Below are 56,285 nucleotides of genomic sequence, written 5' to 3'. Positions count from 1 at the left end.
TCATCGGGACGGATTTCATGTCCGGTGAATACCTGGTCGCCACGAAGCATCTGACCCCGCAGCTCAAGTTCACCCTGGGTCTGGGCTGGGGGCGCTACGGCAGTTACGGCTCGATCGGGGACACGTTTGGCAAGCGCCCGTCGGCCAACTTCGGAGTTGGCGGCACCCCGTCGCTGAAGCAATGGTTCCGTGGCCCGGTGGCCCCCTTCGGCGGGGTCGAGTGGCAGATTACCGACCGGTTGCGGTTCAAGGCGGAATACTCGTCGGACGGCTACACCCAGGAAGTGAAGAAGGGGCTGTTTGACCGCCGTATCCCTTGGAACGCGGGCATCGAATATGACGTGAACAACAGCGTTCGCGTCGGCCTCTATGAACTCTACGGCTCGAAGCTCGGGTTCAGCCTGCAGATCACGCTCGATCCCAAGGTGCGCCCGACCGGGAGCCTGATGGGGCCGGGGCCGGTGCCGGTCTTGGTGCGGCCCTCGATCACGTCCAATCCGGACGCCTGGTCGACGTCCTGGACGAGCCAGCCCGATGCGTTGGCGATCCTGCGCGACAACGTCGCAAAGCAGCTCGCCGTCGATGGGCTGACGCTTGAGGCGCTGTCCGTGACGGCCGACACGGCCGAGCTGCGGATCATCAACACCACATACGACTCGGGTGCGCAGGCGATCGGGCGCGCGGCACGTGTGCTGACGCAGACCATGCCGGCGTCGGTCGAAACGTTCCGGATCGTGCCCGTCGTCGACGGCATCCCGATCTCGGCCGTGGTCATCAGCCGGACCGAGATCGAGAACCGCGAGTTTGCCCCGAATGGCGACGCATCGCTGCGCGCCTATACGCGCTTGACGGATGCCGGGCCGCTTCCCGCGGGCGCCATCCGGGGCGACAAGCTCTATCCGCGCCTGACCTGGTCGCTGGCGCCCTACACGCGCATCAGCCTGTTCGACCCTGATAATCCCCTGCGGGCTGATGTCGGGCTACGGCTTTCGGGAACCTATACCATCGTGCCGGGGGTGTTCCTCTCGGGGTCGGTCACCCAGAAGGCATTCGGCAACCTGAACACGTCGACTCGCGTGTCGAACTCCGTTCTGCCCCACGTCCGAACCAACGCCTACCTTTACGACAAGTCGTCCGGCCCGCAGATCGAGACGCTGACCGGCGCCTGGTACTCGCGCCCCGGCCCGAACCTTTTCGGTCGGGTTACGGTCGGGTATCTGGAACAGATGTTCGGCGGTGTTTCGGGCGAAGTGCTCTGGCAGCGGCCGAACAGCCGCTTCGCGCTCGGGGCCGAACTCGATTACGTCCGCCAGCGCGACTATAACGGCGGGTTCGGCTTCCTTCACTACGGGGTCACGACTGGCTTCGTGTCGGCCTATTACAAGTTCAACAGCGGCTACATGGCCCGCGTTGACGCCGGGCGCTACCTTGCCGGCGATGTCGGGGCAACGCTGACCGTCAGCCGTGAATTGCCCAACGGATGGCGGGTCGGGGGTTTCGCCACCAAGACCAACGTTTCGGCGGCGCGTTTCGGCGAAGGGTCGTTCGACAAGGGCATCTTCATCAGCATTCCGCTGAACTGGGTTCTCGGAACACCGACGCAGGATTCGGCGGGCATCACCCTGCGACCGATCCAGCGGGACGGCGGCGCGATGGTCAGCGTCGATGGGCGGCTCTACGATGTCGTGCGGGCCTATCAGTCGGGCGATCTCTACGATCAATGGGGGAGGGTGTTCCGATGAGACACGCCAAGTTTCTGGCGGCTGGTCTGGTCGTGGCGGCCTCGTTCCTGTCCGGATGCGGCAACGATCCGGGCGTCGGGTCCAGCAGGCAGATCGCGGGGGTGGTGAAATCGATCTTTTCACCGCGCAACAAGGCGGCGCCAGCCCCCGAAATCACGCGCGCGCAACTGCGCGCGGTGGGTGTGCCCATCCTGCTTGTCAAGGTGCCGAAGCTCGGCACGCAAGGCTACCTTGGTGTCTACGGCACGAACCGCGACGTGGTCACCTGGTCCACCACCGATCACACGACCATCAGCCTGCGGAACGGACTGGTCACGGCAACGCGCGGCCTTCCCGGCGATCTGATGTCAGCCTCGCTGCCGACGGTGGCCGATATCCGGGCCGGGTCCGGGGCCGTGGCGCGGACGCATTATTACCTCGACGGTCTCGACCAGACGACGCCGGTGGTGTTCCGCTGCATCATGGCGGACGCGGGGCCTGCCAGCATCGACGTGGTGCAACTGAGCTACAACACGCGGCACTACACCGAATCCTGCACCGGCGGAAACGACACGTTCACCAACGAATACTGGTTCGACGGCAAGAACGTGCTGCGCCAATCGAGGCAATGGGTCGGAAAGCTGTCCGGCTATCTCGAGATCCAGAACCTCGCCGAATAGCGCGGTGCGCCGACTTTGCGGCGCGTCCGCGGAAGATATCCCGTCGGCCCGCCGGTCACCGACAGAGCGTCCACCCGCGGCGCCGTCGACGGCGATCTGGAGGAACCGACGGCGGGCGCCCCTCTTCTTGCCCTATCGCTTCGGCTCTGGTCGGCCTAAGCTGCCCTTCGACCCGATCCGAGGGAGCTTGATCGCTGCGCGCATTGACGTTCCTTTTCTCAACCGTGCGGGGCGTCGTCCGGATCGTGGCCGACAGCAAGCTTGGCCTCATCGCGGCCGGCGTGGCGTTCTTTTCCATGTTGGCGATCTTTCCCGCCGTCGCCGCCGTGATCGCGCTGTTCAGCTATTTCGCCGATCCGCAGATCATCCTTGGTCAGGTCCAGGAGTTGGCCGATTTCATCCCGGCCGAGGCCTTCGACATTCTCATCGCGCAGGTCCGCGCGCTGATCGCGGCCAATGTCTCGACATTGGGCTGGGCCTCGGTGATCTCGACGCTGGCCGCGCTCTGGTCGGCGCGTGCGGGCGTGGCCGCGCTGATGGAGGGGTTGAACGCCACACACCGGGCCGATGACCGGGGCGGTGTCGGGCACATCCTCGCCTCGATCCTGCTGACGCTGATCCTGGTCGGCGTTGCCCTCGTCGCCCTGGCGGCGACCATCATCGTGCCGATTCTGCTGGCGGTGGTTCCGCTGGGGCCGTTCTTCACGCTCGCGGTCGGCATCGCCAAATGGGTGATCTCGCTCGCCGTCGTCCTGTTCGGGGTCGGGCTTGCCTACCGCTACGGCCCGAACCGCAGCGGGCCCCGCTCGCCCTGGATTTCGCCCGGCCTCTTGCTGGCGGTTGCGCTCTGGGCCGCGGCATCGGTCGGCTTTTCCTACTACATCGCGAATTTTTCCAGCTACAACCGCGTCTACGGCTCTATCGGGGCCGTTGTCGCGCTGTTGATGTGGTTCTACATCAGCGCCTACGTGATCCTGCTCGGCGCCGCGCTCAACGCGGAGCTTGAGCGCCACGAAGGCCCCTGAAGCGACTCGCGTTCATGTTGAACCAGAATTCGCCCTAATAGTCGCGGTCGTAGTAGATGCCGAGGCTGGTCGTGCCGTCCGATGACGCGCTGCCCCTTGCCGTCACAGATTTCGTCACGGTCAGGTTCAGGTCCACGACGGTCTTGCCGTCGCTGCCCAACGTGACCTCGGAATAGATGCGCTTGGACAGGTATTTGCCCGCTTTCACTGCGGCACCCCCGGTCGCGTCGGTGGTCACGTCGAGGTTGTCCAGCCCGAAGCCCTGTCGCAGCTTGCCGACGATCCCCTCGCCGCCCTTCCCGGCCAGCGTCGCTACGGCCGAGGCAAGCTGCGCCGCCTGAAACGGCGAGATCTTCGCCAGGCCGTGGCCAAACAGCAGTTGCGACAGAACCTCCTCCTGCGGCAGCGGCGGCGAGGAAGAGAAGGTGATCTTCGGGTCCGTCGCCTCGCCCTCGATGGTGATGGTCGAGGTCACGCCGTCGTTCAGCGACGATGCCGCGATCTGCACATAGGGCACGAACCGCCCCTCCAGCCGCAGGCTGGCCTGGCTCAGATCGAACCGCTTGCCCAGAATGTCCAGCCGCCCGCGCAGCAGATCGAACCCGCCGCTGGGGATCACGTTGGCGGTGGTGCCGCCCAGCACCACCGTGCCGCCCAGTTCGGCATCCAGTCCACGACCGCGGATGAAAACCTGATTGGGCGCAGAGATGGTCAGGTCCAGGCCGTAGGGAATCGCCCGGCTCTGCCCCGCCGTGACGGTCGAGGCCACCAGCCCGGCGCGCGCCCGTGTGGCCTGCACCTCGGCCGAGGCGCCGATGTGGCCAAGGTCGGCGATCATCGCGTCACCGCCCAGCCCGGTGGAGGGCACGCGCAGCTCGGTCTGACCCATCCGCAACCTGCCCGCGATCGCGGCGCCACCGGTCAGCGGCCCGTCCAGCGTCAGGTTGCCGCTGAGCCGGGTGGTGAAAAGGTCGGGGTTCTTCAGCCCCACGTTGCTCAGCGCCACCGTCAGGTTGGCCGGGAATGGCGCCGTCAGCGCGACCGGCCCGTCCACCGTCACCGTGCCGCCGCCGACCGTGGCCTTGGCCGTCAGCTTCGCCCGCCCGCCCGCCAGCGTGACCGTCGCCGTCACCGGATCGGCCGACAGCCCCAGCGTCGGCGCCGCCAGCCGTGCCGGGCCGAGCGTGACCGTTCCCGACAGCGCCGACAGCGCGGGCGCGCCCTTCAGCCGCAGGTCGAACCGCGCGGGCCCGCGGATGGATCGCGGCTCGATCAGCCCGTTGACGATACCGGATTCGACGCTGCCCTTCGCCGCAAGGTCTACCGTCCTGAAATCCGCCGCCAGCGACCCGCCCAGCGCGGCCGACAGCCCGCCCGGCCCGGTCGCCTTCAGGTCGAGGCTGTAGCCCGCATCCGCCTCGGTCACCGACCCGCCGACCGTCAGCGCCCCCGGAAAGCCCGGCGCAATCAGCGCAAGGTTGGCCAGTTTCGCCGACAGGTCGATGCGCCGTGCTGCGCCCGACAGGTTGGCCGTCGCCTTCGCGTCAAGCTGCGGGTTGGTCAGCGTGAAACTGTCGATCCTGGTCTTTCCGCCGATGCGCGAGGCTTTCACGTCGAGCTTGGTCTGCCCGTGCAACAGCCGGTCGGTCTCTGGCTGCCCGATGGCAAGATCGCGCCCGGTGCCGGTCAGCGTCAGCGTGCCATTTCCGGCGGCCAGCGTGTAATGCAGATCGGCGTTCAACCCGCCCGCGTATCTCCCGCCCAGCGCCGACAGGTCGGTGAAATCGAGAGTGGCGTTCACATCGGCCGCGTCACTGGCCACATGGCCCGAAGCCGTCGCCGTCAGTGTCGCGGCCGTCACCGACAGCGTGCGCAGCGTGGTGCCGGTTTCGTCACGCGCGGCCGACAGGTGCACCGTGCTGGCGCCGCGCAGCAGCGAATCGAGTTCCGGCTGACCGGCGCGCAAGTCCTGCCCCGTCACCGTCGCATCCAGATCAAAGCTGCCCGCCAGCACCGCCGCGCTACCCTTGACCGTGACCGACCCCGCGCCGCCAAGGCTGCGTCCCGCCAGCGCCGACAGCCGCGACAGGTCGTCCGCCGTCATCTGGGCCGACCCGGTCACGGTCAGCGCCTTGTCCAGCCCGTCCACCTGTCCGCTGGCGGTCAGCCCGTAACCCGCGCCGGTCAGCGTGACCTCGGGCAGGGTCAGCGGGGAATTTGTCTGCCAGCCGAAGCGCACGCGGCCCTGCACCGCATCGCCCAACGCCTGCGCCAGTGCGGCATCGGCCAGAACCACACCCTGCCCGGCGAAATCCAGCGTTCCGTCCACCGCGCCACCGCCCGCCTGTCGCGCGATGTGCCCCGTGCCCGACAGCGTCAGGGTCTGCGCCGTCAGGTCGGGCCGGTTCAGCGCGACAATCGCGACGTTGCCCTGCCAGCCATCGCCCTTCGCCCGGTCAAAGGTCAGCCGAAGGTCGGCACTGTTCAGCCTGGTCTGCGCCCCCGGCAGCGGCAGCAGCACCGGCGCGCCGTCCGCCGCCCCGATCCGGCCGCTCAGGTCCAGCAGGTCGGGCAGCCCATCCGCGCCCACGCGGACTGTGCCGGTTATGTCGATCGCCTGCGCGACCAGACGCAGCGCGCTGAGCGTGACGGCGCCATCCGGCTGCCTCACCCCGGCCAGGTTCAGGCTGATGTTCGGGCCGAAGAACGTCGCATACTCCGGCGCGAACAGCGGCGCGATGTCGCCCGCAAGGGTGGCGGTGAACGTCCGCGTGGGAACAGCGCCCGCCGCCGCCGCCGCGGTCGCCAGCGTCACGTTGCCGGTCAGCCGGTCCTGCCCGTCGGTCGCCAGCCGGATATCGGCGCCGTAAGCGTCGATCGGGCCGGTGCCCTGAATGCTCAGACTCAGCGCCGGGGCGCCGGGCAGGCCGATCATCGTGGTCAGCAGCCCCTGCGCCGCCTCGTCGGTGGTCAGGGTCAGCGCCAGTTGCCGCGTCGCGTTGGCGTAACTCGCGTCCAGCGCAAAGGCGCCGCGCGTGCCGTCGATGCGGTGAATGTCCAGCGTTGCCTTGCCCTCGCCCCCCGCCAGTTGCAGCGCGCCGGACACCGTCACCACGGCCGCCGTGCCCAGCAACGGCGCGCCAAGTTCCACCCGCGTCGCGGCGATCTTGCCGATGCTGACCGAAACCGGCAAATCGGGCAGGCTGAACCCGCCCGCCTCGGCGGAAGGCGCAGCCGTGGGCGCCGCAAGCGGCGGCCGCGTCACGATGATCTCATCCGCCGTCAGCGTCGTCACCTCGACCCGGCCCGACAGCAGCGCGGCCCGGTTCCAGTCCAGCACCACGCCGCGCAGCGTCATCCAGACCCCCGCGCTATCCGCCACCGTCAGTTCGGTCATCGTCGCCTTTGACGACAGCGCCCCCGCAAAGCCGGTGACCGTCACCACCCGGCCCGGCCCGGACAGGCTCTGTTCCAGCGTCGAGGCCAGGAACCCCTTGTCCTGCGCTCCCGCCAGTGCGGGGATCAGCCACAAAAGAAGCGCCAGCCACCGCATCAGAACGCCTGCCCGATGCCAAGGTAAAGTTGCACGCCCTTGCCGGTGTTGCCGCTGACCGGCACCGCCACATCCAGCCGGATCGGCCCGATCCCGGTGTCATAGCGCAGCCCCAGCCCGGCGCCCGCCTGCCAGGCGCCCGCGCCGAAGCTGTCGGCGCCAACGTAGCCCGCGTCGTAGAAGGCGACGAGGCCGATCGACTTCGTCACATGCGTCCTGACCTCGCCCGACAGGCCCAGGAAAGCCCGCCCGCCGCTGCGCTGCGTCGGGCTCAGCGCATAGACGCCCAGCGACTGATAGGGTTGCCCCCGCACCGTGCCGCCGCCGCCCGAGTAGAACAGATAGTCGCGCGGGGTCGAGGCCAGCGAAGCGCCGAGGATCGCCCCCACCTGGAACCGCGCCGCCAGCACCACGCTTTGCCCCACCGACCGATAGCCGCGCGCGTCAAACGTCAGTTGCGCGCCGGTCCCGGTGCCGCCGAACCCGACGAACGGCATCAGCGCAAGATCGACATAGGCGCCGCGATGGGCATCCAGCTCCAGATCGCGGTTGTCCCAGGTCGCGCCCAGCGGCAGCGTCACGTCGCGGTAGGCGGTCACGCCCGTGGTATCGGTCACCCGCTCGCTGTCGAAGCCGACGCCATAGCGCAGCGTCAGATGGTCATTCACGATCCGCTTCAACCCGGTGCCCAGCGTCAGCGTGGTAGCGTCATAGTCCGTCAGGTTCTGCCGCTGGATCAGCCCCAGCACGTAGAACGAGGTATCCGCGTTGAAGGTCGCGGGCCGATCGAGCCGGGCCGACAGCTTGTAGCTGCGCCCGCCGGTCTGCGCGCCGATGCCGTCCACCTCGCCGTCGATACGGAACTGCTCGGCTCCGCCCAGCAGGTTGCGGTGCAGCCAGTAGGTGGTCAGGCTCGCCCCTTCGGAACTGGAGATTGCCGCGCCGAACCCCAGCCGCCGCGGCTTCTGGTCCACCACCGCCGCCGTCACGTCCAGCGTGTTGCCGGGGCCGAGGCTGTCGGCCTCGCTCAGCGCGACGGAACTGAAGGCGCCGGTCCGCCGGAGCCGGTTCGCCGCCGTCTCGACCTTCTTGGGCGAGTAGACGGTGCCGGTCGGAAAGCCCGCGATGGCCAGAATGCGCTCGCGCCGCACCTGTGACGTGCCGGTGATGACCAACTGCCCCAAAGTCACCTCCGGGCCCGGCGCAATCGTCACTTCGGCATCCAGCGTCGAGGTGCGATGATCGGCAACGATCTTCTGCCCGGCGGTCTTCGCCTTCGCGTGCCCCACGTCGCGCCAGCCCAGGATCGCGGCCCCCACCGCGCCCTCGATCACGCCGCTCGGGGCGGGCGCGCCGGTGCGGAACCCGTCCGGCAGCTTGGTGCCCGGCGCCAGCGGCGCGATCTGCGCGGTGCCGAATCGGAATGCGGGGCCCGGTTCCACCTCGACGCGGATCACGTTGATTCGCTGCGGTGCGTCAAGCGGGGCGATTCCCGCCGCCTCGCTCCCGTCGATCAGGATGTGGACCACCGGCCCGTAATAGCCCGCGCCATAAAGCGCGCCGACCAGCCGCCCGTAATCTGCCCGCGCCGCGGCGAACAAGTCCTGCGCGCTGTCATTGCCCGCCGCCTCGGTCGAGACCAGCAGCGAGGCGGATTTCAGCGTGGCCAGCAGATCCTTGCCCGCCGAAGGGGCGTCAAACACCACCTGCGTCGCGGCCTCCGCCATACTCGCCGCGCACAGCGTCACGGCCAGCGCGAGGGATGCGAGGCCGAACCGCCCTTGCCCTAGGCCCTCTGCGCGCACGTCGCTCTCCCTTGTCCGACGTGCCGACTTTTGCACGGGGCGAAGGGGGCTGCAACCGACGCGCCGCCACGGGATCATATCATTCCGCTGCCCTTTCCCGCGGCGACCCGACGTGGTTGACTGCGCTTCAACGGGAGGACGTCAGATGACACGCGTATCCATGCTCGCTTCGGTGGCTGCGGCGGCCCTTTTCACCGCACCCGCGCTGGCCGACGTGCCCCGGCCGGTGACCGATGCCGATTACACCGCCGTCAACCTTGAGGAGGCCAAGCTGGGCCAGTTGCTTTTCTATGACCGCGAGCTGTCGGGCAACCGCAACATCGCCTGCGACACCTGCCACAATCCGAAATTCGGCACCTCCGATGGCGTCTCGCTCGACATCGGCGAGGGCGGCATCGACCTCGGGCCGCAGCGCCACCCCGACCCGAACGACGTGCCCGAACAGCGGATCGGCCGCAACGCGCCCGCCCTTTTCAACCTTGGTGCCAAGTCCTTCACCGTGATGTTCCACGATGGCCGAATCGAGACCGACCCCAGCCGCCCCTCCGGCCTGCGCACCCCGATGGAAGATGAGATGGTGCGCGGCTTCGTCTCTGTGCTGTCGGCGCAGGCGATGTTCCCGGTGCTCGCGCAGGACGAGATGTCGGGCAACGCCGCCGAGAACGACATTTCCAAGCTCGTGCGCGAGGGCCAGATCACCGGCCCCGGCGGCGCGTGGGAAGCGATCGCCACCCGCATCAGCGCGATTCCCGCCTATCAGGCGATGTTCGTGCGTGTCTACCCCGACATCGCCGCGGGCCGTCCGATCGCCTTCACCGACATCTCGAACGCCATCGCGGCCTTCGTCGCCTTCGAATGGCGGTCCGACACCAGCCCGTTTGACGCTTATCTGCGCCGTCAGGCCGATCTGCCGCCCGAGGCGAAGACCGGGATGGACCTGTTCTACGGTCGCGCCGGTTGCAGCACCTGCCACAGCGGCCCGTTCCAGACCGACAACGGCTTTCACGCGATGGGCGAGCCGCAGCTTGGCCCCGGCAAGACGGAACGGTTCGAGACGAACGAACGCGACCTCGGCCGCTACCGTGTGTCCAACAACCCGGCCGACATCTATGCCTTCCGCACGCCGTCCCTGCGCAACGTCACCGAAACCGGGCCCTGGGGCCATGACGGCGCCCATACCGACCTGCGCGCGTTCATCCGCTACCACGCCGACCCGGTCGCCGGTGCCGCGACCTACTCGCCGCAGGCGATCTTCCCCGCCGGATACACGCCCGCCAAGCCCGATTGGGCGGTCTGGAACGACCCGGCCGAGCGCAAGGCGATCCTCGCCGCCGTCACGACGCCGCCGGTCACGCTGTCGGATGACGATGTGAACGCGATCTACGCCTTCCTCGAGGCGCTGAAAGACCCGGCTGCGCTGAAGGGCCGCCTTGGCGTGCCCGACAGCGTGCCCAGCGGGCTGCCCGTCGATCACTGACCGGCGGACGAAATCTGTTCAACGTCGGTGTGTTTTCGGTGCAAAATCGGTGCTTTTTCGGTGCCCCGATTTTCCAGCCTCTTCAACGGCTTGCGCCCCGTTCCCATCAGAACAGCGGCGCCACCGTTAACCTTTTGTCATCGGCCCGCAGGCTGGCCTTCTGATCCACCGGAACCGTCGTCCAGTCCGAGGCCGTGCCATCCGGCCAGATCACCCGCACCTCGGCGCTGTCCGCCGACCCCAATCCGAAGTGGATCGGCGTGAGGTGACCCGAGGCATGGCCGCCGCCCACGGTGATTTCCTGATCCTGCATCCGGCCCCCGCTTTTCACCTCGACCCATGCGCCCACCGCATAGGCATTGCCGCCCTGATCCATGCGCGGCTGCACCTCCAGCCAGTGGTTGGCGCCCGGCGTCGCGTTCTGCCAGACCTCCATCTGCGCCCGGCGGTTGATCACCACCAGATCCAGCAGCCCGTCATTGTTCAGGTCCACCAGCGCCGCCCCGCGGGATCGTTCCGTGGTGGCAACCCCCGCCACGTCGGCCTTTTCAACGAAGGTGCCATCCGCCTGCTGCATCAACAGGTCGTTGGGGTCTTTCGAGGCGTTTGTTGGCATCTGATCGACGTTGCCCTTGGCGATGAACAGGTCCATCCGCCCGGCGTTGTCCACATCGGCAAATTCCGCGTGCCAGCCGGTCGAGGGGCGGCCGTCGTCGCCCTTGAACGGGCGCTGGGCATAGGTGCCGATCGAATAGGGCGCCGCGGCCAGCGAGCCTTTGGTGTTGATCTGCAAAAGCTGGTCGCCCATCGAGGTGGTCATCACATCGGGGTAACCCGTGCCCGACAGGTCCGCGCTGGCGATCCCCATGCCCCAGAGCGAGACTTGCTGCCACCCCTCGGCTTCGGTGAATTGCCGCAGCGGGTTCAGGTGCCACATCTGCTCATACCCGCCCTTGACGTAGTATTGCCGGTCGTTGGCGACGCGCAGATCCCGCTCGCCGTTGCGCCGCCAGTCGGAGATCAGCATGGAAAGCGTGCAGAAACTGGGTGTTAACGGAATCGGCGCGGCGAACTTGCGGCCCTCGGGGCGCACCAGGAAATCGGTATCGCAGGCGAAGAACGGCCCGTTGGGGTTCTTGCGGTCGACGTAGTTGCCGATCGCGATGGTGGGCCAGGTCTGCCCGGTCTCCCAGGTTGCCGAAAACGCGGTCGTCCATTTGTCACCGGGGTCCAGGCCCCAGTCTTTCGTGACATCGGTAAAGCTGCACTGCGGGCCGCCCTTCAGGATGACGTTGCCGCCGACCCGCATCACGAACAGGTCCGCCCAGCCGTCGCCGTCGATGTCGATGGGGTAGGCGCCGGTGACGTCGGTCAAGACCGGAAAACCGTCGGCGACCTTGAAGGTGATCGGCGCGCCCGGCCCGGCGGTGGTGTTGATCAACAGCCGCGACGGCCCCGACCCGCCGGCGGCGAAGACCGAGGGGTAGCCGGAGTGCATGCAGTCGATCACGGCGACGCCGCCGCCCACGAAATGCTCCCACCCGCCGGAATAGACCTGGCTCACCGGCAAAGCCTGCGCGCGGTCGATGAAATGCGGATCAGCCAGCGCGGGCGTGGCCGCGAGGCACGCAAGAACAGCCAGCCCTCTCATTGCGCGGCGATCTCCCGCACCGGCACCAGCAGACCATCGGTCACCGCAGACAAGGCAAGCGCGGCCGCCCCATGCGCCCAGAGCAGGTCACCCCAGGCATGGATCTCGATCCTTGGCGCCGGGCGCCCGGTGTTCAGCATCAACGCCTCCATCTCGGCCAGGGTATCGGCGGCGTAAAGGTAGTCATATCGCATCCGCTCGCCCGACAGGATGATCAACTCGGGGTCAAAAAGGTTCACCACATTGGCGAGTCCGACCGCCAGATACCGCCCCGCCCGGCGAAAGATCGACCGCGCGGCGGTATTGCCCGCCTTGGCGTGGTCATACAGGCTTTCCAGCAACACCCCGATCGACTGGCTTTCCTTGTGGGTCCGGTTCAGCGCCGTGGTCGCCTCGCGCGCCAGCGCATAGTCGGCGATGTAGGCTTCCAGACAGCCGCGCTGGCCGCAGCGGCACAACGCGCCGTCCAGTTGCACCTTGGTGTGGCCCAGTTCCATCCCCAGCCCCTGCGCGCCGCGATAGATGCGGTGGTTCAGCACCAGTCCCATGCCCACGCCATGCTCGATGGTCACCACGGCGAAATCCGACAAACTGCGCCCGGCGCCGAACCAAAGTTCGGCCAGCGTCACCAGGTTCGCGTCGTTGTCGACATGCACCGGCAGTCCGAACCGGGCCGTGGCGGCGGCGGCCAGCGGGGTTGCGCGTTCGGTCAGCACCGGCGACCACAGCACCAGCCCGCCCGCCCGGTCGACAAAACCCGGCACGCCAAGGCCCACCGCGCTCAACTGGCCGCGCGGAATGTCGGCCTTGGCGCAGACCCGATCCAACAGCGCCTCGCTGGCGTCGAGCAGCGTTTTCAGGTCCATCGCGCCGGGTCGCCGCGGCACCGAGTCGCTGGCGATCATCCGGCCCGCGAAATCGACCACGACCGCGGTATGTTCACGGTCGGACAATCGCATCCCCGCGACGTGATGCGCCGCCGCCCGCACACCCAGCGCGACCGCCGGACGGCCGCGCCCGGTTTCGGGGTCGCGCGGGGCAGAGACCTCTTCGATCAGCCCGGCCTCGATCAGTTCGGAGGTTGTCGTGGTCACCGAGGCCGGACTGACGCCAAGGTCTTTTGCCACCTGAACACGCGCGATCAGCCCGGCGGCGCGCACCCGCTCGAACACCTGCTGGCGCAATGGCCGCAGTGTTTCCGACAGTGGCGGGATCAGCGGCCCGCAGCCTTTCGGCGCGGTCGTGCGATCCCGTTCGGTCACGGTGCCTACCCGTGGCATTACTTCGGCTCCCGAATAAAAGACACATCAACGGAATGTGATTTGGCCACATATTTTCTGCGCTGCGGCGCATTCTTTGGCGCTTCGCCATGTGCATGACATTCTTCCATCATTTTTATTTTGACAACTAAATTTATTGGCGTCATTTTCGTGCCGTGCCGACGAATCCGTCGGACCGGCCCTTCGCTGGCCGCATCCAATGGGAGGATCAATATGCGTAAGAACTTCATGACGGCCGTCGCACTTGCGGCCGGCCTTGCCCTGCCGATGGTGGCCAATGCGGCCGTCGTTGGCGTCAGCTGGTCGAACTTCCAGGAAGAGCGCTGGAAAACCGACGAAGCCGCGATCAAGGCGGCGCTGAAGGCGGCGGGCGACAGCTACATCTCGACCGACGCGCAGTCGTCGTCGGCCAAGCAGATCACAGACGTGGAAAGCCTGATCACGCTAGGCGCCAAGGTGCTGATCATCCTCGCTCAGGACACCAAGGCCATCGCCCCGGCGATGAAGGCCGCGCATGACGCGGGCATCCCGGTCATCGCCTACGACCGCCTGATCGAAGACCCGGCTGCGTTCTACCTGACCTTCGACAACATCGAAGTCGGCCGGATGCAGGCTGCCGCCGTGTTCAAGGCTGCGCCGAAGGGCAACTACGTCTTCATCAAAGGCTCGGCGACCGACCCGAACTCGGACTTCCTGCACTCGGGCCAGATGGAAGTGCTGAAGGCTGCGATCGACAAGGGCGACATCAAGGTTGTCGGCGAGCAATACACCGATGGCTGGCTGCCCGCCAACGCGCAGAAGAACATGGAGCAGATCCTGACGGCCAACAACAACAAGGTTGACGCCGTTGTGGCCTCGAACGACGGCACTGCCGGTGGCGCGCAGGCAGCGCTCGCGGCACAGGGAATGGTGGTTCCGCTCTCCGGCCAGGATGGCGACAAGGCCGCGCTGAACCGTATCGCGCTTGGCACGCAGACCGTTTCGGTCTGGAAAGACTCGCGTGAGCTTGGCAAGAACGCCGGTGAAATCGCCGCGATGCTGGCGAAAGACCCGAACGCCAAGGTCAAGGGCGAAGCTCCGTTCAAGACCCCGGGCGGCAATACCGTCAACTCGCTTCTGCTGAAGCCGATCGCGGTCACCAAGGCCAACCTCGACGTGGTGATCAAGGCTGGCTGGATCACGAAAGCCGAAGCCTGCCAAGGCGTGAAGCAAGACGCTCCGGCCGCTTGCAAGTAAGCACGGCTAACCACTGACCCTCCCACGTCGCCCCGGCGCAAGCCGGGGCCTCCGGGCCCAGATGGCCGGGGCGGCGTGGCCTAATCCTCGGGATCACCGCAATGACCGCATCGGCAAATGTTCCGGCCTCCGCCGGGAAGAAGAGCTTCATCGACACATTGGAACTCGACACCCGCCTGCTGGGCATGGTGGTCGCCTTTGTCGTTCTGACGATCGGGTTCCATATCTTTACCGGCGGCTTGTTCCTGACGCCGCGCAACATCTTCAACCTGACGATCCAGACCGTCTCGGTCGCGATCATGGCAACGGGCATGGTCTTCGTGATCGTGCTGCGCGACATCGACCTGTCGGTTGGCTCGCTCTTGTGCCTGTGCTCGGCGGTGATGGGCCTTGTTCAGGTGCAGTTCATGCCCGATCTCGGCATCGCGCTGGGCAGCCCGCTGATCGCGCCGGTCGCAATTGTGGCCGGGCTGCTCGTCGGCGCGCTTGTCGGCGCCTTCAACGGCTGGTTGATCGGTTACCTGTCGGTGCCTTCGTTCATCGTGACTCTGGGCGGCCTGCTGGTGTGGCGCAACGTGGCCTGGTACTTCACCAGCGGTCAGACGCTTGGCCCGCTCGACGAGAATTTCCAACTGTTCGGCGGCATCAACGGCACCCTCGGTGCGCCGCTGTCCTGGGCGTTCGGGCTGATCGCCTGCGCCGCCACCGTCTACGGCCTGCTCCAGGGCCGTCGCGGCCGGATCAAACATGAATTCCCGGTCAAGCCGATGTGGGCCGAAGCGACGATCGTCGCCATCGCCATCGTGGTGATCCTCGGTTTCGTCTGGACGCTGAACTCCTACGACGTGCCGGAGGCGGTGCTCAAGCGGCGCTTCGACGCCATTGGCCAGACAATGCCGGACGGGTATCATGACGTTTACGGTCTGCCGATCTCGGTCTTCCTGCTGATCGCGGTGGCCATCGCCATGACGATCGTTGCCGCCAAGACCCGCTTTGGCCGCTACATCTTCGCGGCCGGTGGCAACCCCGACGCGGCCTCGCTGTCGGGCATCAACACCCGGCTGCTGACGGTGAAGGTCTTCGCCCTGATGGGGATGCTGGCCGGGCTTTCCGCCGTGGTCGCCTCGGCGCGCCAGACCTACCACACCAATGACATCGGCACGCTGGACGAGTTGCGCACCATCGCGGCGGCGGTCATCGGCGGAACCGCATTGTCGGGCGGCGTCGGCACGATCTATGGCGCCATCCTCGGCGCGCTGATCATGCAGTCGCTGCAATCGGGCATGGCAATGGTCGGCGTCGACTCGCCGTTCCAGAACATGGTGGTGGGGGCCGTCCTTGTGCTGGCGGTCTTCGTCGACACCCTCTATCGCAAGCGTACGGGAGCCCTGAAATGAGCACGCCTCTTGTCGAACTGCGCGACATGTCCATCGCTTTTGGCGGCATCAAGGCGGTGGACCATGTTAGCCTCGACCTTTATCCGGGCGAAGTGGTGGGCGTTCTTGGTCACAACGGCGCCGGCAAATCCTGCCTGATGAAGATGCTTTCCGGCGCTTATCAGCGCGACTCCGGCGAGATATTCATCAACGGTGAAAAAGCGATCATCAACAACCCGCGCGACGCCCGCAAGTACAACATCGAGACGATCTACCAGACGCTTGCGCTGGCCGATAACCTCGATGCCGGGTCGAACCTGTTCCTGGGGCGCGAGTTGGTGACGCCGCTGGGCTTCGTCGACGATGCGCAGATGGAGGCGGAGACGCGCAAGATCATCGCGCGGCTCAACCCGAACTTCCGCAAGTTCAAAGCCCCGGTCTCGGCGCTTTCGGGCGGGCAGCGGCAGTCGGTCGCCATCGCGCGGGCGGTCTACTTCAACGCCAAGATCCTGATCATGGACGAGCCGACCGCGGCGCTCGGGCCGCATGAAACCCAGATGGTCGCCGAACTCATCAAGGAGTTGAAGCGCCAGGGCCTGGGCATCTTCCTGATCGACCACGACATCCATCAGGTGAAAATCCTCTGCGACCGCGCCTGCGTGATGAAGAACGGTCAGGTCGTCGGGATCGTGAAATGCGCCGACGTCTCCGAGGACGACCTGCTGGGCATGATCATCCTCGGCAAGATGCCCGAACAGGTGGCGTGATGTTCCTTGGCCTCGATCTGGGCACGTCGGGTCTGAAGGCCATCCTGATCGACGAGGCGCAGACGGTGCTGGCCGAGGCCTCGGCCCCGCTGGCGGTCAGCCGACCGGCCGATGGCTGGTCGGAGCAATCCCCCGCCGACTGGATCGCCGCGACCGAGTCGGTGCTGGATGCGCTGGCGGCCGAACGCTCGCTGGCCGGGGTGCGGGCGATCGGTCTGTCGGGCCAGATGCACGGCGCGACGCTGCTCGACGTCTCGGACGAGGTGCTGCGGCCCTGCATCCTGTGGAATGACACCCGCGCGCATGAAGAGGCCGCCGAGCTTGACGGCGACCCGATCTTTCGGCGCGTCACCGGCAACATCGTCTTTCCGGGCTTCACGGCGCCCAAGCTGATGTGGGTGCAGCGCCATGAACCGGTGCTGTTCGCCCGCGTCGCCAAGGTGCTGCTGCCGAAGGACTACCTGCGGCTCTGGCTGACCGGCGACCACGTTGCCGAAATGTCGGATGCCGCGGGCACCAGTTGGCTGGATACCGGGGCGCGCGACTGGTCGGATGCGCTGCTGGCCGCGACGGAACTGTCGCGTGATCAGATGCCGCGACTGGTCGAGGGGTCCGAGGTTTCGGGCGTGATCCGGCCGCAGCTTGCCACCCGCTGGGGCCTGCGCCGCGATGTGATCGTGGCGGGCGGCGGCGGCGACAATGCGGCCTCGGGCGTTGGCGTCGGCGTGGTCCGCGCGGGCGAGGCCTTCGTCAGCCTCGGCACCTCGGGCGTGCTGTTCGCGGCCAACGACGGCTATCAACCGGCACCGGAAACGGCGGTGCACACCTTCTGCCACGCGCTGCCGAACACCTGGCACCAGATGGGCGTGATCCTCGCCGCCACCGACGCGCTGAACTGGTTCGCAGGCCTTGTCGGATCAGATGCCGCGGCGCTGACCGGCGGGCTCGGGCCGCTGAAGGCGCCGGGCAAGACCCTGTTCCTGCCCTATCTGGGCGGCGAGCGGACGCCCTTGAACGATGCCGCCATCCGTGGCGCGTTCATCGGCCTGGAACACGCGACCGACCGCGCCGCCGCCACCCGCGCCGTGCTGGAGGGCGTGACCTTCGCCATCCGCGACTGCCGCGACGCGCTGGCCGCCACCGGCACCCGCATCACCAGCCTGCTGGCGGTCGGCGGCGGCTCACGGTCGGATTACTGGCTGCGCGCCATCGCCACCGCGCTTGGCACGCCGGTGCAGGTGCCTGTTTCGGGCGATTTCGGCGGCGCCTTCGGGGCCGCGCGGCTGGCGATCATGGCCGCCACCGGCGCCGGGGCCGAGATCGCCACCGCCCCCGCCATCGCCCGCACGGTCGAGCCCGACGCCGGGCTCGCCGCCGCTTTCGACGCGGCCCACGCCCGCTTCCGCGCGGCACAAGGCGCCGTGCAACGCCTGAGCACCTGAGGACAGATCATGACCGATTATTTCAAGAGCATCCCGGCCATCCGCTACGAAGGGCCGGAGAGCGCGAACGAATTCGCCTTTCACCACTACAACCCCGACGAAGTGGTGATGGGCAAGCGCATGGCCGACCACCTGCGCTTTGCCGTCGCCTACTGGCACAGCTTTGCCTATCAGGGCGGCGATCCGTTCGGGGGACAGACCTTCGAGCGGCCCTGGTTCGAGGCGGGCGATGCGATGGCGCTGGCCCGGCTGAAGGCCGATGCCGCCTTCGAGATGTTCGACATCCTCGGCGCGCCGTTCTTCTGCTTCCACGATGCCGACGTCCGGCCCGAGGGCCGGGATTTCGCCGAGAACACCCGCAACCTCGAAGCCATCGTCGACTACTTCGCCGGGAAGATGGAAACATCGAAGACCAAGCTGCTCTGGGGCACCGCGAACCTGTTCACCAACCGCCGCTACATGGCCGGGGCGGCGACCAATCCCGACCCCGACATTTTCGCCTTTTCGGCGGCCACGGTGAAGACCTGCATGGACGCCACCCACAAGCTGGGCGGCGCGAACTATGTGCTGTGGGGCGGGCGCGAGGGCTACGAGACGCTCTTGAACACCGACCTGAAGGCCGAGGCCGAGCATATGGCGCGGTTCCTGCACATGGTGGTCGATTACAAGCACAAGATCGGGTTCACCGGCACGATCCTGATCGAGCCGAAGCCGCAGGAACCCAGCAAGCATCAGTATGACTATGACGTTTCAACGGTTTACGGGTTCCTCAAGCGGTTCGGGCTGGAACACGAGATCCGGGTGAACATCGAACAAGGGCACTCCATCCTCGCTGGCCACACGTTCGAGCACGAGATCGCCACCGCCACCAGCCTTGGCATCTTCGGCTCGATCGACATGAACCGGAACGACTACCAGTCCGGCTGGGATACCGACCAGTTCCCCAACAACGTGCCGGAAATGGCGCTGGCCTATTACGAGATCCTGAAGGTCGGCGGCTTCAGCACCGGCGGCACCAACTTCGACGCCCGCATCCGGCGCCAGAGCCTGGATGCGGAAGACCTGATCCTGTCGCATGTCGGCGCGATGGACACCTGCGCCCGGGCGCTGAAATCGGCGGCGGCGCTGCTGGCCGACGGGTCGCTGGAGGCTGCGCGCAAGGCTCGCTATGTCGGCTGGGAAACGCCTGCCGCCAAGGCGATGCTGGAAAGCGGCACGCTGGACGGGATCGCGGCGCGGGTGCTGGCCGAGGGGCTGAACCCGCAGCCGAAATCGGGGCGGCAGGAGCGGCTGGAAAACCTCTGGAATCGCTTCGTCTGACGGCGGAGCCTCCGGCGGGGATATTTGGTGCCAAGATGAATGGGCCGGGTGCTGTAAGGGCGCCCGGCCCTGCGCTATGCAGGGTTACCCGGAGGAAAGATGCCAATGACCCGCCCCGTGCTGCGCAACGAAACCGCCCGCCGCCTGTTCCTGCAGCGCCACCTGCTGGACGATGTGCGGCCCGGCAAGCCGGACGCCGCCGGGTTGCTGGCAATGATCGAGCAGCTTGGCTTTGTGCAACTGGACAGCATCACCACCATCGAGCGGGCGCATCACATGATCCTGCGGGCGCGCTGGCCGGGCTATCGGCCGGAACAGCTGGCGCCGCTGCTGGAGGATCACTGCAGCCTGTTCGAGCATTGGACGCATGACGCCTCGATCATCCCGACGGCGTTCTTTCCGCATTGGAAACACCGCTTTGCCCGCGACCGCGAGCGGCTGGTGGAACGCTGGCGGACGTGGCGCGGCGACGGCTATCTGGCGAACGTGGACGAGGTGATGAAGCGCATCGCCGACCACGGGCCGGTGAGTTCCGCCGAGGTCGGCGAGGGCGAAGAGCGCGGCACGGGCGGCTGGTGGGAGTGGCATCCGTCGAAGACCGCGCTGGAATACCTGTGGCGCTGCGGGCATATCGCGGTGGCGCGGCGCGAGGGGTTCCGCAAGATCTACGACCTGACCGAGCGGGTGATTCCGCTGCATCACGCGGCACCCTGCCCGGCGCCGGAAGAGACGGTGGACTGGGCCTGCACCGCGGCGCTGGACCGGCTGGGCTTTGCCACCCCGGGCGAGGTCGCGGCGTTCTTCGCGGCGGTCACGCCGGAGGAGGCAAAAGCCTGGTGCGCCAAGGGGGTGCAGTCGGGAGCGCTGATCGAGATCGAGGTGGCGGGCGCCGACGGGGCGCCGCGGCGATGTCTGGCGCGGCCGCAGGTGCTGGACGAGGCGCCGCCCGAGCCGACCGGCCGGGTGCGCATCCTGAGCCCGTTCGACCCGGCGCTGCGGAATCGCAACCGGGCGGAGCGGCTCTTCGGCTTTCACTACCGGATCGAGGTCTTCGTGCCCGAGGCCAAGCGGACCTACGGCTACTACGTCTTTCCGGTGCTGGAGGGTGACCGGTTGATCGGCCGGATCGACGCCAGGGCGGACCGGCAATCCGGCACGCTGGCCGTGCGGGCGTTCTGGCCCGAGCGGGGGGTGGCGCCGGGCGCGGGGCGGGTGCAGCGGCTGGAGGCTGAACTGGACCGGCTGGCGCGGTTCTCCGGCTGCGACCGGGCAGCCTTCGCGGCGGACTGGCTGCGCGCGGCGGTCTAGTCGAAGAACGGCGTCATCGAGGCCACCACCACTGAGTTTTCGGCCAGCGCGCGTTCCATCAGCGCGACCTCCTCGGCGCCGATCTCTTCGCCATCGGCAAGGCGTTCCGCCAGCGTGCCATAGCCGGTGACGTCCAAAGGCGCCATCTCGGCGGTCTTCAGCAGCGCCACGGTTTCACGCACCGCCTCGGCCTCGTCCACGCCGGAGGCGTAGCACAGCAGGCCCGCGCCGGTGGACGTGTCAGGCAGGCCGTCATTTTCGCAACGGCCAACCTCGACAAGCAGGGTATAGACCTGCTGGGGGCGCCTGGGTTTCTCAGGGGTTTCGGTCATGTGCTCAGTCCCGCAGAAGTTCGTTGATCGAGGTCTTGGACCGGGTCTGGGCATCCACCTTCTTCACGATCACCGCGCAGTAGAGGTGGACGCCGTTCTTCGAGGGCATCGAGCCCGCGACGACGACCGACCCGGCGGGCACCTCGCCATAGGTGACGCTGCCGGTTTCACGGTCGACGATCTTGGTGGACTTGCCGATGAAGACGCCCATGCCGAGTACCGAGCCTTCGCGGATGATGCAGCCCTCGACCACCTCGCTCCGCGCCCCGATGAAGCAGTTGTCCTCGATGATCGTCGGGCCCGCCTGCATCGGTTCCAGCACGCCGCCGATGCCGACGCCGCCCGACAGGTGCACGTTCTTGCCGATCTGCGCGCAGGAGCCGACGGTGGCCCAGGTGTCGACCATCGTGCCTTCATCGACATAGGCGCCGAGGTTGACGAAGCTGGGCATCAACACCACGCCGCGCGCGATGAAGGCCGAGCGGCGGACGATGGCGCTGGGCACGGCGCGGAAGCCCGCCGCGCGCCATTCGGGATCGCCCCAGCCGGCGAATTTCGAATCCACCTTGTCCCACCAGCCACCGCCTTGCGGACCGCCCGATTGCTGCGCCATGTCGGTAAGCCGGAAGCCGAGCAGCACCGCCTTCTTGGCCCATTGGTTGACGTGCCACGCGCCATCGGTCTGCCGTTCCGCCACCCGCAGCGTGCCGCTGTCGAGCGCGGCGAGCGTTGCCTGAATCGCGTTGCGCGCCTCGCCCTTGGTCGCGGGGGAGATCGTGTCGCGCACGTCCCAGGCGGCTTCGATGGCGGCTTCGAGGGCGGCGTTCGGCATGGTTTCCTCCGCAACGTGGCTGGCTTCACTGGGCGTCAGGCTATAGACGAGGCGGGCCCGCCGCGCAATCCGGCCCGAAGGAGGCCTGACCATGACCGATGACCGCATCAGCCGATTGCGCGACGCGAGCGAGGATATCCGCCGTGCCCGCGCGGTGCCCGATACGCCGCAGACGCGGTCGCCGTCGTACCGGCTGGCGTTCAACGACGCCGACTTTCTGCTGCGCGACGAAATGCGCGGGGTGCGGCTGCAACTGGAGTTGTCGAAGGCCGAAATCGAGCTGACCGAGCGCGGGATCGTGTCCACCGTGGTGATCTTCGGCTCGGCGCGCATCCCCGACCCGGCGCGGCGGGACGAGGCGAAGGTGCCGGGGCTGGCGGCGCTGGCCGACAACTACGGGTTGGCGCGGGCCTTCGCGCGGGCGATCACCGAACGATCCCTTGCCACCGGCGGGCGCGAGATGGTGGTGATCACCGGCGGCGGGCCGGGGATCATGGAGGCGGGCAACCGGGGCGCGGCGGATGCCGGGGGGATGTCGATCGGGCTGAACATCGTGCTGCCGCACGAGCAGCACCCCAACCCCTATGTCACGCCCGAACTGACGTTCAGCTTTCACTACTTCGCGGTGCGCAAGATGCATTTCCTGATGCGGGCGCGGGCGATCGTGGTGTTTCCCGGCGGCTTCGGCACAATGGACGAGATGTTCGAGGCGGTCACGCTGATCCAGACCAAGCGGATGAAGCCGGTGCCGATCATCCTGTTCGCGCCGGACTACTGGCACCGGGTGGTAAACTTCCGCGCGCTGGTGGAGGCCGGAACCATCGCCGAGGCCGACCTGCGCCTGCTGTCCTTCGTCGAGACGGTGGAGGAGGCGCTGGCGGTGATCGACGCCGCGCAGCCGCGCTGACCCTTTCGCGCTGCCGGGGGGCGGGGTAGGTAGAAGGGAGACGGGAGGGGCCGATGGACCGACTGGTGAGCCTGATCGACCGCGCGCTGCCGCGCCTGCCGCGGGCCGCGATGGCGGTCCTGCTGCTGATCCTGACGCTTGGCGCGGCGCTGCCCGCCTTTACCGGCCTGCCCCCGGTGGATCGGGACGAGGCCCGGTTCGCGCAGGCGACCAAGCAGATGGTGGCCTCGGGCGACGTGATCGACATCCGCTTTCAGGACGGCCCGCGCTATCAAAAGCCGATCGGCATCTACTGGGTGCAGGCCATCGTGCTGAAGGCGGTGGGGTCGGCGGGCGATACTGAAATCTGGAAATACCGGCTTTCGTCGCTGGCGGCGGTGCTGCTGGCGGTGCTGCTGACGGCGCGGATCGGTGCGGTGTTTGGTGGGCCGGGGACCGGGCTGGCGGCCGGGTTGATGCTGGCGGGGGTGTTCCTGACGACCGCCGAGGCGCATCTGGCAACGACCGATGCGCCGCTGCTGGCCGCGATCCTGATGGCGCAGGCTTCGCTGGCCCGGCTCTACCGTGCGGCGCGCGACGCGGGCTTTGCGCGTGGCAGCTTTGCCGAGCCGGGGCGCGGGGCGCTGGTGCTGTTCTGGGGCGGGCTGGCGGCGTCGGTGCTGCTGAAAGGGCCGGTGGGGCCGCTGGTGGTGGGCACCACGGTGGCGACGCTGGCGCTGATGCACCGGCGGGCGGGGTGGCTGCTGGCGCTGCGGCCGCTGGCGGGGGGCATCGGGTTGATGATCGCGGTGCTGCCGTGGTTCGTGGCGATCACTATCCGCTCGGGCGGGGCGTTCTGGGTGCAGTCGGTCGGCCACGATCTGATGGCCAAGGTCGCCGCGGCTCAGGAGCAACACGGCGCGCCGCCGGGCGCCTATCTGGCGCTGCTGTGGCTGACGTTCTTCCCGGCCTCGGTGCCGCTGGCGCTGTCGATCCCGGCGCTGTGGCGCGGGCGGGCGTTGCCGGGGGTGGCCTTCACCGCCGCCTGGCTGATCCCGAGCTGGATCGTGTTCGAGGCGAGCCCGACCAAGCTGATGCATTACACGCTGCCGCTTTACCCCGCGCTGGCGGTGGCGGTGGCGCTGGTCTGGGCCGGGGTGGTCGAACGCGGGATGGCGCGGTGGCAGTGGATCGTCGGCGGGCTGCTGACCGCGATCCCGGTGGCGGGGCTGATCGGCGCGGCCGGCTATGGCGTGACCCTGGGTGCCTGGCCGGTGGTGCCGCTGGTTCTGGCGCTGGCGGTCTTCGCCCTGGGGGCCGCGCTCGCCCGGACCGCGTTGCGCGGGCGGATGGCGATGGCGGCGCTGGTGGGGGTGTGGCTGATGGGGGCGGGATTCGGGGCCGGGCTTCTGTCGATGCTGGCGCGGGTGCCCGCGCTCTGGCCGACGCCCGCGATCCTTGCGCTGGCGCGGCCGACGGCCGCCTGCCCGGTGCGCCCGATCGTGACGGCGTTTGACGAACCCTCGCTGGTGTTCCAGTCGCCGGGGCCGGTGCGGACCGGCGAGGCCCCGGCGATGACCGAGGCGCTGGCGGCTGACCCCTGCACGGTGGCGGTGGTCGCTGACACGGCGGCCTTTCTGGCGGCGGCGGCGGCGAAGGGGGTGCAGCCGGTCGCGCAGGGTCAGGTGAAGGGCATGGACCTCGGGCGTGGCAAGATGGCGGCGTTCACCGTCTACGCGATGCCCTGAGCCGCTTGCGGGTTCAGCGAGACCTTTTCGCGCCGCCCGCGTTCGGTGGCGGATTTGAGCTGGCCGCAGGCGGCCATGATGTCCTCGCCGCGCGGGGTGCGGACCGGGCTGGCGTAACCGGCCTTGTAGATGATGTCGGCAAAGGCCTTGATGCGGTCGCGGTCGCTGCGCTGGTAGGGGGCGCCGGGCCATTCGTTGAACGGGATCAGATTGATCTTGGCCGGGATCCCCGCGATCAGCTTGACCAGCCGCCGCGCGTCGGCATCGCTGTCGTTCACATCCTTCAGCATCACATATTCAAAGGTGATCCGTTCCGAGTTCGACAGCCGCGGATAGTCGCGCAGGGTGTTCAGCAGGGTTTCGATGTTCCAACGCTTGTTGATCGGCACCAGCCGGTCGCGCACCTCATCGGTGGTGGCGTGAAAGCTGACGGCGAGCAGGCAGCCGATTTCCTCGGCGGTGCGGGCGATTTCAGGCACCACGCCCGAGGTGGACAGCGTGATGCGGCGGCGCGAGAGGGTGAGCCCCTCGTTATCCATCACCACCTTCATCGCATCACGGACGTTGTCGAAATTGTAAAGCGGCTCGCCCATGCCCATCAGCACGACGTTGGAGATCAGCCGGGTTTCGTCCTTCGGCGCGCCGGGCACCGGCCATTCGCCCAGATCGTCGCGCGCCAGCATGACCTGGCCGACGATCTCGCCCGCCGTCAGGTTGCGCACCAGCTTCTGCGTGCCGGTGTGGCAGAACGAACAGGTCAGCGTGCAGCCGACCTGCGACGAGATGCACAGCGTGCCGCGCCCCTCTTCGGGGATGTAGACGGTTTCCACCTCATGCCCGCCCGCGATGCGCACCAGATACTTGCGGGTGCCGTCGGCGCTGATCTGCCGGGTGACGATCTCGGGCAGGTCGATGGTGAAATTCGCGGCCAGCAGGGCGCGGTAATCCTTGGCAAGGTTGGTCATCGCGGCGAAGTCGCGCACGCCCCAGTGGTAGACCCATTGCCAGACCTGACCCACGCGCATCTTGGCCTGCCGGTCCGGTGTGCCCGCGGCGATCAGTGCGTCGCGCATCTGGTCACGGGTCAGGCCGATCAGGTTGACCGGCCCGCCCTCGGGCAGCTTGCGCGGCAGGGTCAGCACGTCCTGCGTGATCGGGGCGTAAATCGGGGCATCGGTCGGGGCGGGCATCGCAGACTCCGGGAAACAGGGGCGTGTGATACAGGATTTGCGCGGGCGCTGCAAATGATGCGCCCCGCGGCACGGGCAACGGGGCGCGAAAATCGCACGGCGCGTTGCGTTACTTCCCGGCGCAGCGCTTCTGCGCCTCGTCCATCGCGGCGGTGAAGCCGATCAGCGAGAAGATATCCTTGGTCTGCGTGCCGCGCACCGAGTGTGCGGTGACCGTCGCTTCGGAGCCGTTCTTGAGCGCCGCAAGCAGGCCCGAGTCGTCGGCCGGAGTGCGCGGCCAGGCCCATTGGCCATCGGTGAACAACTCATACTTGGTGCCGTTCAGGTCCAGCGTCGCGGTGGATTTCGGCGCGAAGGTATAGCCGCCGGTAAAGGAAATCTCGCCGTTCGCGCCGCCGCCGGGGCGGTAGGTCACGAAGAACAGCACGTCATCGCGGTTCACCGTCGCGGGCTTGCCGCCGCGGGTGGTCTCGCTCGACTTCGGGCTCGATACTCCCCAGCATTCCTTGGGCCTGTCCGCGGTGAACACGCTCCAGTCGGATTTCGTGGCGACGCGGTTGGTCGATTGCGTCGTGTCCGTTTGCGCGATCGCCTGGGTCGATAGAAGAACCGCCCCTGCGAAGATCGCGCCGCGCCCGATCCGTGATGTCATGTCAATTACAGCCTCCAGCCGTCTTGCCTCTTGGCCCCACCGCCTGGGCGCTTGCCTGCGACCTTTTCCTGTAGCGCGCGCGGGATCAACTCGATACGAAAGTCATACTTCAAAAAGGGCGTTTCTTGAAACCCCCTTGGGCGGATTTTCGCGCAACCGTGAGGGAGGCAACGCATGGCACCGGCGCATCCGATGGTCGAACTGTGGCGCGGCGGGCGGCTGGAGAGCAGCCATGACGGCCACGCGGTGATCTGTGACGCCTCCGGCACGATCGTCGAGGCCTGGGGCGACCCGTCGGCGGTGATCTTTCCGCGCTCGTCGTGCAAGATGTTGCAGGCGCTGCCGCTGGTGGAAAGCGGTGCGGCCGACGCGGCGGGGCTGACCGAGGCGCATCTGGCGTTGGCCTGTGCCAGCCATCAGGGCGCGCATCTGCACACCGACATGGTGACGCGCTGGCTGGCTGATCTGGGGCTGGCCGAGGCCGATCTGCGCTGCGGATCGCACATGCCTTATGACCCGGTCGCCAACAAGGAACTGACCTGTTCCGACACCGCGCCCTGCCAGATCCACAACAACTGTTCCGGCAAGCATTCCGGGTTCCTGACGCTGACGAAGCACCTGAAGGCGGGGCCGGAGTATGTGGACCTGGCGCACCCGGTGCAGGTGGCGGTGAAGGACGCGTTCGAGGCGGTCACCGGCGAAACCTCGCCCGGTTACGGCATCGACGGCTGTTCGGCGCCGAACTTCGCCACCTCGGTGCACGGGCTGGCGCGGGCGATGGCGCGGTTTGCCGGGGCAACCGGCACGGGCGACACGCGCGACCGGGCGATGCACCGGCTGACGCGGGCGATGGCGGCCTACCCCGAACTGGTCGCCGGTGAGGGCCGGTCCTGCACCGAACTGATGCGCGCGATGGGCGGCAAGGTCTCGATCAAGACCGGCGCCGAGGCGGTGTTCGTGGCGATCCTGCCGGAACAGGGTCTTGGGATCGCGCTGAAGATCACCGACGGCGCCACCCGCGCGTCAGAGGCGGCGATCGCGGCGCTGCTGGTCCGGCTGGGCGTTCTGGAGGCCGAACATCCGGCGACCCGCAAACGGCTGAACGTGATCCAGAAGAACTGGCGCGGCTTCGAGACCGGGGTGATCCGCACCGCGCCAGGGTTTGCCTGAGGCTACATCGCCATGACCGGGGCGATTTCGATGCTGCCCCCGGAGGCCAGGATCGGGCAGCTTTGCGCCAGCTTCACCGCGGCGGCATGGTCGGCGGCTTCGAGGATGGAATAGCCCGACACCGGGTTGGCCCCGCCGTTCGGCGTGACGCCCGCTGTCGAGACGGTGGTGGACTGGCCGACCGGGTTGCCGCCGTCAACCACCCCCGCGCCGATGCCCGCGAACCAGTCCATCCAGGCCTGCATGACCCGCTTGCCCTCTGCGGGGTCGGTGGGCGCGCTGCCGCCGTGATAAGCAAAGAGATACTTCGTCATCCTCAGTCCTCCCGTTCAGGGGTGTCCGGCCGATCCGGCCACCCGTTCCAGCTTGTTCAGGGTCGATGTCCAGCCCGCGCGATGGGCATCCACCGCGTCGGCGGCAAGGTCGCGGTGATCGAGGATCAGCCGCGCCCCGTTTGGCGTGGCGGCGATGGTCAGCGTCACATGGCTTTCCGCGCCGCGCTTGTCGTCGGGGTCGTGCCAGGCCCAGGTGAAGCCCACCGAGACCGGCGGGCGCACAGACGTGACCTGTCCCGAAACCTTCAGCCGCCGCCCCTCGGGGCCCGCCATCACTGCGAACCAGAGCCCCGCGCGGGTGAAATCGAGCGCGTTCTCGGGCACGGTGAAACCCTCGGGGCCGAACCACTGCACGAGGCCCGCGCGGGTGGTGACCAGATCGAACAGGCGTTCGGGCGCGACGGGGAAATCGCGTTCCAGATGCAGGTCGCTCATGGCGCCTCCTCGGTCAGCCTGCGCACGGCGGCGTCGAGCCGGTCGAGGCTCGACTCCCAGAAGGCGCGGTGGGTCAGGGTCCAGTCAGAGATCGCGCGCATTGCTTCGGGCGCGACCGAGTAGATGCGGCGGGGGCCGTCGATTTCCTGCCGGATCACCGCAGCCTCGCGCAGCACCTTCAGGTGGCGCGAGACGGCGGGGGCCGAGATGGCGGCGACGTCGCCCAACTCGCCCGCGCTCTGCGGCCCCGAGGCCAGCAGACGCTCGACAATGCCAAGGCGCGTCGGGTCGGAGAGGGCGGCGAAGAGGGCGGGCAGCGTTTCCATGCCGCCGATGATTGCGCGATTCGTTAATTAACGCAATCGTTAAGTGATGGGCTCGCTGACTGCGGTCACGGGACGCCGACGAACTCGTCGCGGTGGTAGCCTTGCAGGTAAAGCAGCGCGGTCAGATCGCCGTGGTTCACCCGCAGCGAGCATTGCGCGGCGACGGCGGGTTTGGCGTGCAGCGCGACGCCCGCGCCGGCCCGGTGCAGCATCCCCAGATCGTTCGCCCCATCGCCCACGGCCAGCACATCCGCAACCGGGATGCCAAGCCGGTCGGTGATCTCGACCAGCGCCTGCACCTTGGCCTCGCGGCCCAGAATCGGCTCTGCCACGGTCCCCGTCAGCTTGCCGTCCTCCAGCAAGAGGGTGTTCGCGTGGTTCTCGTCGAAACCGAGATAGGCCGCGACGGGTTCCGAAAACGCGCTGAACCCGCCCGACACCAGCACGGCGTAGCCCGCGTGGTCCTTCATCGTCGCCACCAGCTTGCGCCCGCCGCTGGTAAAGCGGATGCGCTCGGCCAGCACCTTGATGACGACACCCGCGTCGAGGCCGCGCAGCAGCGCCACCCGTTCGCGCAGCGAACCCGCGAAATCCAGCTCGCCGTTCATCGCCCGGCGGGTGATCGCGGCAACATGGGCGCCCACCCCGGCCTCGGCGGCCAGTTCGTCGATGCACTCCTGCCCGATCATGGTGCTGTCCATGTCGGCCAGCAGCATCCGCTTGCGGCGCCCCTCGGCGGGTTGCACGACAAGGTCGATGCCCTGCGTCTGCAAGGCGGCCCAGCGGGCCCACAGGTCGGCGGGCGCAGAGTCGAGCGCGAACTCGGCCGCAACGCCGGGGTCAAGCCACAGGGGCGCCCCGCCCGCCCACGCCGCGCGCTGCGTCTGAACGGTTTCCTCGGTCAGGTCGCGGCGCGCGGGGTTCGCCATCAGGGTTGCGATGAACATGGGGCCAGACCTTCCGGGGAGTTTCCGATAGTGGAGCGGCGTGTCGTTTTTCGCGCCCCAAGCGGCGGATTACCGCAACTTTCCGGCTTGTGCCAGTGCGCGCGGCCCCGTATCCCCATCGGCGGGACACCCCTCCCCAACGAGGGGCGTATATCTGTGAGGATAACATGACGAACACGCCCGCTCCGGCCGCACGGCCGGCCAATCCGCGCTTTTCTTCGGGCCCCTGCGCGAAAATCCCCGGTTACACACTGAACATGCTGTCGGATGCGCCGCTGGGCCGGTCGCATCGCGCGGCTGTCGGCAAGGCCAAGCTGAAGCAGGCGATCGACCTGACGCGCGAGATCCTCGGCGTGCCCGCGGGCCATCGCATCGGCATCGTGCCCGCCTCGGACACCGGCGCGATGGAGATGGCGATGTGGTCGCTGCTGGGCGCCCGGCCGGTGGAGATGCTGGCCTGGGAAAGCTTCGGCGAGGGCTGGGTCACCGACGCGGTGAAACAGTTGAAGCTGGACGCGGTGGTGAAGACGGCCGGGTATGGCGAGATCGTCGATCTGGCCTCGGTCGATTTCGACCGTGACGTGGTGTTCACCTGGAACGGCACCACCTCGGGCGTGCGGGTGCCGAACGGCGACGCGATCCCGGCCGACCGCGCGGGCCTGACGATCTGCGATGCGACCTCGGCCGCCTTCGCGATGGACCTGCCGTGGGACAAGCTGGATGTGGTGACGTTCAGTTGGCAGAAGGTGCTGGGCGGCGAGGGCGCGCACGGGATGCTGATCCTGTCGCCCCGCGCGGTGGAGCGGCTGGAAAGCTATGTGCCCGCCTGGCCGTTGCCCAAGATTTTCCGGCTGACCGCCAAGGGCAAGCTGATCGAGGGCATCTTCGAGGGCGAGACGATCAACACGCCGTCGATGCTGGCGGTGGAGGATTACCTGGTGTCGCTGCTGTGGGCGAAGTCGGCTGGCGGCCTGAAGGGGCTGATCGCGCGGGCGGATGCGAATGCGGCGGCGGTGTGGGCGTTCTGCACGGCGCGCGACTGGATCGCCAATCTGGCGGTGGATCCGGCAACGGCTTCCACCACCAGCGTCTGCCTGACGTTCACCGACCCGCGCATCGTGGATGGCGCGGCCTTCGCCAAGGCCGCGGCCAGGCGGCTGGAGAAGGAAGGCGTCGCGCTGGACATCGGCGCCTACCGCGACGCGCCGCCCGGCCTGCGGATCTGGTGCGGATCGACGGTGGAAACCGCCGACGTGGCCGCGCTGTTGCCGTGGATCGAGTGGGCGTTTAACGCCGAGATCGCGGCGCTGGCCAAGGCGGCGTGACGGTCATCGGTACGTGACGGTCATCCCCGCGCAAGCGGGGATCGCCCACCGTATCGCGCTTGCGCCCTTCTGCCCTTCCGACATGAGACCCCCGCTTGCGCGGGGGTGACACCTCCCGCAAATGAAAGGCGCCCCTCATGGCCCCCCGCGTTCTCGTTTCCGACGAACTTTCCGAAACCGCCGTGCAGATCTTCCGGGATCGCGGCGTCGAGGTCGATTACCTGCCGAAGCTCGGCAAGGACAAGGACAAGCTGGCCGAGATCATCGGCCAGTATGACGGCCTTGCCATCCGGTCCGCCACCAAGGTCACCGACAAGCTGCTGGCGCTGGCCACCAGGCTGAAGGTCGTGGGCCGCGCCGGGATCGGGGTGGACAATGTCGACATTCCGGCCGCCTCCCGGAAAGGCGTGATCGTGATGAACACGCCCTTCGGCAACTCGATCACCACGGCCGAACATGCCATCGCGATGATGTTCGCCGTGGCGCGGCAACTGCCCGAGGCAAACGCCTCGACCCAGGCCGGGAAGTGGGAGAAAAGCCGCTTCATGGGGGTGGAGCTTTACAACAAGACGCTGGGCGTGATCGGCGCGGGCAACATTGGCGGCATCGTGTGCAACCGCGCGCTGGGGCTGCACATGAAGGTGATCGCCTATGATCCCTTCCTCTCGGACGAACGCGCGAAAACGCTGGGCGTGCACAAGGTGGAGCTGGACGAGCTGCTGGCGCGGGCCGATTTCATCACGCTGCATGTGCCCTTGACCGACAAGACGCGCAACATCCTTTCCCGCGAGGCGCTGGCGAAAACGAAAAAGGGCGTGCGCATCATCAACTGCGCGCGCGGCGGGCTGATCGACGAGGCGGCGCTGGCCGAGGCGCTGCAATCGGGCCATGTCGCGGGCGCCGCGCTTGATGTGTTCGAGGTGGAACCGGCGGCCGCGAGCCCGCTGTTCGGGCTGCCGAACGTGGTCTGCACGCCGCACCTTGGCGCCTCGACCACCGAGGCGCAGGAGAACGTGGCGCTGCAGGTGGCCGAGCAGATGGCGGATTACCTGCTGACCGGCGCGGTGCAGAACGCGCTGAACATGCCGAACGTGACGGCGGAAGAGGCCGCCGTGATGGGGCCGTGGATCAAGCTGGCCGGGCATCTCGGCGCCTTCATCGGCCAGATGACCGACGAGCCGATCAAGGCGATCAACATCCTGTATGACGGCGCAGTGTCCGAAATGAACCTGCCCGCGCTGAATTCGGCGGTGATCGCGGGCGTGATGAAGGCGCAGAACCCGGACGTGAACCTGGTTTCGGCGCCGATCGTGGCGAAAGAGCGGGGGATTCAGGTTTCCACCACCCGCCAGGACAAGACCGGGGTGTTCGACGCCTTCATCAAGGTGACGATGGTCACCGATACCCGCGAACGCTCGATCGCGGGCACCTGCTTCAGCGACGGCAAGCCGCGGTTCATCCAGATCAAGGGCATCAACATCGACGCCGAGGTGGGGCGGCACATGCTGTACACCACCAACGAGGACGTGCCGGGGATCATCGGCCTGCTGGGGATGACGATGGGCAAGAACGGGGTGAACATCGCCAACTTCACGCTGGGCCGGTCGGGCATCGGGCAGGACGCGATCGCGATCCTCTACCTCGACCAAGCGATCGACCCGAAGGTGGTGGCGGTGCTGGAAGGCTCGGGGATGTTCCAGCAGGTGAAGCCGCTGGAGTTTGACGTGGCGTGAGGCGGACAGGGCCGGGGGTTTCACACCCCCGGACCCCCGTGGGATACTTGGAGACCGAAAGATTGGGGCGCCGGGTTGGGCCGCCCCCATTCTTATGCCGCCGCCGTCAGAAAGCCCCGCAGCAGCGCCATCGGGTGGCTGCGCAGGGTCAGGCGCAGGGCGACGTAATCCTCCACCACCTCTTCGCCCTCGGTCATGGCGCGCAGGATGACGGCGGGTTCGGCGATCGCCTCGCCGTCGAGGTCGGTCGCGAAGAGCGGCAGCGGCTTCGCGCCGGTGAGCGCGCGGGCCTGCCAGAGCGCCTCGCGCCGGGTCAGGCCGAGGGCGGCGAAGGCGTCGGCCTCGGCCAGCACGGTGACGAGGGCGGGGGGCACGCCCGCGCGGCGCCAGACATCCTGCACCGCGCGGTAACCGTTGCCGCGGGCGGCGGCGATCCACAGCGCCTCGTCTTCCCGCATCGCGCGGATCTGGCGGAAGCCGAGGCGCAGCGCGAGGCCGCCCTGCCCGTCGGGTTCCATCGTGTTGTCCCACTGGCTGGTGTTGATGCAGACCGGGCGCACCTGCACCCCGTGTTCGCGCGCGTCGCGCACGATCTGGGCGGGGGCGTAGAAGCCCATCGGCTGCGCGTTCAGCAAGGCGCAGGCGAAGATGCCGGGGTGGTGGCGTTTCAGCCAGGCCGAGGCATAGACGAGGTGGGCGAAGCTGGCCGCGTGGCTTTCGGGGAAGCCGTAGCTGCCGAAGCCCTCGATCTGGGCAAAGCAGCGGGCGGCGAAGTCGTCGGCGTAGCCGTTGGCGCGCATGCCGGCCATGAAACGCTCCTGAAACGCGGTGACGTTGCCATGCTTCTTGAAGGTGGCGAGCGCGCGGCGCAGGCGGTCGGCCTCTTCGGGGGTGAAGCCCGCGCCGATGATGGCGATCTGCATCGCCTGTTCCTGAAACAGCGGCACCCCGAGGGTCTTGCCCAGAACCTTGCCCAGCTCGTCGGAGGGGAAGCTGACCTGTTCCTCGCCATTCCGGCGGCGCAGGTAGGGGTGCACCATGTCACCCTGAATCGGGCCGGGGCGGATGATGGCGACCTGAATCACCAGGTCGTAGAAGCAGCGCGGCCGCATCCGGGGCAGGAAGTTCATCTGCGCGCGGCTTTCGACCTGAAAGATGCCAAGCGAGTCGGCCTTGCACAGCATGTCGTAAACCGCCGGGTCTTCGGGCGGCAGGGTGGCGAGGCTGTAATCGGTCTGGTGGTGCTTGGCGATCAGATCGAACGCCTTGCGGATGCAGGACAGCATCCCCAGCGCGAGAATATCGACCTTGAGGATGCCCAAGCTGTCGATATCGTCCTTGTCCCAGCAGATCACGGTGCGGTCGTCCATCGTGGCGTTCTCGATCGGCACCAGTTCATCCAGCCGCCCCTCGGTGACGATGAAGCCGCCGACGTGCTGGCTGAGGTGGCGGGGGAAGCCCTGAACCTCTTCGATCAGCTCCATCGTCAGGCGCAGGCGGCGGTCGGCGGGGTCGAGGCCGATTTCCCTGAGCCGCGCGCCGTCCACCGCCTTGGCGCTGCCCCAGCCCCAGATCTGGCTGGACATGGCGGCCACGGTATCGTCGCTGAGGCCCATCGCGGTGCCGACCTCGCGCACCGCGCGCTTGCCGCGGTAATGGATGACGGTGGCGCAGAGCCCGGCGCGGTGGCGGCCGTATTTGGCATAGATGTGCTGGATCACCTCTTCGCGCCGCTCATGCTCGAAATCCACGTCGATGTCGGGCGGCTCGTCGCGGGCTTCGGACACGAACCGCTCGAACACCATCGTGCCGATTTCGGGGCTGACCGAGGTGACGCCGAGCGCGTAGCAGGTGACCGAGTTGGCCGCCGAGCCGCGGCCCTGGCAGAGGATGCCGCGCGACCGGGCGAAGGCCACGATATCGTGCACGGTGAGGAAGTAGGGTTCGTATTTCAGCTTGCCGATCAGGGTCAGTTCATGTTCCAGCATCGCCTGCACGCGGGGCGAGATGCCCGCCGGATAGCGCCACGCCAGCCCGGCGCGGGCAAGCCGGTCGAGGCGCTGGGCCGGGCTTTCGCCGTTCGCCACCTCGGAGGGGTATTCGTAGCGCAACTGGTCCAGCGAGAACGTCAGGCGGGCGGCGATTTCGCCCGTGCGGTGGACGGCATCCTCATGGCCGCGAAAGAGCCGCAGCATCTCGGGCTCTGACCGCAGCCGCCGTTCGGCATTGGCGAGCGCCGCGCGCCCCAGCGCATCAACGCGGGTGCCGGTGCGGATCGCGGTCAGCACGTCGGTGAGCTTGCGGCGCGCGCCGTGGTGCATCAGCGGCAGGCCGGAGGCGACGGGGGGAATGCCCAGCGACCGGGCCAGCGCGGCGAGGCGGGCAAAGCGGGGGCCGTCCTGCCCGTCATAGGCGGGGGCCATCAAGAGCGAGACCTGTCCGGGGAAGCGGCGCGCCAGTTGCTGCGCCTGCGTCACCCACGCGCCCGCGCCGCGCGGGGCCGTCTGCGCGGGGGCCACCGTTTCGGCGGCGGGGTGGAGCAGAAGCTCCAGCCCCTCACCCCAGTCCATCAGGTCGTCGAAGCTCAGCGCGCAACTGCCCTTTGCGCTGGCGCGCCGCCCCGTGGTGATCAGCCGGCAAAGCCGCCCCCAGGCAGCGCGGTCGCGCGGCAGGGCGGTGAGGGTGAAACCGTCGGTCAGCACGATCCGCGCGGCAGGGATCAGGCGCGGAGTGCTGGCGAAGGCGGCGGGATCGAGGCGCGCCTCGCGGGCGATCTCGCGCGCCTCGGTATGGGCACGCACGATGCCCGCCACGGTGTTCTCATCCGCCACCGCCAGCGCGGGCAGGCCGAGGGTGGCGGCCCGGCGCATGTACTCCTCGGGGTGCGAGCCACCGGTGAGGAAGGTGAAATTCGAGGTGGCGGAGAGTTCGACGAAGGCCATGACATCCGCAAGAGAGGGGGGGTGATTCCCGCAAGCGGTCAGCATATTCCTGTTTTGTTCTCATTTGGAGTCCCGTTCCGCGCCGCCTTTTCGCTCATCACGCCGATGCGAAGCTGCGGCGCAGCAAATCCGCGGATTCTGTAAGCGGGGCGTCAGCGCCGACGTGCGAGCAAGGGGCAACATCTGATCGACCGGAGTCTGCCCATGAAGAAGCTCATCCCCGCCCTGCTGCTTGTCGCCGCCCTCGCCGCGCCGCGATTCGCCCAGGCCCGCGCGGTCACGCTGACCACCACGCTGAAGAATTTCGGCGGATATAGCGCCTACGTCGTGCTTTATCTGATGGACCCGCAGGGCAAGTATGTCCGCACGCTCTGGATGGCGGGCGGGCGGTCCGGCTATTACCGCCACCTTGGCGGCTGGATGCGCGCCAGCCGGGGCGACATGAACGGGCTGGACGGCATCACAGGGGCAAGCGTGGGCGAGGGGCGGACGCTGACGGTTCACACCGACATCGCGGATGCGCTGATCGACGCGGGCTACACGATCCAGATCGACGCGGCCTCGGAAGGGATGATGGAAAGCCCGGCCGAAGTTCGCGCGCCACTGACCGCCGCCGATTCGGGCAAGGCCGTGCACGGGCGCGGCTACATCGCCAACTTCGCCTACAAGATGTGACCGGAGGTCCGCCGATGCTTCGCTCGCTTCACAAGCTGCCCGGCCTGCTGGCCGCCGTTCTCATCGTGGTGCTGGCGCTGTCGGGGGTGATCCTCTCGGTGGTGCCCGCGCTTCAGACCTTTTCCGCGCCCGAAGAGCCCGCCCTGCAGATGACGGTGGCGGACCTTGCGGCCAACGTCGCGCGGGCCGTGCCCGGCGTCAGCCGGATCAGCCGCCAGCCCTCGGGCACGATCATCGCGGATTATTCCACCGATACCGCCTCGGGCAGCGATGTGATCGACCCGGCGACCGGCACGGTGGTCGCCCCCTATGCGCCGTCGGGCTTCATCCGCTGGATGACCGATCTGCACCGCTCGCTGCTGCTGCATGACACCGGGCGGATGGCGACCGGCTTTGCCGCCTTCGCGATGATGCTGCTGTGCCTGTCGGGCGCCGTTTTGCTGGCGCGCCGGATGGGCGGCTGGGCACGGGTCTTTTCGCGCGCACGCGGCACCCTGCCGCAGCGGCTGCATGTCGAGATCGGGCGGTTTGCCATTCTGGGGCTGCTGCTGTCGGCCAGCACCGGCCTGTGGATGTCGCTGGCGAATTTCCAGATCGTGCCGAACGGGCTGGAGGCCACGGCGGCGTTCCCGGCCGCGGTTGACGGCGGCACGCCGAAACCGCTGGCCAAACTGGCCGCGTTGCAGGCGATCGCGCTGTCCGATCTGCGCAACCTGACCTTCCCGACCGACGCGGGCGATGTCTTTACCGTCGTTACCTCCTCCGGGCAGGGCTACGTCGATCAGGCCACCGGGCAGATGCTGACCTGGCTGCCGCACGGCCCGATGCGCCGGATCTACGAATGGGTCTACATGCTGCACACCGGGCAGGGCCTGTGGTCGCTGGGGATGCTGCTGGGCCTGACGGCGCTGTGCGCGCCGGTCATGGCGGGTTCGGGCGCGCTGATCTGGTGGCGCCGCCGCCGGGCGCTGCCGCGCTTCAAGCACAATCACACGGCCCATTCGGCGGATACGATCATCCTTGTCGGCAGCGATGGCAACGCCACCTGGGGGTTTGCCCGCACCCTGCACGATACGCTGACCGCGGCGGGCCACCGCGTCCACACCGGGGCGATGAACAGCCTGGGCAAGCACTACGCCCATGCGCAGCGGATGTTCATTCTGGCCTCGACGCATGGCGACGGCGCGGCTCCGGCCTCGGCCACGCAGTTCATGGCGCGGCTGGCGCAGTTGAAACAGGCACCGAAGTTTCCGGTGGCGCTGCTCGGCTTCGGCGATCGGCAGTTCCCCAAGTTCAGCCAGTTCGGCCTCGACGTGGCCGAGGCGCTGGATGCGCGGCGCTGGCATGCGATGCTGCCCTACGACACGATCGACCGGCAATCGGCGCAGGAATTCGCGCGCTGGGGACGGACCGTGGGCGCGGCGATGGGCCATGAACTGGCGCTGAACCACCAGCCCGAACGCCCGCGCAGCCGGATGCTGCAACTGGTCGAGCGGGTCGATTATGGCCTTGAGGTGCAGGCACCAACCGCCGTGCTGCGCTTTGCCGCGCCCGAGGTGCCACGGACGCTGTGGCAGCGGCTGACCGGGCAAACGGGCCTGCCGCGTTTTGATGCGGGCGATCTGGTGGGCATCCTGCCGCCGGGCAGCGACCTGCCGCGGTTCTACTCGCTCGCGTCCTCCAGCCGCGACGGGTTTCTGGAGATCTGTGTGCGCAAGCATCCGGGCGGCGAATGCTCGGGCTTCCTGCACGGCCTCGAACCCGGCGAGATGGTGGAATGCTTCGTCAAGCCCAACCCGGATTTCCGCCCCGCCCGTGGTCGCCAGCCGGTGATCCTGATCGGCGCGGGCACCGGGATCGGGCCGATGGCGGGCTTCATCCGGCGCAATGCGCGGCGGCGGCCGATGCACCTCTATTTCGGCGGGCGCGATCCGCAGTCGGATTTCCTCTACGCCGACGAGATCGAGCAATGGCTGGGCGAACGCCGCCTGACCTCGCTGACCACCGCGTTTTCGCGCATCCGCGACCGCGCCTATGTGCAGGACCGCATCGCCCAGGACGCGCAGCAGTTGCGCAAGATGATTGCGCGCGGCGCGCAGATCATGGTCTGCGGCGGGCGCGACATGGCCGAGGGGGTGATGGAGCAGTTGGAGATCGTGCTGGCACCGCTGGGCCTGACCACCGTCGCGCTGAAGGCCGAGGGGCGCTATGTCGAAGATGTCTACTGACGCGCGCCATGTGCTGAGCGGGCCCACGATGGGCACGCGCTGGTCGGTGACACTGGCCGCGCCCGCAGAGGCGGCGCCGCTGGCCGCCGCTTTGCAGGACGCGGTGGACCGGGTCGATGCGCAGATGTCGACCTGGAAGCCCGAGTCCGACCTGATGCGGCTGAACCGCGCGGCGGTGCGCATCTGGCAGACGGTGCCGCCTGAGTTGATGGCAGTGCTGCGGATGGCGCTGCGGATCGGCGAACGCTCGGGCGGGCTGTTCGACATTGGCCTGGGCGATCTGGTCAGCGCCTGGGGCTTTGGCGCGCGTGGCGGTTCCCCCGATACCGGGCTGATCGGCGCGCAGCTTGGCCGCCGGCGCCCGCCCGCCCATGAGGTGCTGGAACTGGATGCCGCAGGCCACCGGGTGCGCCGCCTTGCGCCGCTGTCGTTCGACCTGTCGGGCATCGCCAAGGGCTTTGCGGTGGATCAGATGATGCGGGTGCTGGCGGCGTTCGGCGTGACCGACGCGCTGGCCGCGCTGGATGGCGAACTGGCGGCGCGGGGCACCCGGCCCGACGGCACGCCCTGGGCGGTGGCGGTGGAGCGGCCCGACCGTGACCGCCGGGCGCCGATGGGGGTGATCGACCTGTGTGACATGGCGGTGGCGACCTCGGGCGACTACCGGCACTGGGTGACCGTGGGCAAGACGCGGCTGTCACACACGATGGACCCGCGTCTGGGTGGCCCGGTGCGCAATCGGCTGGCCTCGGTGACGGTGCTGAACCCCGCCTGCATCGAGGCGGACGCCTGGGCCACCGCGCTTTTGGTGGCGGGCGAGGATGCGGCGCCCGATCTGGCGCAGCGCAACGGGCTCGATGCGCTGTTCGTGCTGCGTGACGGGCCGGAACTGCGGCAGTTCAGCACCGGCCCGCGGCTGGGCGAGCAGCAGACGGTTCCGGCCTGAAGCGAATTGCGTTTTATCTGACACGGCGACATCAGAATTCGCCCAAGTCTTGGGGCGAATTCTGATTCAAGATGAACGCAATTCGCTCTAACCCAGCCAGGCGCGGAAGGTGCCGATCACTTCCGCGTAGACCGCGCGCTTGAACGGCACGATCGTCTCCAGCATCTCGTCGGCGCCGATCCAGCGCCATTCCGAGAACTCGGGGTGGTCGGTCGCGATGTCGATCTGGGTGTCTTGCCCGAGGAAGCGGAACAGGAACCACCGTTGGCGCTGGCCGCGGTACTTGCCCTTCCAGACCTTGCCCAGAAGCGCGGACGGCAGGTCGTAGGTAATCCAGTCGGGTGCCTCGGCCAGCCGTTCGACCAGATCGGCGGTCACCCCGGTTTCCTCCCACAACTCACGCATCGCGGCGGCGGCGGGGTCTTCGCCCTTGTCGATGCCGCCTTGTGGCATCTGCCAGGCGGGCGTGTCGCTGTCGATCCGCCGACCGGCGAAGATCAGCCCGGCAGGGTTGATCAGCATGACGCCCGCGCAGGGGCGATAGGGCAGCGTGGCGGCGGTTTCCGGGGTCATCGCATCAACGGGGCCGGGCGAACCCGGCCCTTGTCTCCTCAGTTGCCGGCCGCGGGGGCCGGCGCAGGGGCCGGTTCGGTCGGCGCCGGGGCGGTGGCGGACGTGTTCACCACCGCAAGGCCGCGCAGCAGGTCGACGGCATAGGCCAGTTGGAAATCGCTGTCGCGCAGTTTGGCGGCCTCGGCGGCGGCTTTCTGTTCGGCCTCGTACTGCTTCTTTTCGTCGTCCGTCATCGAGTCATTCGACAGAATGCCCTTCAGATCGGCCTCCGAGGTCGTCTGGTTGCTTTGCTGCGCCGCGTCCAGCGGCTTGGCGGTTTCCTGCGGCACGACGATATCGGGCGAGATGCCGAGCGCCTGGATCGAGCGGCCCGAGGGCGTGTAGTAGCGCGCCGTGGTCAGCCGCATCGCGCCGTCACCCTTGATCGGGATGATCGTCTGCACCGAGCCCTTGCCAAAGCTCTTGGTGCCGATGACGATGGCGCGGTGATGGTCCTGCAAGGCGCCGGTGACGATTTCCGAGGCCGAGGCGGATCCGCCGTTGATCAGCACCACCATCGGCTTGCCGTTGATCAGGTCGCCCGGCGTCGCGTTGAAGCGTTCGCCGTCGCCGGGGTTGCGGCCACGGGTCGAGACGATCTCGCCCTGGTCGAGGAAGGCGTCCGACACCTTGATCGCCTGGGTCAGCAACCCGCCGGGGTTGTTGCGCAGGTCGATCACCACGCCGTTGACCTTGTCGAGCCCACCGGCATCGGCCACCGCCTTCTTCAGCCCCGCGGCCATGTCGTCATAGGTCTGGTCGTTGAAGGTGGTCAGGCGCAGCACCACGGTGTTGCCCTCCAGATAGCCCTTCGCGGCGGTCAGCTTGATGGTGTCGCGCACCAGAGTGACGTCGAAGGGATCCTTCACGTCCTTGCGCAGGATCTGGATCTTGATCTCGGACCCGACCGGGCCGCGCATCATGTCCACCGCCTGGTCCAGCGTCAGGCCCATCACGGAACTGCCGTTGACCTTGATGATGTAATCGCCGGGCTGGATGCCCGCCGCCGCCGCGGGGGTGCCGTCGATCGGCGAGACCACCTTGATGTAGCCCTGATCCATCGTGACCTCGATGCCGAGGCCGCCGAACTCGCCCTTGGTCTGCACCTGCATCGCGGCGTAGTCCTTGGCGTTCATGTAGCTGGAATGCGGGTCGAGCGAGGTCAGCATGCCGTTGATCGCCGCCTCGATCAGCTTGGAGGCATCGACGGGTTCGACGTATTGCGACCGGATCCGTTCGAACACGGTGCCGAACAGGTCCAGCTCCTGATAGATCGAGGTGTCCTGCTTGGTCGTATCCGCCATCAGGGGCCCGGCGATCTGCGTTGTCACCAGCAGCCCCGCCAGCGTCCCGCCCACGGCGGCCATCACGAATTTCCTCATGGCGTCGTCCTATTCCCTTGCCTGTGCGAACCAACCTTCGGGGTCGATCGGCTTGGCTCCCTGTCTGAATTCCATATAAAGCGTTTCCGTTGCGCCAACGCCACCGCCTTCTTGAACGCTGGCCAGGAACTCGGTCGGATCGGCATCGTTTCCGCCCATCAACCCGACCGGCGTTCCCGCCGCGACGACATCACCCACGGTTCCATACACGACATCCAGCCCGGCAAGGATGATCAGATAGCCCCCGCCCGGTTCAAGGATCATCACATTTCCGTAGTCGAGCAGCGGGCCGCGGTAGCGGATCGTTGCGGCCCAGGGCGTGGTGACCAGCGCGCGCGGCCGCGTCGCGATCACCAGACCGGGCCGGGTCACCCCTGCCGCGTCGGCCTCGCCCGCGTGGTGCAGGATGGTGCCCTGCACCGGCCAGGGCAGCGTGCCCCTGGCATCGGCGAAATCGCGCGCGGGGTCGGCCTGCGCCATGCGGCGGTCCGACAGCACATCGGCAAAGTCGCCCAGCGTCTTGATGCTTTGCGCCACCTGCGCCAGTTCGGCGGGGCTTTCGGTGAAATGCTTGGGCAGGTCGGTCCGGTCCGAGATTGCCTGGCTCAGTTCAAGCCGCGCGGCCTCGACCGATTTCAGCCCGATCCGCAGCGTGTCGGCCGCCGACTGCTGCGAGGCGCGCAGGTCGGCGATGTCCTGCAACTGGCGCCGCAGCGCCTCGGCCTCGGCCTGCAGGGCCGGGGTGACGTCGGACACGATCATGCCGGAACGCACGGTGCCCAGCGGCCCGTCGGGGTTCAACAGAATCAGCGGCCCCGGCGTCCGCCCGATCGACGACAGCACCCCCAGCAGGCGCGACACGCGGTCGCGTTTCGCGTCAAGCTGGGCCTTCAGCGCATCCTCGCGGAAGGTGACGCGGCGCAATCCGTCGCGCAGCGCCGACAGCCCGGCCTCGTAGGCCTCGATGGTGGTGGTCAGCGCCGCCACGCGGTCTTTCGCGCCCTTCGCGGCATCAAGCCCGGCAATCGCTGTCTTCAAAGCCGCCGCCGCCGCCCGCGCCTGCACGGCGGCGTCATCGGCCGCGTGCAGCGGCGCGGCCGCCAGCAGCAGCGCAAGGAACGGGCCCAGGCGGCGAATCATCTGTCGATCAGGCTCTTCCCGGTCATCTCGGGCGGTGGCGTGATCTGCATCAGATCAAGCAGCGTCGGCGCCAGGTCCGCCAGCCGCCCCTTGTGCAGCCGCGCCCCCGCCGGCCCGCCGACCAGGATCACCGGCACCGGATTGGTGGTGTGCGAGGTGTGCGGCCCGCCGGTCACCGGGTCCACCATCGTTTCGCAGTTGCCGTGGTCGGCGGTGATGATCATCGCGCCACCTTCCTGCGCTAACGCCGCGACGACGCGGGTCAGCGCGCGGTCCACCGCCTCGCAGGCCAGGATCGCGGCGGGCAGGCTGCCGGTGTGGCCCACCATGTCGGGGTTGGCGAAGTTCACCACGATCAGGTCGTAGCCGCCGTGGATCGCACCCACGAGGTGGTCGGTCACCTCCACCGACGACATTTCCGGTTGCAGGTCATAGGTCGCGACCTTGGGCGAGGGTGCCATGTAGCGCGTCTCGCCGATCTCGGGCGTTTCCTTGCCGCCGTTCAGGAAGAAGGTGACGTGGGGATACTTCTCGGTCTCGGCGATGTGGAACTGGCGCAGGCCGTGGCCCGCCACCCATTCCGCCAGCGTGTTCACCACCACCTGCTTGGGGTAGGCCGCCGTCATGAAGGTGTCGTGGATGGTCGAGTAATCGACCATGCCCAGCAGCCCGGCCCAGTGCGGCCGGGGCCCGGTGTCGAAGCGGTCAAAGCCCGGCTGGCCGATCGCCAGCAGAATCTCGCGCGCGCGATCGGCGCGGAAGTTCAGGCAGAAGAACCCGTCGCCGTCCTTCGCGCCGCTGTAGCCCGCGATCACGGTGGGGGCGATGAACTCGTCGGTCTCACCCCGTTCATAGGCGGCCTTCACCGCGGCGGAGGCGTCCGGCGCGGTGTCGCCCTGCGCCCGGATCATCGCGTTGTAGGCGCTGCCCACCCGCTCCCACCGGTTGTCGCGGTCCATCGCGTAGTAGCGCCCGATCACGCTGCCGACGCGGGCGCCCTGCGGCAGCTTCGCCACGAGGTCCGCCACAAAGCCTGCGGCCGAGGTCGGCGCCACGTCGCGCCCGTCAGTGATCGCATGAACCACCACCGGCACGCCCGCGCCTGCGATGGCATTGATCGCGGCAAGAAGGTGAACGATGTGGCCATGAACCCCGCCGTTCGACACCACCCCCATCAGATGCGCGGTGCCGCCGGTCTGCTTCAGCGTGGCGATGAAGGCCAGCAGCGCGGCGTTCTTCACGAACGACCCGTCCTCGATCGCCAGGTCGATCTGGCCAAGGTCCATCGCCACCACCCGGCCCGCGCCGATGTTCATGTGGCCAACTTCCGAATTGCCCATCTGCCCGGTCGGCAGACCGACATCGGGGCCGCAGGTGATCAGCGTCGCATTCGGGCAGGTCGCCATCAGCCGGTCGAAGGTGGGCGTGTCGGCGAGGTAGGGCGCATTGGCCGAAGTGTCCGGGTTCAGCCCCCAGCCGTCGAGGATGCAAAGGACGACGGGCTTGGGATGGGGCATCTGGGCGCTCCTGTGCTGCGTGTGGCGTTTCTACGCCGGGTCGTGCGGCAGGGCAACCGACGGTGTCGCGATCACCCCAAGCGTGGCCCGGTGCTCGTCCGTCATCGCTGCCGCGCCCAGCGGGGTCAGGGCATAGGTGCCGCGCGCGACCCGCTCGAACCAGCCGTAATGGTCATCGCGCATCAGGGTCGCCGCCCGCGCGACACCGCTGGCCCCGGCGACCGCCGCCGCGCGCAGCGGGCCGGTGGTTTCCAGCACCATCGCGCAGCGCAGCGCATCCTGCCGGTAGGCGGTCATCCGCTTCACGCCGGTGACGCCGCCCAGGTTGGGGTCGCCCACGCGGCGGTCGAATTCGCGCAGCAGGCGGGTGGCTTGCCGGGCGTTCTTGCGCGGGGCGTAGGGGCCGGGGTCCAGATGCGCCTCGACTCCCGCGCCTGTGCCGGTTTGAACCGCCAGCAGGCCGAGGCCAAGGCGGCGGCAAAGCCCGATGATATCGCGGTAGCGCAGCTTCCAGCCCCGATCCGACGAGATCGGCACCGCAAGGTAGACACGGTCGAACACGCCCTGCCGCGCGACGCCCTGCATCACCAGCGCCAGCGAAAAGGTCAGCTTCATCTCGACGATGACCGGCGGCTCGTCGCCGCGCCGGGCCATCAGGTCGCAGGCGCCGATCTCGGCCTTCACCTCATAGCCCTGCGCTTCGAGGTAGGTCTTCAGCGGCGCGTAAAGGTCACTTTCCTTCATCGCTGGCCTCAGGCGCGGTGATAGGGGCTGCCCGACAGGATCGAGGCGGCGCGGTAAAGCTGTTCGGCCAGCATCGCGCGGGCCAGCATGTGCGGCCAGACCATCTTGCCGAACGACAGCGCAAACCCCGCTCTGGCGCGCAGCTCGGGGGCAATGCCATCGGCGCCGCCGATGACGAAGGCCGCATCCTGCCGCCCGGCATCGCGCCAGCGCGCCAGTTCGGCGGCGAACTCGGGCGAGGTCATCACACGCCCGCGTTCATCCAGCACGGCCAGCAACGCGCCCGCGGGCACCGCGCGCTCCAGCAACTCGGCCTCGGCCGCCATGCCGCCGCCCTTGCGGTCTTCCACCTCGACGACCGATGCCGGGCCAAGCCCCAAGGGCCGCCCGGTCCGGTCGAACCGCGTCAGATAATCGTCGATCAACGCACGTTCCGGGCCGACACGCAGCCGCCCCACGGCGCAGATGTGCACCCGCATTCAGGCCAGCGTGGCACGCGGGCTGGGCATCCACATCTTTTCAAGCTGGTAGAACTCGCGCACCTCGGGGCGGAAGACATGGACGATGACGTCGCCCGTGTCGATCAGCACCCAGTCGCCGGTTTCCTTGCCCTCGATCTTCGAGTTGCAACCGGCTTCGGTCTTCAGCCGGTCGACGAGCTTGTCGGCGATGGCGCTGACCTGGCGGGTGGACCGCCCGGAGCAGACGACCATGTAATCGGCGACATCCGAGCGACCGCGCAGGTCGATCGTCACCACGTCTTCCGCCTTGTCATCGTCGAGAGAGGCGAGGATGCGATCCAAGAGCTCCTGACTGGAGGGGGATTCGCTGCGCGCCATCACTGGCGCCCTCGGTGCGGCATTTGTGCCTGCTGCGGGCATTGTCTGAGACAGGACATCGTCCTCCGTCGTGCGCACCGTCTGAACCCCGGCGCTGGGCAACCGCCAATATAGCACCGCGGCCGCGAAATCTCAATGCGCCGCGACGCAGCGGCAGAGTCACGCCTTGTCGCGCACCAGAAGGTGGTTGCCGCTGCCCTGTTTCACCTCGAACCGCCCGGTCTTGCGGATCAGGTCGCTGAGCTTGGCGCTGCCATAGGTGCGGGCGTCGAACTCGGGGTTGGCCTGGGTGATGTACTGCCCGATCTGGCCGAGCGAATACCACTCGTCATCGCCGCCAATCGCCCGCATCGCCCCGATAATCAGCGGAATCGCCTTGTGCGGCTGCTCTTTCTTCAGGGCGGGCTCGGCGCGCGGCGCATCCCTGGCGCCCGCGTCCTTTGCTTCGTGCTCTTCGGTGTCGGGCGGGGCCATCAGGTTCTCGACGAAGATGAACCGCTTGCAGGCCTTGCGGAACGCCTCGGGGGTCTTGTGCTGGCCGATGCCGTAGACATCCAGCCCCTGTTCGCGCACACGGCTGGCAAGGCGGGTGAAGTCGCTGTCGGACGAGACCAGCACGAAGCCGTCGAATCGACCCGAGTGCAACAGGTCCATCGCGTCGATCACCAGCGCGATGTCGGACGCGTTCTTGCCCACCGTGTTCATCGGCGAGTGGTGCGGCACCAGACCAAGGTTGGCCAGCTTGTCCGACCAGCCCTTCAGCGCGGTCCGCGAGAAGTCGCCGTAGATGCGCCGCACCGAGGCCTCGCCCAGTGACGCGATCTCCTCGAAGATCGCCTCGGCCCATTGCGGGCTGGAATTGTCGGCGTCGATCAGCACGGCCAGAAGGGGGATGCCGGCGCGGGCCATCAGTTCCGGCCTTTGGGGGTGGGCAGCATGGCGCGAGGCTCCTTTTTCCCTGCCCTCTAGCATGGCGGCAGGGGGCAGCGAAAGGGGCGGATCGGGGGCGCCCCCCTACGCTGGGCGACGCCCCCGCTCGCTCAGAGTCTGCCGGTCAGGGCCAAGATGATGACAACGATCAGGATCACCCCGATCACGCCGACGCCGGCGTGGCCATAGCCGTAGCCGTAGCCGCCGAACTGGCCGCTGAAGCCGCCCAGCAGGAAGATGACAAGGATGATGGCAAGTATGGTTCCGAGAGACATGGATTATTACTCCTCATTGGACGGGATTGCCGCCGCAGCGCGCCAGAACCGGCGCGCTACTTCGTTTTGATGGAAATGCCCTGATCCCCGACATCAATGTGAAGGCCGGGTTGCTGCTGCTGTTCCTTGTAGTGCTGGTATGCCAGCGCCGCGGCGACAACGGCCAGCGCTCCGATAACCAGGTATAAGACGTTGCGATTCATGGAATTGTCGCCCTTTGTCGGTGTCGGTCGCACGTCGACCGCGGATGCGGGGCAAAACGGGTGAACCCGTAGCCTCGAAGCAGGATGGCCACGGTAAGCCCGCAGCCTACTTGCCCTTGAGCGTGTCCTTCAACCCGCCGATGGCGTTCTGAACCTTGCCCTCGTAGATCTCGGCCTTGCCTTCGGTTTCGAGCTTTGCGTCACCGACGGCCTTGCCGACGGCGGTCTTGACCTTGCCGGCAACGACTTTCGCCGATCCCGTGATCCGATCCTTGTCCATGATTCATTCTCCTGCAAACGCTTTGCGCACGTCAGAAACATGACGATGGCAAAGTGTGCGTCAGACGCCGGATGCGCGCGCTGATCCAGATCAATCGAATAGCGCGGGATTTTGCCGCGCGCCGGGGCCCATATCGCCTGGGGAGCACGGCATTGCGCCAAGCCAGCGGCGGCGCTGACGATGAGGTGCAATGCCGCGCCGCGCGTCCGGATCATCCGATCCGGAGCCGGGTCGGCGGTCAGGTTCGTGACGCCGCCCTCAATACAGCACCACGCTGCGGATGCTCTCGCCCGAGTGCATCAGGTCGAAGCCGCGGTTGATGTCTTCCAGCCGCAACAGGTGGGTGATCATCGGGTCGATCTCGATCTTGCCCTCCATGTACCAGTCGACGATCTTCGGCACGTCGGTGCGACCGCGCGCGCCACCAAAGGCGGTGCCCTTCCAGACCCGCCCGGTGACCAACTGGAACGGCCGCGTCTGGATCTCGGCCCCCGCGGGCGCCACGCCGATCACCACCGACACGCCCCAGCCGCGGTGGGTGCATTCCAGCGCCTGCCGCATCACGGTGACGTTGCCGGTGCAGTCGAAGGAATAATCCGCCCCGCCGATCTGGTCGAAGGGGGTTTTCGTCAGATTGACGAGGTAGGGCACCAGATCGCCGCCAACCTCCTTGGGGTTGACGAAGTGGGTCATGCCGAAGCGTTCGCCCCAGGCCTTGCGGTCGTTGTTGATGTCCACCCCGATGATCATGTCGGCGCCCGCCAGCCGCAGGCCCTGGATCACGTTCAGCCCGATCCCGCCGAGGCCGAACACCACCGCCTTGGCGCCGATCTCGACCTTGGCGGTGTTGATCACCGCGCCGACGCCGGTGGTGACGCCGCAGCCGATGTAGCAGATCTTGTCGAACGGCGCGTCCTCGCGCACCTTCGCCACCGCAATCTCCGGCAGCACGGTGAAGTTGGAAAACGTCGAGCAGCCCATGTAATGCAGGATCGGGTCGCCATCGAGGGTGCTGAACCGGCTGGTGCCATCGGGCATCAGGCCCTTGCCCTGCGTGCCCCGGATCGCGGTGCAGAGGTTGGTCTTGCGGCTGAGGCACGAGGGGCACTCGCGGCATTCGGGGGTGTAGAGCGGGATGACATGGTCGCCCGGCTTGACGCTTTTCACGCCGGGGCCGACCTCGACCACGATGCCCGCGCCCTCGTGGCCCAGAATGGCGGGGAACATGCCTTCGGGATCGGCGCCCGACAGGGTGAATTCGTCGGTGTGGCAGATGCCGGTCGCCTTGATCTCGACCATCACCTCGCCGGCCTTCGGGCCGTCGAGGTTCACCTCCATGATCTCGAGCGGTTTTCCGGCTTGAACGGCGACGGCGGCACGGGTGCGCATGATGATCCTCCCTCAGCTTTGCATCGGCAGACTGCGGCAAAGCCGGTGGCGATGCAACTGCCGGGGTCGCTCTCGGTGTCGTGATCGTGTTGGCGGCGGTTCCCCTCCGGCCGCAGGATACTGAGGGCTTGCGGCTGCCGTGGCGGCAGTGGAAACTGCGCACGGTTTCAGGGAGACGACCGATGACACCGATCCGCTTTGCCATCGCCCTTGCGCTGAGTGTTGCCGCGCAGGCCGCAGTTGCCGACACGACGCAGACCCCGACACCCGACTCCTGCGGGATGTCGGCGCTGAAGCCGCTGGTCGGGCAGCCCTTCGGGGTGATCGACCCGATGGCCGTGACGGGCCCGATCCGCGTCCTTTACCCCGGCGACACGGCGCCGACGGACAGCAATTCGCTCCGCACGATCATTCAGGTGGATAAATACGACAGAATTGCAAAGCTGAGCTGCGGCTGATCAGTTGCGGTAGGTGGTGTGGCAGGTCTTGCAGGCCTGCGCCACCTGCCCGAGGCTGGCCTTGAGCTGATCCTGCGTGTCGGTGTCGATCAATTCCACCACCATGCGCGCGGCGTTGGCCGTCTTGGTGAAATCGTCCCACTGGGTCCAGATCACCGGCAGCGCATCGCTGGCCGGGTCCATGTCGTGGCCCTTGAAGAGGTCGGGGATCTTCTTTGACGCGGCCAGCACTTCGGCCTTGGCGGCCTCGGCATCGCCCGCGCTGAAATCCATCTTGCCCCCCGCCATGTTGGTCAGAAGCTTCATGTTCTGCGCCATCGTGTCCATCGTGTCCATGCGCAGCTTCACGCCGGGATCCTTCACCCCCTCCTTGGCGAGCGCGAGCCCCGCGACCAGCATCAGACTCAGGGCGAGGGTGTTTGCGATCGGTTTCAACGGGATGCCTCCAGGCGGTTGCGGTGACGGGACTATAGCCACGGCCGGGGGAGCGGGAAGGGCCGCCGCCGTCGCAGGCGGAAGGGGTCACGCGAATGTCATCGCGGGGCTGCGGACTCGACTCGGGGCCGGGGGCGGCCTAGATTTGGAACGAAAGAAGAACATTGCCGTGCCCCATCGTCGCGTCCTCTCGCTCTGGTTTCCCCGCCTTGCCGCCGAGCGTCTGCTGCGGCGGGACCGTTCGGCCTTGCCGGGGCCGCTGGCCGTGGTGGCCGAGGCGGGCAACCTGCACACGCTCGCCTCGCTGTCGGCGGCAGCCGAGGCGGCGGGGCTGACCCCCGGCCAGCCGCTGCGCGATGCGCTGGCGATGTGCCCGGCGCTGGTGACGCGGCCCGCCGACCCGGTGGCCGAGGCGGCGTTTCTGGCGGGCCTCCGGCGCTGGGCGGGCAAGTTCTCGCCCTGGGTCGCCGAGGAACCGCCCGCGGGCCTGCTGATCGACCTGACCGGCTGCGCGCATCTCTTTGGCGGCGAGGCGGCGCTGATGGCCGAGGCGGCGCAGGACTGTGCCGACCTTGGCCTGTCGGTGCGGATGGGCCTCGCCGATACGCCGGGTGCGGCCTGGGCGCTGGCGCGTTATGCCGGGCGCACGCCGGGGGTGCCGCGGTCGGGCGATGCGATCGAGCAGGAGGCGCGCGCCACCCGCGCCCGGGCGGCGAAGCGGCGGCACTGGGAACGCGGCGGGGCGCCGCCCGCGCTGGCCGAACCGCCCGCGCCGCAGGGCCGCATCGCGCCGCCGGGGCAGACGCGGGCGGCGTTGGCACCGCTACCGATTTCCGCGCTGCGGCTGCCGCCCGACACGGTGGTGGCGCTGGCCAAGCTGGGCCTGCGGCGGATCGAGGATATCCTCGGCCTGCCGCGCGCGCCGCTGTCGCGCCGATTCGGGCTGGAGGTGGTGCGGCGGCTGGATCAGGCGCTGGGGGTGGAGACCGAGCCGGTTTCGCCCGCCCGTCCACCCTTTGCCTTTGCCGTGCGGCTGACCTTCCCCGACCCGATCGGGCTGCGCGACGACATTCTGGCCGGGATCGACCGGCTGCTGCCGGTGCTGGCGGCCAAGCTGGCCGCCAAGGGCCGCGGCGCGCGGCGGGTGCGGTTGCAGGCGTTCCGCAACGATCACCGGGTCGAGATGGTCGAGGTCGGCCTGGCCCGCCCCTCGGCCGAGGCCGACCGGCTGCGCCCGCTTCTGGTGATGAAGGTGGAGGAGATCGACCCCGGCCTGGGCATCGACACCCTGCGGCTGGAGGCGATCGTCACCGAGCCCGTGCACGCCCGCCAGCACCGCGGCCACCTTGACGCGGCGGCGGCGGCGATGAGCGGCGCGGATACCGCGCTGGACGACCTGATCGCCCGGCTGGGCGCCCGGATCGGGCTGGAGGCGATCATCCGCCATCATCCGGGCGACAGCCACATCCCGGAAAAGGCGGCGCAGGTGCTGGCGGCGGCCTGGTCGGAACCCGCGCGCCACTGGCCTGCGCCGCCGGTGCCGCGGCCGCTGCTGATGATCCCGCCCGAGGCCGTGACCGCGCCCGAGGGTGCGGCGCCGCCGGACCGCTTCCGCTGGCGGCGGCGCGATTTCACCGTGACCGCTGCGACCGGGCCGGAACGCATCGCGCCGGAATGGTGGCTGGACGATCCCGGCTGGCGATCCGGCCCGCGCGACTACTGGCGGGTGGAAACCGGGTCGGGCGAGCGGTTGTGGCTTTATCACGCGCATGGCGGCGAGGTGTCGGGCGGCTGGTTCTGCCACGGCGAATTCGCCTGAGAAACCGAAAAAGCCCCCGACCCGAAGGGCGGAGGCTTTCCCGTTCAGAACCCCGGTGCCGCAACTGGGTGGGGGCTGTTACTGTGGCACCGGGTGAGCGTTTCTCGCTATGCCCTCTGTATGGCGGTGGAAACGGGCGGAATTGCGGGGCGGGCAAGGCGCTTTTGCGGCACCCGCCCGCCCCGCTTGATTTGTGACCGAGCCGGGGGCACTCTGTCACCATGACGGTTCAGACGCCGACGTTCTTGACCCCGCACACCGCCGTGCCCGAACAGGTCGCGTTCGACCGGCGCGAGCTTGGCGCGATTCTGACCGTCTATGGCCGCATGGTCGCCGCGGGCGAATGGCGCGACTACGGCATTTCTTGCCTGCGCGAGGTGGCGGTGTTCTCGGTGTTCCGGCGCACGGCGGAAAATCCGCTTTACCGGATCGAGAAGCGGCCGAAGCTGCGCGCCAAGCAGGGCATCTATGCGGTGATCGCGCAGGATGGTCAGGTGCTGCGCCGGGGCCATGATCTGGCGCAGGTGCTGCGGGTGCTGGAGCGCAAGCTGATCCGGCCGGTGGAGTAGGGCGCGCCTTAGCACCAGGTCGGGTGGAACTTCCCCGCCGGGGACAGCGTGAAGATCTCGCAGCCCGTGGCGGTGACGCCCACCGAATGCTCGAACTGCGCCGACAGCGACTTGTCGCGCGTCACGGCGGTCCAGTCGTCGGCGAGCACCTTGGTTTCGGGGCGGCCGAGGTTCACCATCGGCTCGATGGTGAAGATCATGCCTTCCTCCAGCACCGCGCCGGTGCCCGCGCGGCCGTAGTGCAGCACGTTCGGCGGGGCGTGGAAGACGCGCCCCAGGCCGTGGCCGCAGAAGTCGCGCACCACGCTCATCCGGTTGGCCTCGACGAAGGTCTGGATCGCGTAACCGATGTCGCCGAAGGTATTGCCGGGCTGCACCGCCTCGATGCCCTTGAACAGCGCGTCATGGGTGACCTGGATCAACCGCTCGGCCTTCCGGTTCAGCGCACCCGCGGCATACATCCGGCTGGTGTCGCCGAACCAGCCGTCGAGGATCACCGTCACGTCGATGTTCAGGATGTCACCATCCTTCAGCACCTTCGGCCCCGGAATGCCGTGGCAGACAACGTGGTTCACCGAGATGCAGGAGGCGTGCTTGTAGCCCTTGTAGCCGATCGTCGCCGAGACGGCGCCAAGTTCGGTGACGCGCTGCTCGATGAAGGCGTCCAGCGCCTCGGTGGTGACGCCGACCTGCACCAGGGGCGCAACCTCATCCAGGATGCGCGCCGCCAGTTGCCCTGCTGCGTGCATCCCGGCGAAATCCTCCGCCTCGTATATCCGTATGCCATCCCGCGTGATGCGGCCCCGCGTCTCGTCCACCTCGGGTCTCTCGCTTGTCCTTGTTCCGGCTTCTAGATAGTCAACCTGCGCCGGATTGGCCAGAGCCGCGGGGCAGGCTGTTGCGCAGGGGTTTGAAAGCGCCCGCGCCGGAGCCTATACCCCGGCAGAAGCCATCACGGAGAGCCGCCATGCCGAATCCCACCGCCGCGATGCTGGTCATCGGCGATGAAATCCTGTCGGGTCGCACCCGCGATTCGAACATGCACCATCTGGCGGGGGAACTGACCCGCCATGGCATCGTGCTGAAAGAGGCGCGCGTGGTGGCCGACGATCCCGACGCGATCATTGCGGCGGTGAACGCGCTGCGGGCGGCCCATGACGAGGTCTTCACCTCGGGCGGCATCGGGCCGACGCATGACGACATCACCGCCGAGGCGATCGCGGCAGCCTTCAGTGTGCCGATCAGCGTACGCGACGATGCCCGCGCGATCCTTGCCGCGCATTACGCCCGCAGCGGAACCGAGTTGAACGAGGCCCGGCTGCGCATGGCCCGTATCCCCGAGGGGGCCCGCCTGATCGACAACCCGATCAGCCGCGCGCCGGGGTTTTCGCTAGGGAATGTGCATGTGATGGCGGGCGTGCCCAACATCTTCGAGGCGATGCTGGCCTCGGTGCTGCCGACGCTGACCGGGGGCGACCCGCTGTTGTCGCAAAGCCTGCGGGTGATGCGGGGCGAGGGCGAGATTGCCAAACCGCTGGCCGATCTGGCGGCGGAGTTCGCCGATCTGTCGTTCGGCTCTTATCCGTTCGTGAAGGATGGCGCCTATGGCACCAACCTTGTGGTGCGGGGCACCGATGCGGCGCGGCTGGATGCGGCAATGATCCGGCTGGCGGCCGCGGTGGCCCCGGCATGACCCTGCTCGCGGTGCTGGACGCGACCTGGCCCGCTGCCGCGCTGCACCGTGCCGGGCCGTGGCTGATCCGTGAAGGGCAGGGTGGCGGCAAGCGCGTCTCGGCCGCGACGGCGGAGGGGGCGGTGACGGCCGATGATGTGGTGACGATGGAGGCGGCGCAGGCGGCGCTGGGCCAGACGCCGCTGGTGATGATCCGCGACGGCGAGGCTGCGCTGGATGCGCTGCTGGCGGCGAAAGGGTACCGGATCGTCGATCCGGTGGTGGCCTATGCCGCGCCGGTGGCGACGCTCACGGGCGCGTTGCCGCATCTTGCCGCCTTCACGATCTGGCCGCCGCTGGCGATTCAGCGCGAGATCTGGGCGACGGGCGGCGTCGGACCGGGGCGGCTGGCTGTGATGGACAGGGTGGCGGGGCCGAAAACGACGCTCTTCGCCCGTGTCAGCGACAAACCGGCGGGCACGGGTTTCGTGGCGATCCACGGCGACACCGCGATGGCCCATGCGCTGGAGGTGCTGCCCGCGCTGCGTCGGCAGAAAGCCGCCGCCCACATGCTGCGCGCCGCCGCGAACTGGGCGCAAGCGGCGGGGGCCACGACGTTTTCACTGGTTGTGACCGAAGCCAACGCCGGCGCGCGCGCGCTCTATGCTTCCCTCGGCATGGCGGTTGTGGGACACTACCACTACCGGATGAAATGAGCCGCAAGAGGTTGGCGCCGTTGACCAAAGACCCCCTTCCGACCGCGCTGAACCTGCCGATGGCCGATCCGCTGCCCGAGGCGACGGCAAAGTATTTCGCGATCTGCGAGGACAAGCTGGGCATGGTGCCCAATGTCTTGCGCGCCTATGCCTTTGACATTGCCAAGCTGAACGCCTTCACCGCGATGTATAATGACCTGATGCTGGCTGACAGCGGGCTGACGAAACTGGAGCGCGAGATGATCGCGGTGGTGGTCTCGTCGATCAATCGCTGCTGGTATTGTCAGGTCGCCCACGGGGCGGCGGTGCGGTCCTTGTCGGGCGATCCGAAGCTGGGCGAAGCGATGGTGATGAACTACCGCGCCGCGCCGCTGTCACCGCGTCAGCGCGCGATGCTGGATTTCGCGGCCAAGCTGACCGAGACGCCCGCGAAGATGGATGAACCCGACCGCGCCGCCCTGCGCGCCGAGGGCTTCAGCGACCGCGACATCTGGGACATCGGCGCGGTGGCCGGGTTCTACAACATGACCAACCGGCTGGCTTCGGCCACCGACATGCAGCCGAACGACGCCTATCACGGGCAGGCCCGGTGACATTTCGGGCCAGTCTTGCCCTGCTGCTGGCGCTGGGCCCGGTGGGCGCACAGGCGGTGACGCTGGATTTTCCGCCGCCCGCCGTGGCGGCGTTCCGGCATGACGAGGCGCTGGGCAGCTACGCGATGCCGATCGGCCCCTGGACCGACGGGCATATCCCCACGCTGGCGGTGCAAGGGCCGCTGCACCGCATCGCCTGGCGGCTGGGTAACGGCACGCTGACGACGCTGCAAATCCTCGCGCCGTTGCGGGACCAACTGACGGCGGATGGCTTTCAGGTGCTGTTCGATTGCGCCACCGACGGCTGCGGCGGCTTCGATTTCCGCTATGGCACCACCGTGCTGCCGGAACCCGAAATGCACGTAGACCTTGGCGATTACCGTTTTCTGTCGGCCGAACGGCAAGGGCAGGACGGGTTGGAATACGTCACGCTGCTGGTCAGCCGCAGTTCGGATGCGGGCTTCGTGCAGGTCACGCAGGTCGGCGGCGTTCCGGAGCCCGCCGCCGCGCCGCCACCGGAACCGGTCGCCACGTTGGCCCCAGCGACCCCAACCCCTGCGACGCCAGCGCCTGAGGCATCGGCCCCGCAGGACGATCTGATCGCGCGGCTGACGGCCAGTGGATCGGTCGCGCTGGACGATCTGCAATTCACCAGCGGCTCGTCCGATCTGGCGCCCGGCACCTACGCCTCGCTTGCCGCGCTGGCGGCCTGGTTGAAGGCCGATCCGACGCGCAACGTGGCGCTGGTGGGCCATACCGATGCCGCGGGGTCGCTCGACAGCAACATCGCGCTGTCGAAAAAGCGCGCCGCCTCGGTCGTCGACCGGCTGGTGCAAAGCTACGGCGTTCCCCGCACGCAGCTTGATCCCGAAGGGGTGGGCTACCTCGCGCCCCGCGCCTCGAACCAGACCGAGGCGGGGCGCACGCAAAACAGAAGGGTCGAGGTGGTGATCACCTCGACCCAGTAGCAATGCCGAAGAAATTTCAATTTCATTGACTCCCTGAGACGGCAAATCCGATAACTCATCATGGATGGGTCGTATGGAGATGATGCCGAGGGAATTCAATAATCCCAGCGGAGATCGCAGCCTCTCATGAATGAGGGTGTCTTTCTAAAATTCGCCGATGTGCAGTTTTGTCGCGATGTCACGAGTCGCCAACTGAAGTCTTGTCCTACCCACTTTGAGGCCGATGGTCCGGCGCGAGACGGAAGGGTTAGGTGTTCCATCCCTGATGATCACATAGACCCTCGGCGATCTTCATTTTTCATGGCAAGATCGATCCTGAGGGACATTCGAAGCGGGGTGCGGGCATGCTGATCCATCTTCACAAGCAGGCAACGACGACGCCAAAGGTGCGGGCTGCGATT

Annotated in this window: 52 protein-coding genes (1 of these 52 running past the window's edge); 25 read left to right on the top strand and 27 right to left on the bottom strand. The window is 67.9% G+C overall.

Annotation, left to right across the window (positions count from 1 at the left end; genetic code table 11):
• The 3 genes from AC11WY_RS03955 to AC11WY_RS03945 form a co-directional block, all read left to right on the top strand.
• Positions 1-1,742 carry the 3' portion of a YjbH domain-containing protein gene (locus AC11WY_RS03955; protein ID WP_482922763.1) on the top strand. 316 nt of this gene lie to the left of the window's left edge, so the window shows 1,742 of its 2,058 coding nt (coding positions 317-2,058); its start codon lies beyond the left edge, outside the window; the stop codon is at positions 1,740-1,742.
• Positions 1,739-2,401: a YjbF family lipoprotein gene (locus AC11WY_RS03950; protein WP_482922761.1), complete on the top strand. Its 663-nt coding sequence runs from the start codon at positions 1,739-1,741 to the stop codon at positions 2,399-2,401. Before AC11WY_RS03955 ends, AC11WY_RS03950 begins: the two co-directional genes overlap by 4 nt.
• A 245-nt stretch (positions 2,402-2,646) precedes the next feature.
• Positions 2,647-3,426 carry a YihY/virulence factor BrkB family protein gene (locus tag AC11WY_RS03945; protein ID WP_482922759.1) on the top strand — a complete coding sequence of 260 codons (780 nt, stop codon included), beginning with the start codon at positions 2,647-2,649 and terminating at the stop codon, positions 3,424-3,426.
• 34 nt (positions 3,427-3,460) lie between these two features.
• On the opposite strand, the gene AC11WY_RS03940 is transcribed toward AC11WY_RS03945, so the two are convergent.
• A complete protein-coding gene (locus AC11WY_RS03940; RefSeq protein WP_482922757.1) occupies positions 3,461-6,979 on the bottom strand; it encodes a translocation/assembly module TamB domain-containing protein in 3,519 nt (1,172 codons plus the stop codon).
• On the bottom strand, positions 6,979-8,784 hold the full coding sequence (locus AC11WY_RS03935; RefSeq protein ID WP_482922755.1) for an autotransporter assembly complex protein TamA: 1,806 nt from the start codon (positions 8,782-8,784) through the stop codon (positions 6,979-6,981). Before AC11WY_RS03935 ends, AC11WY_RS03940 begins: the two co-directional genes overlap by 1 nt.
• Positions 8,785-8,929: 145 nt before the next feature.
• Here AC11WY_RS03935 and AC11WY_RS03930 point away from each other — a divergent pair, with 145 nt between their 5' ends.
• Positions 8,930-10,261, top strand: a complete 1,332-nt coding sequence (locus AC11WY_RS03930; protein ID WP_482922753.1) for a cytochrome-c peroxidase — start codon at positions 8,930-8,932, stop codon at positions 10,259-10,261.
• A gap of 106 nt (positions 10,262-10,367) precedes the next feature.
• On the opposite strand, the gene AC11WY_RS03925 is transcribed toward AC11WY_RS03930, so the two are convergent.
• Positions 10,368-11,912 carry a CRTAC1 family protein gene (locus tag AC11WY_RS03925; protein ID WP_482922751.1) on the bottom strand — a complete coding sequence of 515 codons (1,545 nt, stop codon included), beginning with the start codon at positions 11,910-11,912 and terminating at the stop codon, positions 10,368-10,370.
• Positions 11,909-13,192, bottom strand: coding sequence for an ROK family protein (locus tag AC11WY_RS03920; RefSeq protein WP_482922749.1), 1,284 nt, complete (start codon positions 13,190-13,192; stop codon positions 11,909-11,911). Before AC11WY_RS03920 ends, AC11WY_RS03925 begins: the two co-directional genes overlap by 4 nt.
• Positions 13,193-13,405: 213 nt before the next feature.
• On the opposite strand from AC11WY_RS03920, the gene xylF reads away from it, so the two are divergent.
• From xylF to AC11WY_RS03890, 6 genes are all read left to right on the top strand, one after another.
• Complete coding sequence (xylF, locus tag AC11WY_RS03915; RefSeq protein ID WP_482922747.1) at positions 13,406-14,428, top strand: D-xylose ABC transporter substrate-binding protein; 1,023 nt, start codon at positions 13,406-13,408, stop codon at positions 14,426-14,428.
• A gap of 101 nt (positions 14,429-14,529) precedes the next feature.
• Positions 14,530-15,825, top strand: a complete 1,296-nt coding sequence (locus AC11WY_RS03910; RefSeq protein WP_482922745.1) for a sugar ABC transporter permease — start codon at positions 14,530-14,532, stop codon at positions 15,823-15,825.
• Positions 15,822-16,571 carry an ATP-binding cassette domain-containing protein gene (locus tag AC11WY_RS03905; RefSeq protein ID WP_482922743.1) on the top strand — a complete coding sequence of 250 codons (750 nt, stop codon included), beginning with the start codon at positions 15,822-15,824 and terminating at the stop codon, positions 16,569-16,571. Before AC11WY_RS03910 ends, AC11WY_RS03905 begins: the two co-directional genes overlap by 4 nt.
• Entirely contained in the window at positions 16,571-18,013 is a 1,443-nt protein-coding gene (gene xylB, locus AC11WY_RS03900; RefSeq protein WP_482922741.1) for a xylulokinase, read from the top strand. The genes AC11WY_RS03905 and xylB overlap by 1 nt, the downstream gene beginning before the upstream one ends.
• 9 nt (positions 18,014-18,022) lie before the next feature.
• Positions 18,023-19,333 (top strand): xylose isomerase, encoded by a 1,311-nt coding sequence (gene xylA, locus AC11WY_RS03895; RefSeq protein ID WP_482922739.1) that lies wholly within the window; start codon positions 18,023-18,025, stop codon positions 19,331-19,333.
• Positions 19,334-19,438: 105 nt separating this feature from the next.
• Entirely contained in the window at positions 19,439-20,641 is a 1,203-nt protein-coding gene (locus AC11WY_RS03890) for a winged helix-turn-helix domain-containing protein (RefSeq protein ID WP_482922737.1), read from the top strand.
• On the opposite strand, the gene AC11WY_RS03885 is transcribed toward AC11WY_RS03890, so the two are convergent.
• Positions 20,638-20,973 (bottom strand): hypothetical protein, encoded by a 336-nt coding sequence (locus tag AC11WY_RS03885; protein ID WP_482922735.1) that lies wholly within the window; start codon positions 20,971-20,973, stop codon positions 20,638-20,640. The two genes, AC11WY_RS03890 and AC11WY_RS03885, sit on opposite strands and share 4 nt — an antisense overlap.
• A 4-nt stretch (positions 20,974-20,977) precedes the next feature.
• Positions 20,978-21,805, bottom strand: coding sequence for a 2,3,4,5-tetrahydropyridine-2,6-dicarboxylate N-succinyltransferase (gene dapD / locus AC11WY_RS03880; protein WP_482922733.1), 828 nt, complete (start codon positions 21,803-21,805; stop codon positions 20,978-20,980).
• Positions 21,806-21,896: 91 nt separating this feature from the next.
• Here dapD and AC11WY_RS03875 point away from each other — a divergent pair, with 91 nt between their 5' ends.
• Together AC11WY_RS03875 and AC11WY_RS03870 are read left to right on the top strand one after the other, a co-directional pair.
• Positions 21,897-22,712 carry an LOG family protein gene (locus AC11WY_RS03875; RefSeq protein WP_482922731.1) on the top strand — a complete coding sequence of 272 codons (816 nt, stop codon included), beginning with the start codon at positions 21,897-21,899 and terminating at the stop codon, positions 22,710-22,712.
• Between the two features lie 53 nt (positions 22,713-22,765).
• Complete coding sequence (locus tag AC11WY_RS03870; RefSeq protein ID WP_482922729.1) at positions 22,766-24,439, top strand: ArnT family glycosyltransferase; 1,674 nt, start codon at positions 22,766-22,768, stop codon at positions 24,437-24,439.
• On the opposite strand, the gene rlmN is transcribed toward AC11WY_RS03870, so the two are convergent.
• Together rlmN and AC11WY_RS03860 are read right to left on the bottom strand one after the other, a co-directional pair.
• A complete protein-coding gene (gene rlmN / locus AC11WY_RS03865; RefSeq protein WP_482922727.1) occupies positions 24,424-25,629 on the bottom strand; it encodes a dual-specificity RNA methyltransferase RlmN in 1,206 nt (401 codons plus the stop codon). The two genes, AC11WY_RS03870 and rlmN, sit on opposite strands and share 16 nt — an antisense overlap.
• A gap of 109 nt (positions 25,630-25,738) precedes the next feature.
• Entirely contained in the window at positions 25,739-26,281 is a 543-nt protein-coding gene (locus tag AC11WY_RS03860) for an invasion associated locus B family protein (protein ID WP_482922725.1), read from the bottom strand.
• A 174-nt stretch (positions 26,282-26,455) separates the two neighbouring features.
• Here AC11WY_RS03860 and AC11WY_RS03855 point away from each other — a divergent pair, with 174 nt between their 5' ends.
• Positions 26,456-27,451 carry an asparaginase gene (locus AC11WY_RS03855; protein ID WP_482922723.1) on the top strand — a complete coding sequence of 332 codons (996 nt, stop codon included), beginning with the start codon at positions 26,456-26,458 and terminating at the stop codon, positions 27,449-27,451.
• Between the two features lie 2 nt (positions 27,452-27,453).
• Here the strand turns inward: AC11WY_RS03855 and AC11WY_RS03850 are convergent, their stop codons facing one another.
• The 4 genes from AC11WY_RS03850 to serB form a co-directional block, all read right to left on the bottom strand.
• Positions 27,454-27,765, bottom strand: a complete 312-nt coding sequence (locus AC11WY_RS03850) for a YciI family protein (protein WP_482922721.1) — start codon at positions 27,763-27,765, stop codon at positions 27,454-27,456.
• A 15-nt stretch (positions 27,766-27,780) separates the two neighbouring features.
• A complete protein-coding gene (locus AC11WY_RS03845; protein WP_482922719.1) occupies positions 27,781-28,221 on the bottom strand; it encodes an SRPBCC family protein in 441 nt (146 codons plus the stop codon).
• Positions 28,218-28,547, bottom strand: coding sequence for an ArsR/SmtB family transcription factor (locus tag AC11WY_RS03840; protein ID WP_482922717.1), 330 nt, complete (start codon positions 28,545-28,547; stop codon positions 28,218-28,220). The genes AC11WY_RS03845 and AC11WY_RS03840 overlap by 4 nt, the downstream gene beginning before the upstream one ends.
• Positions 28,548-28,612: 65 nt before the next feature.
• Positions 28,613-29,494: a phosphoserine phosphatase SerB gene (serB, locus tag AC11WY_RS03835; protein WP_482922715.1), complete on the bottom strand. Its 882-nt coding sequence runs from the start codon at positions 29,492-29,494 to the stop codon at positions 28,613-28,615.
• A 167-nt stretch (positions 29,495-29,661) separates the two neighbouring features.
• Between serB and AC11WY_RS03830 the strand changes: the two genes are divergently transcribed.
• Positions 29,662-30,819 (top strand): phosphoserine transaminase, encoded by a 1,158-nt coding sequence (locus AC11WY_RS03830; protein WP_482922713.1) that lies wholly within the window; start codon positions 29,662-29,664, stop codon positions 30,817-30,819.
• Positions 30,820-30,956: 137 nt separating this feature from the next.
• Positions 30,957-32,552: a phosphoglycerate dehydrogenase gene (gene serA, locus AC11WY_RS03825; RefSeq protein WP_482922711.1), complete on the top strand. Its 1,596-nt coding sequence runs from the start codon at positions 30,957-30,959 to the stop codon at positions 32,550-32,552.
• 92 nt (positions 32,553-32,644) lie between these two features.
• Here serA and AC11WY_RS03820 read toward each other — a convergent pair whose 3' ends face one another.
• Complete coding sequence (locus AC11WY_RS03820) at positions 32,645-35,494, bottom strand: error-prone DNA polymerase (RefSeq protein ID WP_482922709.1); 2,850 nt, start codon at positions 35,492-35,494, stop codon at positions 32,645-32,647.
• Positions 35,495-35,698: 204 nt separating this feature from the next.
• On the opposite strand from AC11WY_RS03820, the gene AC11WY_RS03815 reads away from it, so the two are divergent.
• From AC11WY_RS03815 to AC11WY_RS03805, 3 genes are read left to right on the top strand one after another with little or no spacing between them, the layout of a single operon-like run.
• Positions 35,699-36,169 (top strand): DUF2271 domain-containing protein, encoded by a 471-nt coding sequence (locus AC11WY_RS03815; protein WP_482922707.1) that lies wholly within the window; start codon positions 35,699-35,701, stop codon positions 36,167-36,169.
• Between the two features lie 14 nt (positions 36,170-36,183).
• Complete coding sequence (locus tag AC11WY_RS03810) at positions 36,184-38,397, top strand: PepSY domain-containing protein (RefSeq protein WP_482922705.1); 2,214 nt, start codon at positions 36,184-36,186, stop codon at positions 38,395-38,397.
• Entirely contained in the window at positions 38,378-39,343 is a 966-nt protein-coding gene (locus AC11WY_RS03805) for an FAD:protein FMN transferase (protein WP_482922703.1), read from the top strand. Before AC11WY_RS03810 ends, AC11WY_RS03805 begins: the two co-directional genes overlap by 20 nt.
• Positions 39,344-39,430: 87 nt before the next feature.
• On the opposite strand, the gene AC11WY_RS03800 is transcribed toward AC11WY_RS03805, so the two are convergent.
• From AC11WY_RS03800 to AC11WY_RS03745, 12 genes are all read right to left on the bottom strand, one after another.
• Positions 39,431-39,916 carry an RNA pyrophosphohydrolase gene (locus tag AC11WY_RS03800; protein ID WP_482922701.1) on the bottom strand — a complete coding sequence of 162 codons (486 nt, stop codon included), beginning with the start codon at positions 39,914-39,916 and terminating at the stop codon, positions 39,431-39,433.
• A 38-nt stretch (positions 39,917-39,954) separates the two neighbouring features.
• Positions 39,955-41,337, bottom strand: a complete 1,383-nt coding sequence (locus tag AC11WY_RS03795) for a S41 family peptidase (protein WP_482922699.1) — start codon at positions 41,335-41,337, stop codon at positions 39,955-39,957.
• Positions 41,338-41,346: 9 nt separating this feature from the next.
• Positions 41,347-42,477 carry a murein hydrolase activator EnvC family protein gene (locus AC11WY_RS03790; RefSeq protein ID WP_482922697.1) on the bottom strand — a complete coding sequence of 377 codons (1,131 nt, stop codon included), beginning with the start codon at positions 42,475-42,477 and terminating at the stop codon, positions 41,347-41,349.
• Positions 42,474-43,994: a 2,3-bisphosphoglycerate-independent phosphoglycerate mutase gene (gene gpmI / locus AC11WY_RS03785; protein ID WP_482922695.1), complete on the bottom strand. Its 1,521-nt coding sequence runs from the start codon at positions 43,992-43,994 to the stop codon at positions 42,474-42,476. Before gpmI ends, AC11WY_RS03790 begins: the two co-directional genes overlap by 4 nt.
• A 30-nt stretch (positions 43,995-44,024) precedes the next feature.
• The gene (locus tag AC11WY_RS03780) at positions 44,025-44,738 is read right to left on the bottom strand and encodes a DUF2161 family putative PD-(D/E)XK-type phosphodiesterase (RefSeq protein ID WP_482922693.1); all 714 of its coding nucleotides are present in this window, start codon (positions 44,736-44,738) and stop codon (positions 44,025-44,027) included.
• Positions 44,739-44,746: 8 nt separating this feature from the next.
• Positions 44,747-45,217, bottom strand: coding sequence for a 23S rRNA (pseudouridine(1915)-N(3))-methyltransferase RlmH (rlmH, locus tag AC11WY_RS03775; protein WP_482922691.1), 471 nt, complete (start codon positions 45,215-45,217; stop codon positions 44,747-44,749).
• Positions 45,218-45,577, bottom strand: coding sequence for a ribosome silencing factor (rsfS, locus tag AC11WY_RS03770; protein WP_482922689.1), 360 nt, complete (start codon positions 45,575-45,577; stop codon positions 45,218-45,220). It abuts the gene before it with no gap.
• A gap of 159 nt (positions 45,578-45,736) precedes the next feature.
• Positions 45,737-46,486 (bottom strand): NYN domain-containing protein, encoded by a 750-nt coding sequence (locus tag AC11WY_RS03765; RefSeq protein ID WP_482922687.1) that lies wholly within the window; start codon positions 46,484-46,486, stop codon positions 45,737-45,739.
• A gap of 131 nt (positions 46,487-46,617) precedes the next feature.
• Positions 46,618-46,782 carry a DUF3309 family protein gene (locus AC11WY_RS03760; RefSeq protein ID WP_482922685.1) on the bottom strand — a complete coding sequence of 55 codons (165 nt, stop codon included), beginning with the start codon at positions 46,780-46,782 and terminating at the stop codon, positions 46,618-46,620.
• A 56-nt stretch (positions 46,783-46,838) separates the two neighbouring features.
• Entirely contained in the window at positions 46,839-46,985 is a 147-nt protein-coding gene (locus tag AC11WY_RS03755) for a hypothetical protein (RefSeq protein WP_482922683.1), read from the bottom strand.
• Between the two features lie 106 nt (positions 46,986-47,091).
• The gene (locus AC11WY_RS03750; protein WP_482922681.1) at positions 47,092-47,265 is read right to left on the bottom strand and encodes a CsbD family protein; all 174 of its coding nucleotides are present in this window, start codon (positions 47,263-47,265) and stop codon (positions 47,092-47,094) included.
• Between the two features lie 258 nt (positions 47,266-47,523).
• Positions 47,524-48,654 (bottom strand): S-(hydroxymethyl)glutathione dehydrogenase/class III alcohol dehydrogenase, encoded by a 1,131-nt coding sequence (locus AC11WY_RS03745; RefSeq protein WP_482922679.1) that lies wholly within the window; start codon positions 48,652-48,654, stop codon positions 47,524-47,526.
• 182 nt (positions 48,655-48,836) lie between these two features.
• On the opposite strand from AC11WY_RS03745, the gene AC11WY_RS03740 reads away from it, so the two are divergent.
• Positions 48,837-49,112: an I78 family peptidase inhibitor gene (locus AC11WY_RS03740; protein ID WP_482922677.1), complete on the top strand. Its 276-nt coding sequence runs from the start codon at positions 48,837-48,839 to the stop codon at positions 49,110-49,112.
• On the opposite strand, the gene AC11WY_RS03735 is transcribed toward AC11WY_RS03740, so the two are convergent.
• Complete coding sequence (locus AC11WY_RS03735) at positions 49,113-49,547, bottom strand: c-type cytochrome (protein WP_482922675.1); 435 nt, start codon at positions 49,545-49,547, stop codon at positions 49,113-49,115.
• A gap of 169 nt (positions 49,548-49,716) precedes the next feature.
• Between AC11WY_RS03735 and AC11WY_RS03730 the strand changes: the two genes are divergently transcribed.
• Together AC11WY_RS03730 and AC11WY_RS03725 are read left to right on the top strand one after the other, a co-directional pair.
• Positions 49,717-51,366, top strand: a complete 1,650-nt coding sequence (locus tag AC11WY_RS03730; protein WP_482922673.1) for a Y-family DNA polymerase — start codon at positions 49,717-49,719, stop codon at positions 51,364-51,366.
• Positions 51,367-51,587: 221 nt separating this feature from the next.
• A complete protein-coding gene (locus AC11WY_RS03725) occupies positions 51,588-51,935 on the top strand; it encodes a DUF2794 domain-containing protein (RefSeq protein WP_482922671.1) in 348 nt (115 codons plus the stop codon).
• A gap of 8 nt (positions 51,936-51,943) precedes the next feature.
• Here the strand turns inward: AC11WY_RS03725 and map are convergent, their stop codons facing one another.
• Positions 51,944-52,753 (bottom strand): type I methionyl aminopeptidase, encoded by an 810-nt coding sequence (gene map, locus AC11WY_RS03720; protein ID WP_482922669.1) that lies wholly within the window; start codon positions 52,751-52,753, stop codon positions 51,944-51,946.
• 149 nt (positions 52,754-52,902) lie between these two features.
• Between map and AC11WY_RS03715 the strand changes: the two genes are divergently transcribed.
• From AC11WY_RS03715 to AC11WY_RS03700, 4 genes are read left to right on the top strand one after another with little or no spacing between them, the layout of a single operon-like run.
• Positions 52,903-53,628: a competence/damage-inducible protein A gene (locus AC11WY_RS03715; RefSeq protein ID WP_482922667.1), complete on the top strand. Its 726-nt coding sequence runs from the start codon at positions 52,903-52,905 to the stop codon at positions 53,626-53,628.
• Complete coding sequence (locus AC11WY_RS03710; protein WP_482922665.1) at positions 53,625-54,323, top strand: GNAT family N-acetyltransferase; 699 nt, start codon at positions 53,625-53,627, stop codon at positions 54,321-54,323. The genes AC11WY_RS03715 and AC11WY_RS03710 overlap by 4 nt, the downstream gene beginning before the upstream one ends.
• 20 nt (positions 54,324-54,343) lie before the next feature.
• Positions 54,344-54,916, top strand: coding sequence for a peroxidase-related enzyme (locus AC11WY_RS03705; protein ID WP_482922663.1), 573 nt, complete (start codon positions 54,344-54,346; stop codon positions 54,914-54,916).
• Positions 54,913-55,884, top strand: coding sequence for an OmpA family protein (locus AC11WY_RS03700; RefSeq protein WP_482922661.1), 972 nt, complete (start codon positions 54,913-54,915; stop codon positions 55,882-55,884). The genes AC11WY_RS03705 and AC11WY_RS03700 overlap by 4 nt, the downstream gene beginning before the upstream one ends.
• Positions 55,885-56,285: the final 401 nt, after the last annotated feature.

The organism is Solirhodobacter sp., from assembly GCF_964715405.1.
This window is presented reverse-complemented; position numbering and strand designations above follow the sequence as displayed.

Excerpts from the sequence above, each read along its gene's own strand:
- AC11WY_RS03950 (WP_482922761.1), top strand. The coding sequence starts at position 1,739 with ATGAGACACGCCAAGTTTCTGGCGGCTGGTCTGGTCGTGGCGGCCTCG.
- AC11WY_RS03940 (WP_482922757.1), bottom strand. The coding sequence starts at position 6,979 with ATGCGGTGGCTGGCGCTTCTTTTGTGGCTGATCCCCGCACTGGCGGGA.
- AC11WY_RS03930 (WP_482922753.1), top strand. The coding sequence starts at position 8,930 with ATGACACGCGTATCCATGCTCGCTTCGGTGGCTGCGGCGGCCCTTTTC.
- AC11WY_RS03925 (WP_482922751.1), bottom strand. The coding sequence starts at position 11,912 with ATGAGAGGGCTGGCTGTTCTTGCGTGCCTCGCGGCCACGCCCGCGCTG.
- AC11WY_RS03920 (WP_482922749.1), bottom strand. The coding sequence starts at position 13,192 with ATGCCACGGGTAGGCACCGTGACCGAACGGGATCGCACGACCGCGCCG.
- xylF (WP_482922747.1), top strand. The coding sequence starts at position 13,406 with ATGCGTAAGAACTTCATGACGGCCGTCGCACTTGCGGCCGGCCTTGCC.
- AC11WY_RS03910 (WP_482922745.1), top strand. The coding sequence starts at position 14,530 with ATGACCGCATCGGCAAATGTTCCGGCCTCCGCCGGGAAGAAGAGCTTC.
- AC11WY_RS03905 (WP_482922743.1), top strand. The coding sequence starts at position 15,822 with ATGAGCACGCCTCTTGTCGAACTGCGCGACATGTCCATCGCTTTTGGC.
- xylB (WP_482922741.1), top strand. The coding sequence starts at position 16,571 with ATGTTCCTTGGCCTCGATCTGGGCACGTCGGGTCTGAAGGCCATCCTG.
- xylA (WP_482922739.1), top strand. The coding sequence starts at position 18,023 with ATGACCGATTATTTCAAGAGCATCCCGGCCATCCGCTACGAAGGGCCG.
- AC11WY_RS03890 (WP_482922737.1), top strand. The coding sequence starts at position 19,439 with ATGACCCGCCCCGTGCTGCGCAACGAAACCGCCCGCCGCCTGTTCCTG.
- AC11WY_RS03885 (WP_482922735.1), bottom strand. The coding sequence starts at position 20,973 with ATGACCGAAACCCCTGAGAAACCCAGGCGCCCCCAGCAGGTCTATACC.
- dapD (WP_482922733.1), bottom strand. The coding sequence starts at position 21,805 with ATGCCGAACGCCGCCCTCGAAGCCGCCATCGAAGCCGCCTGGGACGTG.
- AC11WY_RS03875 (WP_482922731.1), top strand. The coding sequence starts at position 21,897 with ATGACCGATGACCGCATCAGCCGATTGCGCGACGCGAGCGAGGATATC.
- AC11WY_RS03870 (WP_482922729.1), top strand. The coding sequence starts at position 22,766 with ATGGACCGACTGGTGAGCCTGATCGACCGCGCGCTGCCGCGCCTGCCG.
- rlmN (WP_482922727.1), bottom strand. The coding sequence starts at position 25,629 with ATGCCCGCCCCGACCGATGCCCCGATTTACGCCCCGATCACGCAGGAC.
- AC11WY_RS03860 (WP_482922725.1), bottom strand. The coding sequence starts at position 26,281 with ATGACATCACGGATCGGGCGCGGCGCGATCTTCGCAGGGGCGGTTCTT.
- AC11WY_RS03855 (WP_482922723.1), top strand. The coding sequence starts at position 26,456 with ATGGCACCGGCGCATCCGATGGTCGAACTGTGGCGCGGCGGGCGGCTG.
- AC11WY_RS03850 (WP_482922721.1), bottom strand. The coding sequence starts at position 27,765 with ATGACGAAGTATCTCTTTGCTTATCACGGCGGCAGCGCGCCCACCGAC.
- AC11WY_RS03845 (WP_482922719.1), bottom strand. The coding sequence starts at position 28,221 with ATGAGCGACCTGCATCTGGAACGCGATTTCCCCGTCGCGCCCGAACGC.
- AC11WY_RS03840 (WP_482922717.1), bottom strand. The coding sequence starts at position 28,547 with ATGGAAACGCTGCCCGCCCTCTTCGCCGCCCTCTCCGACCCGACGCGC.
- serB (WP_482922715.1), bottom strand. The coding sequence starts at position 29,494 with ATGTTCATCGCAACCCTGATGGCGAACCCCGCGCGCCGCGACCTGACC.
- AC11WY_RS03830 (WP_482922713.1), top strand. The coding sequence starts at position 29,662 with ATGACGAACACGCCCGCTCCGGCCGCACGGCCGGCCAATCCGCGCTTT.
- serA (WP_482922711.1), top strand. The coding sequence starts at position 30,957 with ATGGCCCCCCGCGTTCTCGTTTCCGACGAACTTTCCGAAACCGCCGTG.
- AC11WY_RS03820 (WP_482922709.1), bottom strand. The coding sequence starts at position 35,494 with ATGGCCTTCGTCGAACTCTCCGCCACCTCGAATTTCACCTTCCTCACC.
- AC11WY_RS03815 (WP_482922707.1), top strand. The coding sequence starts at position 35,699 with ATGAAGAAGCTCATCCCCGCCCTGCTGCTTGTCGCCGCCCTCGCCGCG.
- AC11WY_RS03810 (WP_482922705.1), top strand. The coding sequence starts at position 36,184 with ATGCTTCGCTCGCTTCACAAGCTGCCCGGCCTGCTGGCCGCCGTTCTC.
- AC11WY_RS03805 (WP_482922703.1), top strand. The coding sequence starts at position 38,378 with ATGTCGAAGATGTCTACTGACGCGCGCCATGTGCTGAGCGGGCCCACG.
- AC11WY_RS03800 (WP_482922701.1), bottom strand. The coding sequence starts at position 39,916 with ATGACCCCGGAAACCGCCGCCACGCTGCCCTATCGCCCCTGCGCGGGC.
- AC11WY_RS03795 (WP_482922699.1), bottom strand. The coding sequence starts at position 41,337 with ATGAGGAAATTCGTGATGGCCGCCGTGGGCGGGACGCTGGCGGGGCTG.
- AC11WY_RS03790 (WP_482922697.1), bottom strand. The coding sequence starts at position 42,477 with ATGATTCGCCGCCTGGGCCCGTTCCTTGCGCTGCTGCTGGCGGCCGCG.
- gpmI (WP_482922695.1), bottom strand. The coding sequence starts at position 43,994 with ATGCCCCATCCCAAGCCCGTCGTCCTTTGCATCCTCGACGGCTGGGGG.
- AC11WY_RS03780 (WP_482922693.1), bottom strand. The coding sequence starts at position 44,738 with ATGAAGGAAAGTGACCTTTACGCGCCGCTGAAGACCTACCTCGAAGCG.
- rlmH (WP_482922691.1), bottom strand. The coding sequence starts at position 45,217 with ATGCGGGTGCACATCTGCGCCGTGGGGCGGCTGCGTGTCGGCCCGGAA.
- rsfS (WP_482922689.1), bottom strand. The coding sequence starts at position 45,577 with ATGGCGCGCAGCGAATCCCCCTCCAGTCAGGAGCTCTTGGATCGCATC.
- AC11WY_RS03765 (WP_482922687.1), bottom strand. The coding sequence starts at position 46,486 with ATGGCCCGCGCCGGCATCCCCCTTCTGGCCGTGCTGATCGACGCCGAC.
- AC11WY_RS03760 (WP_482922685.1), bottom strand. The coding sequence starts at position 46,782 with ATGTCTCTCGGAACCATACTTGCCATCATCCTTGTCATCTTCCTGCTG.
- AC11WY_RS03755 (WP_482922683.1), bottom strand. The coding sequence starts at position 46,985 with ATGAATCGCAACGTCTTATACCTGGTTATCGGAGCGCTGGCCGTTGTC.
- AC11WY_RS03750 (WP_482922681.1), bottom strand. The coding sequence starts at position 47,265 with ATGGACAAGGATCGGATCACGGGATCGGCGAAAGTCGTTGCCGGCAAG.
- AC11WY_RS03745 (WP_482922679.1), bottom strand. The coding sequence starts at position 48,654 with ATGCGCACCCGTGCCGCCGTCGCCGTTCAAGCCGGAAAACCGCTCGAG.
- AC11WY_RS03740 (WP_482922677.1), top strand. The coding sequence starts at position 48,837 with ATGACACCGATCCGCTTTGCCATCGCCCTTGCGCTGAGTGTTGCCGCG.
- AC11WY_RS03725 (WP_482922671.1), top strand. The coding sequence starts at position 51,588 with ATGACGGTTCAGACGCCGACGTTCTTGACCCCGCACACCGCCGTGCCC.
- AC11WY_RS03715 (WP_482922667.1), top strand. The coding sequence starts at position 52,903 with ATGCCGAATCCCACCGCCGCGATGCTGGTCATCGGCGATGAAATCCTG.
- AC11WY_RS03710 (WP_482922665.1), top strand. The coding sequence starts at position 53,625 with ATGACCCTGCTCGCGGTGCTGGACGCGACCTGGCCCGCTGCCGCGCTG.